This window comes from Sphingoaurantiacus capsulatus, from assembly GCF_042648405.1.
Classification (GTDB): Bacteria; Pseudomonadota; Alphaproteobacteria; order Sphingomonadales; family Sphingomonadaceae; genus Sphingoaurantiacus; species Sphingoaurantiacus capsulatus.
In genome coordinates this window covers 56,969-102,260 of record NZ_JBHRXV010000014.1, presented here as the reverse complement: position 1 = coordinate 102,260, position 45,292 = coordinate 56,969, and the positions used below count along the sequence as shown (strand labels likewise).

The following is a 45,292-nucleotide window of genomic DNA, read 5'->3' as shown; positions in this document are numbered from 1 at the left end:
TCTCAGCAGCCCTCATCGCCGCAACCATCATCTACTGGTGCAATTGAGTCCGGAGCCTAGCTGGGCGACGGAGGGGTCATGCCCCACGGCAATGACTTTCTATCGATTACGCCGCGCGCTAGCGGCGGGCGCACCCAGTGTACCCATTCTCACCTCAACGCCGCTCGCACCGTTGGCCAAAGGCCGCCCCGGGGCGACTGCTCGCCCGGCTTCGGCGCGATACGGGCTTACAGATGCCTTGGCCGAAAGTGACCACCGTTGGGGGCATCGGATCGTGCCTGCTTGTCCTTGCTGTGGTCGTCGCGATCATCACCGGCTTTAACGCAGCTTGGGCAGGAATGGCGGGCGCGACTGCGGTCATCGGCGTCGCTATTGTCCTCCTCAGGGCGGATCGCGGTGAATTTCCGGGTGGCATTGAGACCGTGGGAGATCTCGCCAAACGCGCCGCAGCGCTCAACCGTCGATCGCTTTTCACCCAGGGCGCTCGACGCATGCCCAACAGCGAATGGGAAACGCTAGTGGCGATCGCCGCCGATCATTCGACCTTAAATGCGAACGACATCGGACCCGACGCGCATCTGTTCGCGAACACCCTCAAGACGCATCGCACCCGGTCGTAACAAGCGAGGCGCTCACGCATGACGATAACCACCGACGGCCACTGCCTCTGCGGGCAGGTGAAGCTCCGCGTCACCGGCGCGCCGCTGGTCACGATGGCCTGCCACTGCCGCGGCTGCCAGCGGCTGTCGGCGAGCGCCTATTCGCTGAGTTCGCTCTATCCGAGCGCGGCGTTCGAGGTGGTGGAGGGCGCGCCGGTGATCGGCGGGCTGCACGGCGAGAACGGGCAATATTTCTGCCCGCATTGCCTGAGCTGGCTGTTCACCCGGCCGCAGGCGCTGGGCGATCTGGTCAATGTGCGCGCGACGATGTTCGAGAACGCGGCCCAATATCGCCCGTTCATGGAGACCTTCACCCGCGACAAGCTGCCGTGGGCGGCAACCGGCGCGGCGCACAGTTTCCACGAATTTCCGCCGCGTGAGGGCTTTGGGGCGTTGCTGGCGGAACATGCCGCGGCGCAGGAGCGTCGTTGATCAGGGTCGCTCCTCGGCAAAGCGCCGCCAGCGCTTCATGCATGTATGCGGGAAGCGCACCCTGAACTGACGCAACTCGTGGCGCGCCTCCGGGCTCACGCGCGCGGCGCGGGCGAGCCAATGCCGATACCGCGACAGGCTTCCGCGATTTCGATGCTCGATCGCAAGATTGTAGAGGCCGATTTCATCACCCTTCGCGGCCGCACGCCGTTGCAGACGCAGCGCCGCGCGAGGAGGGAGGAAGTCGACGAGAGCGTTCATGGCCGGCGCAAAGTTTCGCGCCGCCAGCAGGCGCAGAATCGGCAGGGCGTGGCCGTTCGTCCGGCCCTCAAGAATCTCAAGCGCGCGCAAGCAGTTCCCAGTGCTGATCCTCGCGGCACGCCATGCGAGCGAGTCTGCATGGGATGGATGCCGTTTGCCAAGCGGCAGCCCGCACGGCCCCGGCGCTTGCTCCCATCGCTGACCCACCATATCTCCACCCCATGCCCGAGCTTCCCGAAGTCGAAACCGTCGTTCGCGGCCTGACCCCGATCTGGGACGGCAAGCGCTTCGCCCGTGTCGAGGCGCGGCGGCCTGATCTGCGCTTTCCGTTGCCGGAGGATCTGGGGCAGCGGCTGGTCGGGGCGACGGTGACCGGGCTGTCGCGGCGGGCGAAATACGGCCTTGTCCATACCGACCGCGGCGACACGATGATCTTCCACCTCGGCATGTCGGGGCGGATGCGGCTCGATCCGCCCGAGATCGGCAGGCATGACCATGTGATTTTCGAAACCGAGGCCGGCCAGGTGGTGGCGTTTAACGACGCGCGCCGCTTCGGCTCGCTCGATTTCGCGCGAACCGAGGCGCTGGCCGCGCATCCGCCGCTGGCGGGACTTGGGCCGGAACCGCTGTCGGGGGACTTCTCGGCGGATCATCTGGAGGCGGCGCTTGCCGGGCGGCTGGCGCCGGTGAAGGCGCTGCTGCTCGACCAGCGGCTCGTCGCGGGCCTTGGCAACATCTATGTCTGCGAGGCGCTGTTCATGGCGGGCGTCCACCCCGAGCGGCTGGGGCAGGACGTGACGCGCGACGAGGTGCGGCGGCTGGTGCCCGCGATCAAGTCGGTGCTCGAATCGGCGATTGCCGCGGGCGGCTCCAGCTTGCGCGACCATGTGCAGGTCGACGGCGAGTTGGGCTATTTCCAGAAGCAGTGGAGCGTCTACGGCCGCGAGGGCGAGAGGTGCGGCACCTGCGCGAAGCCGGTCGAGCGGCTGGTGCAGTCGGGACGCTCGAGCTTCTACTGTCCAAGCTGCCAGCGCTGAGGCGGACATCGGCGGGACGATTCGACCCCGATTCCTCTCGGAAAAACCCCGTGCGCGGTGGTTGACCCGAAGGGGCGCAATCTATATTGAGCCCGCTTTCCCGGCGCCGGTGAGTCTGGCGCCGCGCATGGTCCTGTTTTCCATGCGTGACCGGTTTTCGAGGATTTGGAATGGCCAACACTCCGCAGGCGCGCAAGCGCATCCGTCGCAACGGGCGCCGCGCCGACGTCAATAAGGCGCGCGTCAGCCGCATCCGCACCTTCGTGAAGAAGGCCGAATCGACCATCGAGTCGGGCGTGAAGGATGCGTCGGCCGAGACGCTGAAGGCGGCGCAGGCCGAGATGATGCGCGGTGTTGCGAAGGGCGTGCTCCACAAGAACACCGTCGCCCGCAAGATTTCGCGGCTCGCGAAGCGCGTTAAGGCGCTCGCCTAAGCAATTTTGCTGATTGAAAAAGGGCGCTGCGGCCTGGCCGCGGCGCCCTTTTTCGTGGCTTCAAGCTACCCATCGGGGAACGAATCGGCATCGAATCGCAGAGGCGAAAAAAAGCCCAATTCGCTCATCCATTTGGGCGGAAAATGGCGGAAATCCGTGGGTTGGAGAGTCAAGCGGCATTATTTCGCTTTTGTGAATTTCTAACGCTTGAACCGGTCTTCCGACGCTGCTTAGAGTGTCCAACGGCCACGCGCCACGGCAGGTAACTGCCACGAATCAGTAAAGTCGATGCGCCACTGCATCCGTGGACCCGGAAATATTCGGGCCACGACGCTAAAGGTGTGTCCAGTAACGGATGGGTAGCTTCGCCCCTTTATTGGGGACGAGGCCTTGGCCATTCCCCTTCGCCGGTCGATACGGCACGCACGAGGCGCGTTTATGCTTCGGCGGGCAAGTCATCGCTGCGGGGATTGTGCGAATCGAAGCGGGGGCTTCGGTTCTGTTGGACGAGGGCCGAGTCGCAGGTGCGACCGGCGGGAGAGGGAGTGAGTGTTGACCAATTCGCAGGCCTCGACGCGCGCGACCTCGCTGTTTCTCGGCGACGGCGGCGATGCGCGCACGGCCTGGGAATCGATCCGCACCATGCTCCGCGCCGAGTTCGGCCAGCGCACCTATGATTCGTGGCTGAAGCCGGTCGAGCTGGTCGGCGTCGAGGCCGGCGAGGCGATCCTCGCGCTGCCCACCCATTTCATGGCGGACTGGATCCGCAACCATTTCCTCGACCGGCTGCGCGCGCTGCTGACCGCGCAGCTCGCCGGCGTCCGCTCGATCCGCCTCGTCGTGCAGCCGGTGATTCGCGACCGCGTCGGCCCGGCCGAGACGCTCGAGCCGCAGCCGATCGTGCCGGTGGTGCCCGCCGACGTCATCGGGCTGCCGCTGGAGGAGCGCTACAGCTTCGACAGCTTCATCGTCGGCAAGTCGAACGAGCTCGCCTACAACGCCGCGCGCACGGTGGCGGAGGGCGGCCCGATGCCGTTCAACCCGCTGTTCCTCCACGGCACCACGGGCTTGGGCAAGACGCACCTGATGCACGCGATCGGCGGCGAGCTGCGCCAGCGCAACCGCCAAGCCAAGGTCGCCTATATGTCGGCCGAGAAGTTCATGGTCGAGTTCCTCGCCGCGCTGCGCGCCAAGGACACGATCAGCTTCAAGCAGCGGCTGCGCTCGGTCGATCTGCTCATGATCGACGACGTGCAGTTCATCGCCGGCAAGGATTCGACGCAGGAAGAATTCTTCCACACGATGAACGAGATCATCAGCGCCGGTAAGCGGCTGGTGATCACCGCCGACCGTAGCCCGCAGAATCTCGAAGGCATCCAGGACCGCATCCTGTCGCGCCTCGCCTGGGGCCTCGTCGCCGACATCAACCCGGCCGATTACGAGCTGCGCCTCAACATCCTGATGTCGAAGGTCGAGCGGATGCCCGGCGCCAAGGTCGGCGCCGACGTCATCGACTTCCTCGCGCGGCGCATCACCTCGAACGTCCGCGAGCTGGAAGGCGCGCTCAACCGCGTCGTCGCCTATGCGACCCTGGTCGGGAAGGCGGTCGATCTCGACTTCACCCGGCAGGTGCTCGCCGACGTGCTGCGCGCGCACGAGAAGAAGATCACCATCGACGAGATCCAGCGCAAGGTCGCCGACTATTACACGGTGAAGCTGTCCGACATGATGTCGGCCCGACGCGCCCGCGAAGTCGCCCGGCCGCGGCAGGTGGCGATGTACCTCGCCAAGAAGCTGACGCCGCGCTCGCTGCCCGAGATCGGCCGGCGCTTCGGCGGCCGCGACCACACCACGGTGATGCACGCCGTGAAGCGCATCGACGAGCTGCGCGCCGCCGACCGCGAGCTGGAGGCCGACATCGGCCACCTCTCGCGCATCCTCGATAACTGACGCGACGGGATTCCCTCCCTCACAGGGTTGGGGCGGGATCGACGATGGGCCATGCGCCCGACCGCCGGCGAATGTTCTCCAAGTCCGTCATTCCGGCGAAAGCCGGAATCCAGTCCAGCCGTCATTCTGGATACCGGCTTTCGCCGGTACGACGATGGTGGGGCGTGCGACGGTTTCGCGAACGATGGCTAGCTAGGCACCTTGCGGCCGACCCCCTATGCCTTGAGGCATGAGGGGACCCGCCGCGTTGCTCGATGGCCTGCCGCTGCCGCTGCGCGGGCCGGCGTGGATGATCGTCGCCTGCATCGCCTTCGCGCTGGTCTGGGCGTTGATCCGCGCGGCGAGCGCCGATCTTCACCCCTTCGCGATCGTGTTTTTCCGCAACCTGATCGGCGCGCTGATCATCCTGCCGATCGCCGCGGGCGCGTGGAACCCGGACACCTTGCGGCGCTGGCCGGCGCATCTGCGGCGCGCCGGCTCGGGCGTCGTCGCCACCTACGCCACCTTCTTCGCCATCGCGCACGCGCCGCTCGCCGACGTGCAGGCGATCAATTTCGCAGCGCCGCTGTTCGCCACCGTCGCCGCGGCGCTGTTCCTTGGGGAAAAGCTGCGTGCCCGCCGGATTGCCGCGCTGGTGGTCGGCTTTGCCGGCGTGCTGGTGGTGCTGCGGCCCGGGCATCTGCCGATGACACCGGGGATCGGTGCCGCGATCCTGTCGGCGCTCGCCACCGCCTTCTCGCTGATCACCATCAAGCAACTGGTCGGCACCGACGACCCGCGGCTGGTCGCCGCTTTCACCTTCTTCATCATGTTGCCGATCTCGGCGCTGGTCTTGCCCTTCTACTGGGCGTGGCCGTCGCCGATGACGTGGCTGATTCTCGTCGGCGTCGGCATCTGCGCCGTCGTCGGACAGCTCGCCACCAGCTACGCCTTCCGCGCCGCCGAGGCGACGGCCGTCCTGCCCTATGACTTCATCCGCTTCGGCATCGTCGCGGCCATCGGCTGGCAGGCGTTCGGCGAGACGGTCGATGCGATGACGCTCGTCGGCGGCGCGGTCATCCTCGCCACCAGCATCTACCTCGCCTATCGCGAGCAGATGGCGGCGCGGAGCGTGCGCCCGGCGAGCGAGCCCCCCATCACCTGACGCTAATGCCAGCCGTTCGCTTTCGTCGGCCTCCGTTAGGGTCCGGCGCAAATTCGCATCGCGAGGGAGAGGGATATGAAGCTTTCGGGTTGTTCGGCGGTCGTCACGGGCGGCGCCTCGGGTCTGGGTGAGGCGACGGCGCGCGCGCTGGCGGCGGAAGGCGTCAAGGTCGCGATCTTCGACATGAACGCCGAGAAGGGCGAGGCGGTCGCGGCCGACATCGGCGGCGTGTTCTGCAACGTCAACGTCACCTCGGACGAGAGCGTCGAGGCGGGCTTTGCGAAGGCGCGCGCGGCGCACGGCCAGGAGCGAATCCTGATCAACTGCGCCGGCACCGGCAACGCGGCGAAGACCGCCAGCCGTTCGCGCGAAACCGGCGAGATCAAGCATTTCCCGCTCGATGCCTTCAACATGATCATCCAGATCAACCTCGTCGGCACCTTCCGCTGCATCGCCAAGTCGGCCGCTGGCATGCTGACGCTCGATCCGATGGAAGACGGCGAGCGCGGCGCGATCGTCAACACCGCGTCGGTGGCGGCCGAGGACGGCCAGATGGGCCAGGCGGCCTATTCGGCGTCGAAGGGCGGCGTCGTCGGCATGACCTTGCCGATCGCGCGCGACCTGATGAGCGAGGGCATCCGCGTCAACACCATCCTGCCCGGCATTTTCAACACGCCGCTGATGAACGGCGCGCCGCAGAATGTGAAGGATGCGCTCGCCGCGTCGGTGCCCTTCCCCAAGCGCCTCGGCAACCCGGCCGAATATGCCGGCCTCGCACTCGAGATGTGCCGCAACTCCTACTTCAACGGCGAGGATGTACGCATCGACGGCGCCATCCGCATGGCGCCGCGCTGATGCCGTGAGGCGCCGGGCCACCCGCCCGGCGCCTTAGCGCTTTGTTTACCGTTCCTCTGGCATCCTCACCCCTTGGCGTATGGGGTGCGGGGGCATGCACGACGACAATTTCCGCGATCGCGCGACCGCCTTTGCCGCGGGCGCCGGGTCGGTCGTGCTCATTCTGGCGCTGCTGGCGACCGGCGTCGCCGAGAAGCTCGATTCGGCCGGCACGCTCGCGCGCGAGCAGGCGATCGAGGCGATCGTCCTGTCGGTGCTTGCCGCCTGCGTGACCGCGCTTGCCACCATGCGCGCGCTGGAGCCGATCGCCGGCGCGCTCGACGCCGTGCTGGTGGGCCTGCGCGAAGCGGCGAGCGGCGAACTGCGCGTCGGCTTCGGCAAGGCCGCGGAAGCGGTGCTGCCACATCTGGTCGCGTCGCTCGAAGTGCTGCTGCGCCGGGTGCGCACCAGCATCGACAATATCCAGCGCCTCGCGCTTCACGATCCGGTCACCGACCTGCCCAACCGCGTGCATTTCCGCCGCATCGTCGAGGCGCATCTGCTCGCCGACCCGCGGCGCGGTGCCCTCCTCTTCATCGATCTCGATCGCTTCAAGGCGGTGAACGACAGCCTCGGCCATGCGCAGGGCGATGCGCTGCTCGGCATGTTCGCGGCACGGGCGCGGGTGCTGCTCTCCATCGGCGACGATTCGACGACCCTGGCGCGGCTCGCCGGCGACGAGTTCACCGTGCTGCTGCCGCAGGTCGAGGCGCCCGAGGAAGCGGTGCGTATCGCGCGGCGCATCCTCACCTCGCTCGAGGAGTCGTTCGATCTCGCCGGCCAGTCGGTGGTGATCAACGCCAGCATCGGCATCGCTTCGATCCCCAAGGACGGGCATGACTATGAGACGCTGATGCGCAACGCCGACACGGCTATGTATCATGCCAAGGCGCTCGGCCGGAACCAGCACCACGCCTATTCGGCCGAGCTGAACAAGGCGGCGCGCGACCGGCTGCAGCTCGAGGTGCAGCTGCGCGAGGCGGCGCACGCTGGCCAGTTCGAGCTGTATTTCCAGCCGCAGATCCATGCCGAAAGCGGCGCGCTGGTGTCGGCCGAGGCGCTGATCCGCTGGAAGCATCCGGTGCACGGCCTGCGCCTGCCCGGCACCTTCATCGACGTTGCCGAGGATTCGGGGCTGATCGTCGAGATCGGCGAATGGGTGGTCGAGCAGGCGATCCGCACGGCGGCCGGCTGGGAAGCCGATGGCCTCGACTGCCGCCTGTCCTGCAACGTCTCGCCGCGCCAAATCCAGCGGCCGGGCTTCGTCGCGCACGTCCGCAACTGCCTCGATCGCTACAAGGTGACGCCGGGCAAGATCGAGCTGGAGATCACCGAATCGCTGGTGATGTCGAGCGACTCGGCGACGATCGACACCATTGCGCAGCTGCGCGCGCTCGGCCTCTCCATCGCCATCGACGATTTCGGCACCGGCTATTCGAACCTCGCGCGGCTGAAGAAGCTGCCCATCGACCGGCTGAAGATCGACCGTTCGCTGATCCAGGACGTCGCCTACAGCGCCGAGGCGCGGACCATCGTCAACGCCATCGTCTCCTTGAGCCACGGCCTCGGCTACGACTGCGTCGCCGAAGGGGTGGAGACCTCGCTGCAGGCGGACATCCTCAGCGTCATCGGCTGCGAACTGCTGCAGGGCTATTCGATCGCCGAGCCCGCCGACGAGGCGAGCTTCCTCAGCTGGGCGGCGGCGCGCGCCAGCCGCCCGCGGCAGGTTCAGGCCCTGTCGATCCTGTAGAGGAAGACGCTGAGACCCGCCGGCAGCGCCTCGGGCAACGTCGTTACTTTTTCCCGAACCGCATCACGCCGCGCCCGGTCGAGGATCGCCGCCGGTGCATTCGCATGAAACACGGTATCGGCCCGCGACAGCGCGCGTAGCTGGCGCAGGGTGAGATCGTCCGGATCGTCGCTGGTCAGCGCGATGCTCACCAGCGACGGCACAGCCTCCGCATCTCCGGCGAGCGCCGCGTCGATGGCGGCATCGGGATCGCCCACCGGCGCTAGCGGGTCGAGCGGCGCACCGGGAGTCATCAGATCGTCCCAGAAGCGGCGGCGCTGCTCGGGGGTCGGCAGATGCTCGGCGAGGCCCCGCCGGCGCGCGCCGATGCGGCGGGCGAGGTCACCAAGGCTGGCGGGCAGCAGGGCTTCCAGCCGCTCGCGGAGCGCCTTGGCAAGCGTCGCCGACGCGCCGCCGGTGCCGATGGCGACGATCACCGGCGAGCGGTCGACGATGGCGGGGATCAGGAAATCACAGAGGTCGGGGCGGTCGACGACGTTGACCAACAGGCCCTGCCGCTTGAGGTCGGATGCGGCGGCTTCGGCCGCGTCGCCGGTCAGCGAGACGAAAGCGAGCTGTGCTGAACTGGGATCGGTGGTGACTCGGCCTCCGGCCGCCTCGATCAGCCGACGCTTGGCGTCCGCGGCCGGGCCGGTTCCCAGCAGAACGACCTCGCGACCCGCGAGGTCGATGAAGAGCGGCAGGCGGTCCATCGGACCTAGAATGCCGGATCGTCGGTCACTTCGCTATGAATGCCGCATTCGACCTTGTCCCAGCCGCGCCAGCGGCCGGCGCGCGGGTCCTCGCCGGGCAGCACGCGGCTGGTGCACGGGCTGCAACCGATCGATGGATAGCCCTGCGCCTCCATCGGGTGGCGCGGCAGATCGTGCGCGGCGAAATAGGCGTCGAGGTCGGCCTTCGACCAGCCGGCGAGCGGGTTGATCTTCAGCCGCCCCTCGTCGAGTTCGACCCGCGGGATGCCACCGCGCCCCGCCTGGAAGCCCTTGCGACCCGAAATCCACGCATCGAACGGCGCCAAAGCGCGGCGCAGCGGCTCGACCTTGCGGATCTCGCAGCAGCCGTCGGGGTCGTAGGACCAGCGCAGCCCGGTCGCGTCCTTCTGCGCCAGCAGATAGGGGTCGGGCCGCACCACGCGCAGGTCGGTGAAGCCCAGCCGCTCGGCCAGCTCGTCGCGATAGGCGAGCGTGTCGCCGAACATCTTCTGCGTGTTGACGAACACCAGCGGCACGCTGCGATCGATCGTCGACACGAGGTGCAGCAGCACCGCCGACTCCGCACCGAACGACGACACCAGTGCCACGCGGCCGGGAACGACATCGCGCAGCAGCAATTCCAGCATCGCCGTCGTATCAAGGCCTTCGAGCCGCGCGCCGATCGCCGCCGCCGTCTCGGCGTCGAACGCCGGCGCGGTGTCGATCCGGTCCAGCGCGCGCGCCGGCTCAGCCATGCCGCAGCTTCCAGACCGGCGTCCGTCCGTCCGCCGCGCCCTGGTAGACGGCGTCATAGCGGTTGAGCGCCCGCTCCACCGCCGCGGCGTCGAGCGCCTTTTCTGGCGCGAAGCTGTCGAAGCCGGTGCGGCGCATGAACCACAGCTGGTCGACGAGCACGTCGCCCGCCGCGCGCAGCTCGCCCGTGTAGCCGGCCTCGCGGAGGATGCGGGCCGCCGAATAGCCGCGGCCGTCCCTGAAGCTTGGGAACGCCACTTCGACGAGCCGCAGCCGGTCGAGGAAGGGCAGCAGGCGCCGCACGTCCTCGCCCGCCTCGATGCGGACGGCGGTGGCGTTCGATTGGTCGAGGAAGCCGTCGAGCGTGGTGCCGGGCTCGTCGACCGGCGCATCGTCGCGAAAGCGAAGCTCAACCATAGACCGCCGCCTTGAACGGATCGACGCCGACGCGGCGATAGGTGTCGAGGAAGCGCTCGTCCTTCTCGCGCAGCTCGCGGTAGCGCGCGACGACCTTGTCGACCGCGTCGACCACGCCGTCCTGCGTGAAGCCGGGGCCGATGATCTTGGCGAGGCTGGCGTCTTCCGCCCCCGACCCGCCGAGCAGGAGCTGGTAGTTCTCCTCGCCCTTCCGGTCGACGCCGAGGATGCCGATGTGGCCGGCATGATGGTGGCCGCAGGCGTTGATGCAGCCCGATATCTTGATCTTCAGCTCGCCGAGATCCTGCTCGATCGGCGCCAGTCGTTCGGCGATCCCTTGCGCGACCGGGATCGAGCGGGCGTTGGCGAGGCTGCAATAGTCGAGGCCGGGGCAGGCGATGATGTCCGACGCGAGGTCGAGGTTGGCGCTGGCCAGCTTGGCGTCGCGCAGTGCCTGCCACAGCGCATAGAGATCGCTTTTGCGTACATGCGGCAGCACGAGGTTCTGCGCGTGCGTGACCCGCAGCTCGTCGAAGCTGTAGCGCTCGGCGAGGTCGGCGATGAGGTCGATCTGCGCCGAGGAGGCGTCGCCGGGGATGCCGCCGACCGGCTTCAGGCTGATCGTGGCGATGGCATAGCCCGGCGCCTTGTGGGCGTGGACGTTGCTCTTCACCCACAGCGCGAAATCGGGGTCGCCTAGGTCGATGTCGTCGGCGAGGCCGGTCTCGAAGGCAGGCGGGGCGAAGAAGGCCTCGATCCGCTCGATCTCGGCGGCCGGCGCGTCGATGTCGAGGCCTTCCATCGCCGCCCACTCGGCGTCGACCTGCCGGCGGAATTCTTCCGCGCCGAGGTCGTTCACCAGGATTTTGATGCGCGCCTTGTAGATGTTGTCGCGCCGGCCGTAGCGGTTGTAGACGCGCAAAATCGCCTCCTGATAGCTCAGGAAGTGGTCGGCGGGCAGGAACTCGTTGATGCAGGCGCCGATGATCGGCGTGCGGCCCATGCCGCCGCCGACGAACACCTTGAAGCCCAGTTTGCCGCCCTGCTTCACCAGCTGCAGGCCGATGTCGTGCAGCTGGATGGCGGCGCGGTCGGTGTCGCTGCCGATCACCGCGATCTTGAACTTGCGCGGCAGGTAGCTGAACTCGGGATGGAAGGTCGACCATTGGCGGAGCAGCTCCGCCCACGGCCGCGGGTCGCCGACCTCGTCGGCGGCGGCGCCGGCGAACTGGTCGGACGAGATGTTGCGGATGCAGTTGCCGCTGGTCTGGATGGCGTGCATCTCGACCGAGGCGAGGTCGGCGAGGAGGTCGCCCGCCTCCTCCATCTTGATCCAGTTGTACTGGATGTTCTGCCGCGTGGTGAAATGGCCGTAGTCGCGGTCGTATTTGCGCGCGATGTGCGCCAGCATCCGCATCTGCCGCCCGTCGAGCGTCCCGTAAGGGATGGCGACGCGCAGCATATAGGCGTGAAGCTGCAGATAGAGGCCGTTCTTCAGCCGCAGCGGCTTGAACTGGTCCTCCGACAGCTCGCCGGCGAGGCGCCGGTTCACCTGGTCGCGGAATTCGTCGACGCGGGCGTCGACGATGGCCTGGTCATATTGGTCGTAGCGGTACATGGGTCAGATCACATAGTTGCCGGCGGACGGATCGCGCTTGAGCGCGAGGTCGCCGCGGACGGTGGGGCCAAGGCTGCGGATGCGGTCCTTGATGTGCGCGGGCATCGGGCCGTCGGGGCTTTCGGTCGCTTCGATGACATAGGGCGCGTTCACCCGGCGCGCCGCTTCCTCTTCGGCGGCGACGGCTTCCGCGCCCTCGCCGACATCGACCGCGTCGGCGACGAAAAGGCTCCACCCTTCGCCGGTCCACCAGACGACGGCGCCCGAGCCGAGATCGTTGCCGGTGACGATCCTCATGCCAGCGCCTCCGCGCGGGCGGCGTAGTGCGAAAGAATGTCCTCGCAGTCGCCGAGCATCGCGACCTCGCCGATGACGAGCACGGCCGGGCTGCGCACCTGCTTGCGCTCGACCGCGCCGCCCAGGTCCGCAAGGAGCGTGCGGAAGGAGCGCGAGTCGGGGAGGGTACCGCGCTCGAGGATAGCGACCGGCGTCTCGGGCGACAGGCCGTCGGCCATCAGCTTGTCGGCAATCGCGCTCGCCGTCGCGACGCCCATATAGACGACCAAGGTGCGATCCGGGCCGGCGAGGCCGGTCCAGTCCTGCTCGCTCAATCCCTTGCACTGGCCGGCGACGAAGCTGACCGTCGAGGCGTGGTCGCGGTGGGTGAGCGGCACCATCGCGGCGGCGGCGCAGCCGAGCGCGGCCGACACGCCCGGCACCACCTCGACGGGCAGGCCGGCGGCGCGCACCGCTTCGACTTCCTCGCCGCCGCGGCCGAAGATGAACGGGTCGCCGCCCTTCAGCCGCACGACGATCGCGCCGGTCTGGACGTGCGCGACGACCAGCGCGTTGATCGCCTCCTGCGGGAGGGTGTGCCGCGAGCGCGACTTGGCGACCGAGATGCGCAGCGCGGTTTCGGGCGCGAGGTCGAGCACGCGCTCGTCGACGAGGCCGTCGTGGACGACGACGTCGGCTTGTCCCAGTGCGCGCACCGCCTTCACGGTCAGCAGGTCGGGATCGCCGGGTCCGGCGCCGACGAGAATGGCGCGTCCGCGCGCCTCGGGGTCGAGCTTGGTAGCCATGGAGGAAGCCTTCCGATCAGGCCCGATCAGATGCGCCCCTCTTCGCGCGAGGCCAACGAAGGCTTTCTTGACCGAGGGTTAGGAGAGCTTGTTGAGGTGACGCGGTGTAGTCCCTCTCCCGCTTGCGGGAGAGGTTAGGTGAGGGTGTGCGAGCGTCAGCGAGCCCATCGCCGACGGCGGCGAAGCGGACAGGCCGGCACACCCTCACCCTCCCACCGCTGCGCGGCGGGCCCCTCCCTCTCCCGCAAGCGGGCGAGGGGGAAGGGCGGCGCGGGTTAGAGGATGAACTTCGACAGGTCGTTGTCCTTGACGATCTCGTTCAGCTGCTTCTCGACATAGGCCTTGTCGACGACGACCTTCTCGCCGCCCAGCTCGGAGGCGTCGAACGACACGTCCTCAAGCAGCTTCTCCATCACCGTCTGCAGCCGCCGCGCGCCGATGTTCTCGACGCGGTCGTTCACGTCGGCCGCCATCTTGGCGATCGACTCGATGCCATCGTCGGCGAATTCGAGCGTGACGCCCTCGGTGCCGATCAGCGCGATATACTGCTTGATCAGCGACGCCTCGGTGTCGGTGAGGATGCGCTTGAAATCCTCCTCGCCAAGGCCACTCAGTTCGACGCGGATCGGCAGGCGGCCCTGCAACTCGGGCAGCAGGTCGGACGGCTTCGAGGTGTGGAAGGCGCCGCTGGCGATGAACAGGATATGGTCCGACTTCACCGGGCCGTATTTGGTCGCGACCGTAGTGCCCTCGATCAGCGGCAGCAGGTCGCGCTGCACGCCTTCACGCGACACCGAGCCGCCGCGCACGTCGGACACCGCGATCTTATCGATCTCGTCGAGGAAGACGATGCCGTTCTGCTCGGCGGAACGCACCGCCTCGCGCACCACCTCGTCCTGGTCGAGCCGCTTGTCGCTTTCCTCGGCGACCAGCACCTCCCACGCCTGCTCGACGCTCATCTTGCGGCGCTTGGTACGGCCGCCGAAGGCTTTGCCGAACATGTCGGACAGGTTGATCATGCCGACCTGGCCGGGCTGCATGCCGGGGATCTCGAACGGCATCTGAGTCCCTGAATCCTCGACCTCGATCTCGATCTCGCGGCCCGCCAGCTCCTTGTTCACGAACTTGGCGCGGAAGGCGTTGCGCGTCGTCTCCGACGCGTCCTTGCCGACGAGTGCGTCCATCAGCCGGGCTTCGGCGGCCGTCTCGGCGGCTTCCTTGACGCCGGCGCGCTTGCCCTCGCGGACCAGCCGTATCGCCTCCTCGACGAGGTCGCGGACGATCGAATCGACATCGCGCCCGACGTAGCCGACCTCGGTGAACTTGGTCGCCTCGATCTTGATGAACGGCGCGTCGGCGAGCTTCGCCAGCCGCCGGCTGATCTCGGTCTTGCCGCAGCCGGTCGGCCCGATCATCAGGATGTTCTTCGGATTGACCTCGTCGCGCAGGTCGCTGTCGAGCTGCTGGCGGCGCCAGCGGTTGCGCAGCGCCACCGCGACGGCACGCTTGGCGTCCTTCTGCCCGACGATGAAGCGGTCGAGCGCGGCGACGACGGCCTTGGGGGTCAGCGCGGCGGGCGTAGCGGTATCGGTATTGAGGGGGGTCGCGTCGTTCACCGCTCGGACTCCAGCGTTTCGATGGTCACATTTTCGTTGGTGTAGACGCAGACATCGGCGGCGATCTTCATCGCCCGGCGCGCAATCTCCTCGGCGTCGAGCGTGTCGATGTCGATCAGCGCGCGCGCGGCGGCGAGCGCGTAATTGCCGCCCGAACCGATCGCGGCGATGCCGTCGGCGGGCTCCAGCACATCGCCATTGCCGGTGAGGATCAGCGTCACGTTCTTGTCGGCGACCGCCATCATCGCATCGAGGCGGCGCAGATAGCGGTCGGTGCGCCAGTCCTTGGCCAACTCGACGCTCGCGCGCAGTAGCTGGCCGGGCCAGCGCTCGAGCTTGGCTTCGAGCCGGTCGAACAGGGTGAAGGCATCGGCGGTCGAGCCGGCGAAGCCGCCGATCACCGATCCGTCGGCGCCGAGGCGGCGGACCTTCCGCGCGTTGGCCTTGACGACGGTCGAGCCGAGCGAGACCTGGCCGTCGCCGGCGACGACGACCTTGTTGCCCTTGCGCACGGAAAGGATGGTGGTGCCGTGCCAGGTGGGGAGTTCGGACATGGAGGGATGCTGTCCTTCAACGAGGGTGGACCAGCGATATAGGATGGCGTCGCGCCGCTTCAAATGCACAGCCGGTCGACGATTGCGGGGGACGATGCGTCGGTCTCTCGTAACATGAGCGGAGAGTGAGCCCATGCGTACCGCCATCGCGACCAACCGCTTCGGCCTCGGCCGGCGGCTCGACGACCGCATCGACGACCCGCGCCGCTGGCTGCTGGGTCAGCTGGAAAGCTATGATCCGCGCCCTGCCGTCATCGCGGCGCTGCCCGGCGGCAACGCCAATGCCGCCGCCTATCTCGACCTGGTGGTGGCGCGGCAAGAGCGGCGGCGCGCCGCCGAAAGCGGCATGCCCGCCGAACCCGCCCCGATGCGCGGCGGCCCGCGGGACGCCTATCTCGACCAGGCCACGGCCCGCCTTGGCCATGCGCTCACCGCACCGGCGCCGTTCGTCGAGCGGCTGGTGCATTTCTGGGCCAATCATTTCGCCGTCTCGGTTGACCGCAACATCATCCTCGGGCTTGCCGGCAATCTGGAGTTCGAGGCGATCCGGCCGCATGTATTGGGGCGCTTCTGTGACATGTTGCTCGCGGTCGAGCGGCATCCGGCGATGCTGATGTACCTCGATCAGGTGCGCTCGGTCGGCCCCGACAGCCGGGCGGCGACGCGCGCCGCGCAGCCCGAGGCGCGGCAGCGCGGCCTCAACGAAAATCTCGCGCGCGAAATCCTCGAGCTGCACACGCTCGGCGTAACCGGCGGCTACGCCCAGACCGATGTTCAGGAGCTTGCGAAAGGTCTTACCGGCTGGACGGTAGCCGGCTTGCGCGGTGCCGGCGGCACACCCGGCACCGTGCTTTTTCGCCCGGTCGTCCATCAGCCCGGGGAGCGGACCCTGCTCGGCAAGCGATACCCGGCCGCCGGCGAGGCGCAGTCGCGGGCAATGCTGCTCGATCTCGCGGCGCATCCGGCGACCGCGCGCCATGTCGCCACCAAGCTCGCCCGGCATTTCGTCGCCGACGAGCCGCCGGCGGCGCTGGTCGACCGGCTGGCGAAGGCCTTTCAGGCGAGCGGTGGCGACCTTCCCACCGTCTACCGCGCACTGATCGACGCGCCCGAGGCATCGGCGGCGACCGCGCCCAAGTTCAAGTCGCCGTGGGACTGGACGGTTTCCAGCCTGCGCGCGCTCGGCGTGCGCGAGGCGAACCGGCGGGCGGTGCGCACCGTCGCCGCGCTGGGCCAGCCGGTCTGGCGCCCCGGATCGCCTGCCGGCTGGGGCGACGTGACCGCCACCTGGGCCGGGTCGGACGCACTGATGAGGCGCGTCGAGGTCGCACAGCAGCTGGCCATGCGCCTGCCCGATATCGATGCCCGTGCGCTGTCGCCGCGGTTGTTCGACGGCGCAGTGTCATCGACCACCACCGCCGTGCTCGCTGGCGCCGAAAGCCCCGCTCAGGCGACCGCACTGCTGCTCGCCGCGCCCGAATTCCAACGGAGGTGACCATGCCGAGCCGCCGATCCTTTCTCGCCGGCGCGGGCGCCGCGCTGCTGCTGCCGCCGCAGCTGGCGCTGGCCGCCGCCGCCACCGACCGCCGGTTCGTCTTCCTGCTGCTGCGCGGCGCGATGGACGGTGTAGGCACCGTTATTCCCTATGCCGATCCGGGCTATGCCGCGGCGCGGCGTCAACTCGCGATCGGCGCGGGTGAAGCGATCAAGCTCGACGGAATGTTTGCGCTGCATCCGGCGATGACCCGCACCGCGCAGCTATACCGCGGCGGCGAGGCGCTGTTCGTCCACGCCGCCGCGACGCCCTACCGGGACCGCTCGCATTTCGATGCGCAGAACCTGCTGGAGACCGGGGCAGCGACGCCGCATGCGCTCCGCAGCGGCTGGATGAACCGGCTGCTGGCGATGCTGCCCGATGCCGACGACCGCGGCCTCGCCCTATCGCCGGCGCTGCCGCTGATTGCGCAGGGGCAGGTGCCGGTGACGACGCACGCGCCCTCGGCGCTGCCCGGCGTCACCCCCGATCTCGTCGCCCGCGTCGGCCGGCTCTACGGTGACGACATGTTGCTGCAGCCGCTCTGGCAGAAGGCGGTGGCGGCGCATGGGCTCGACGCCGGCGGGGCGGCGGCGGGCCTTCCGGCGCTGGCCAAACTTGCGGCAAGCTTCCTCGCCAAACCCGACGGCCCGCGCCTCGCGGTCATCGAGTCCGATGGCTGGGACACCCATGCCGGGCAGGCGGCACGCCTCAACAACCAGCTCGGCAAGCTCGACGAGGCAATCGGCGCGTTGCGCGACGGGCTCGGCGCCGCTTGGGCCGATACCCTGGTGATTGCGGCCACCGAGTTCGGCCGCACCGTCGCGGTCAACGGTACGGGCGGCACCGACCATGGCACCGGCAGCGCCGCAATCCTCGCCGGCGGCGCGGTGCGCGGGGGCACGGTCGTTGCCGATTGGCCGGGGTTGGGCGCGGCAGCGCTGCACGAAGGGCGTGACCTTCGCCCGACCGCCGACCTCTATGCGATGCTGGCAGGTTCCCTCGGCGAGCATCTGCGGCTCGAACCGGTGCACCTGTCGCGCGAACTGTTCAAGGGCAGCGCCCGGCCGATGGAGGGCCTTGTCCGCGCCTGACGTTTTTGCTGAACGAACCCCCCTTGCGCTTCCTTGTTGCAGCGCACAAACTCCGGGACGGAGAGGGTTTTCCAGCGGATGCAAGGGGCGCAAGCGTTTGATGAAATGGGCTTCGACGGCGATACGCCGCGCGACGCCTATCACCGCATCAAGCGCTGGCTTGACGACGCGCCGCCCGAATATCTGCAGACCCGCCGCGCGCAGGCCGAGCTGTTCTTCCGCCGCATCGGCATCACCTTCGCCGTCTATGGCGACGCACAGGCCGACGAGCGGCTGATCCCCTTCGACATCATCCCGCGGGTGATCGCGCGATCCGAATGGACGCGCCTCGAAAAGGGCCTCGTGCAGCGGGTGAAGGCACTCAACGCCTTCCTCGCCGACGTGTACGGTCCTCGCGAAATCCTGCGCGCCGGGCTCCTTCCCGACGAGCTGGTGCTGCGCAATCCGCAATATTGCTTGGCCGTCATCGGCAAGCAGCCGCCGCACGGCGTGTTCACGCATATCGCCGGCATCGACATCGTCCGCACCGGCCCGGACGATTTCTACGTGCTCGAAGACAATGCCCGCACGCCCTCCGGCGTCTCCTACATGCTGGAGAACCGCGAGGTCATGCTGCGGCTGCTGCCCGAGCTGTTCGACCGTCACCGCGTCGCGCCGGTCGACGATTACCCTGAGATGCTGCTGTCGACGCTCAGCTCGGTGGCGCCGCCCAACTGCAAGGGCGAGCCGACGATCGTCGTGCTGACGCCGGGCTTCCACAATTCGGCCTATTACGAACACAGCTTCCTAGCCGACAAGCTGGGGGTCGAGCTGGTCGAGGGCAGCGACCTGTTCGTGCGCGGCGATATGCTGTTCATGCGCACCACCGAAGGGCCAAAGCGCGTCGATGTCGTCTACCGCCGCGTCGACGATGATTTCATCGATCCTTTGGTGTTCAACCCGGGCTCGGTGCTCGGCGTGCCGGGGCTGATGAGCGCCTATGCCGCCGGCAACCTCACCATCGCCAACGCGCCCGGCACCGGCATCGCCGACGACAAGGCGGTCTACAGCTACATGCCGGAGATCGTGCGCTTCTACACCGGTGAGGAGCCGATCCTCGCCAATGTGCCGACCTGGCGCTGCCGCGAACGCGACGCGCTCGGCCATGTCCTCGACAATCTGAAGGATTTGGTGGTGAAGGAGGTCGACGGCTCGGGCGGCTACGGCATGCTCGTCGGGCCGCATGCCACCACCGCGCAGATCGAGGATTTCGCCGCCAAGCTGAAGGCGACGCCGGAGAAGTTCATCGCGCAGCCGACGCTGGCGCTCTCGACCTGCCCGACGCTCGTCGACGAGGGCATCGCGCCGCGCCATGTCGATCTGCGACCCTTCGTGCTGACCGGCGCGAAGGGCAGCCGCATCGTGCCGGGCGGCCTTACCCGCGTCGCGCTGAAGCCCGGATCGCTGGTGGTCAATTCCAGCCAGGGCGGCGGCACCAAGGACACCTGGGTGCTCGATGATTAGAAACCAGGCGAGAGCCGCCGCGGCAAAGCCGCGTCGTCGGACGGGCATCACTGCCCGCCGGCCGGCTTTGCGCCTGTCGGGGCGCGGGCACGCGCCCTCGCGGCACTGCAGCCATGCTCTCTAGGACCGCCGGAAACCTGTTCTGGCTGGGGCGCTATATCGAGCGCGCCGACTTCATATCGCGCCTCACCGACGCGACGTTGCGCCTCGCGGCGCTGCCGTCGAGCTATGGCGGCGATGTCGGCGCGTGGCGCGGCGCATTGACCGCGGCGGGGGTCAACATCGCCTATGCCGAACGCTATCCGGTGCTGGAGGAAGCGAGCGCGCTGCAGTTCCTGTCGCTCGACCCCGACAATCCCTCGTCGATGCGCCATTGCCTCGAGCGCGCGCGCAACAACGCCCGCGCGGTGCGCACCGCGCTGACCGTCGAGACCTGGGAGGCGATCAACGGCGCCTGGCTCGACCTGCAGCGCTTCGGCACGCAGCTCGATTCGCGGCCGACGCTCAACCGGCTGCTCGAGGCGGTAAAGGCCGCGGCGCTTGCGTTCGACGGCGCGGCGCATCGGACGATGCTGCGCGACGACGGTTACTGGTTCATGCGCCTCGGCGCCGCGATGGAGCGCGCCGACAACACCGCCCGGCTGCTCGACGTCAAATATCATCTGCTGCTGCCGCGCGACGAGCCGGTCGGCGGCAGCCTCGACTATTTCCAGTGGACGACGATCCTGCGCACGGTCTCGGCGCTCACCGCCTATCGCCATGTCTATCGCGACAGCGTGAAGCCGTGGCTGGTCGCCGACCTGCTCATCCTCAACAAACGCATGCCGCGCTCGCTTGCCGCCTGCGTCAGCGACATCGTGCGCTATCTCGATCGGCTGGCGGAGACCAGCGGCCGGCGCGGGCCGGCGCACCGACAGGCGGTCTCCGCCGCCAATCGGCTCGCCACCGCGAAGATCGACGCCATCTTCGCCGCCGGGCTGCACGAGTTCATCAACAGCTTCCTCGCCGAGAACAACCGCCTCGGCGCCACGATCAGCGAACAGTATCTGTTCTGATGCGCATCCACATCGATTACCGCACCACCTACCGCTACGAGTTCGTAGCCAGCGGCATCGTGCAGGCGCTGCGGCTGCGGCCGAGCGACCATGATGCGCAGCATGTCCGCCACTGGCGCGTCGACGTCGACGTGGACGGGGTGACGCGGACGAGCAGCGATCCCTTCGGCAACCGGCTCGACATGTTCTACGCCGACGCGCCAACGATGGCGCTGACCATCGCGGTGGTCGGCGAGGCCGATGTCAGCGAGGTGGTGGGGCTGGTGAAGGGCGCGCCCGAGCCGTTGCCGCCCGCCATCTTCCTGCGCACGACGCCGCTGACCCGCGTCGATCCCGCGCTCATCGACCTCGCCGAAGGCGCGCGCCGGCCCGAGGTGCTGCCGACGCTCCACGCGCTGATGGCGGCGATGCACGAACGCATTTCCTTCGACACGGCGGCGACCGACGTGGCGACGGCGGCGACCGATGCGCTCGCCTCGGGGCGCGGCGTCTGCCAGGATTTCGCGCATATCTTCAGCGCGGGGGCGCGCCACCTCGGCATCCCGGCGCGCTACGTGTCCGGCCATCTGGCGCGGCCCGAGCGGCAGGAGGCGTCGCACGCCTGGGCGGAGGCTTACGTGCCCGATCTTGGCTGGGTGGCGTTCGATCCGGCGAACGGCATCTGCACCACCGATAGCTATTTGCGTGTCGCGGTCGGGCTGGACTATCTCGATGCCGCGCCGGTTCGCGGCGCGCGTCGCGGGGGCGGCGCGGAGGCTTTGGATGTGACGGTGCAGGCGGTGGACGCCATGCGGCAGTCGCAGAGTTGACCGGGGAGACGCGGGGGCGTGACCTATTGCGTGGGGATGCTGGTCCGCGAGGGGCTGGTGATGATCGCCGACACCCGCACCAACGCGGGCGTCGACAATATCTCGACCTACCGGAAGCTGCGCCTCCACGGCAATGACGGCAAGCGGCTGATCGCGGTCGTCTCGGCGGGCAGCCTGTCGACGACGCAGGGCGCGATGCACCGGCTCGCGCAGGGCGTCCACAATCCCGAGACGGGCGAGGACGACACGCTCGACAGCGTGTCCAACATCTATCAGGCGGCGCTCGCCGCCGGGCGCGCGCTGCGCGAGGCGCGCGACGGCATGGTCAGCCTCGAGCAGCAGGACGTGAACTTCAACGCCAGCCTGCTGGTCGGCGGCTCGATCGACGGCGAGCGCACCCGGCTGTTCCTCGTCTATTCGGCGGGCAACGCCATCGAGTGCGGTCCCGACACGCCCTATCTCCAGATCGGCGAGAACAAATATGGCAAGCCGATCATCGAACGCGCGCTGACCTACGACACCGACATGTACGAAGCGCTGAAGATCGGGCTGATCTCGTTCGATTCGACGATGCGCGCCAATCTCGCGGTCGGGCTGCCGCTCGACCTGCTCGTCGCGCGCGCCGGCCAGTCGAAGGCGGAGCTGGTCCACCGCATCGACCATAACGACGCCTATTTCCATGACCTGTCGCGGCGCTGGTCCGATGCGCTATCGCACGCGCGCGCCGAAATCCCGACGCCGCCCTACGGGCCGGGGCCGCTCGATCTGCTCTCCAAGAAGTAACTAGTGGCGCGGATCGCTCGCCCGGCGGCCGCCGAAGCGGGCTGACGCGCTGGCGCGGCGCTCGCCGGCCATGCCGGCGTCATAGGCGAGGCGCAGCGCCTCCGACAGATTGGCGACGCCGAGGCGGTCCATCATGTCGGCGCGGTGCATCTCGATGGTGCGCGGGCTGACGCCCAGGTCCTGCGCGATGATCTTGTTGGGATGGCCAGCGACGAGGCCCTGCAACACCTGCCGCTGGCGCGGGCTCAACTGACGCAGGCGTTCGCGTGCGGCATCGCCGCGGCGGTCGGCGGCCGCCTGCAGCGGCACCACGGTCGGGCCACCCGGCTGCTCCATCGCCCGGTCGATCGCCGCGACCAGTGCGTCGGGATCATAGGGTTTCTCGATGAAGTCGGCGGCGCCAGCCTGGATGGCGCGCACCGCGGTCGGCACGTCACCATAGCCGGTCAGCATGATGATGCGGAGCGGCGAGGTGCGTTCGCGCAGGCGCTGCAGCACGTCGAGCCCGGAGAGGCCCGGCATGTTGAGGTCGAGCACCGCGCAGCCCGGGCCTGCAACATCCGCGTCGCGCAGGAAGGCCTCGCCTGAATCGAAGTCGCGCGCGTCGTAACCGGCCGCCCGCAGTGCCCAGCAGGTGGCCTGCCGGACGGCGGCGTCGTCATCGACCACGAAGATGCGCCCGCGCGACATTATTTCAGATACCCCAGTTGGCCGAGGCTCGCGTGCCCCTGCCTTCCGATGACGATATGGTCATGGACGGCAATGCCGAACAAGCCCGCGGCGGCCATCATTTCGCGCGTGATGTCGATGTCGTCCTGGCTCGGCCGCGGATCGCCCGACGTGTGATTATGGACGAGGATCAGCGCGGCGGCGCCGAGGTCGAGGGCGCGCTTCACCACTTCGCGGACATGCACCGGGGCGGTCTGCAGACTGCCCTCGCTCATCACCTCGTCGCGGATCAGGACGTTCTTGTTGTTGAGGAACAGCACGCGGAAACGCTCCACGGCTGCGAACGCCATGTCGGCGTGGAGATAGTCGAGCAGCGACCGGCTCGAGGCGAGGCAGGGCCGGTCCTCGATGGTGCGCTTCAGCGAGGCGGTGACGGCGGCGCGAAGCGCGGCGATCGCGCGGCGCGCCTCCTGCGGCACGCCGAGGCGGGCGAGATCGGCGACCGTCGCCGCCATCGCGCCGCCGAGCGAGCCGGTCTCATCGAGCAGGCGCTTCGCAACGTCGGCGCTGGTCGCGCCGCCGCCGGCCGCTTCGAACAGCTCGGTCAGCACCGAGGCGTCGGGATCGACGGCGGGTGAGCCGACGAGGCCGAAGCTGCGGGCAACGGAGAGAACGGACGCCATCTAGCGCACCTCGATCAGGCTCGCCGGGCGCGGGCCGCGGGCGCTTCGACGAGCGCCCCCGACGCCAGCGCGGCGAGTACCGGGTAGGACCAGAACACCTGCCCCAACGCATAGGCGTTGGGGACCACCGTCGGGTCGGCCATCCGGGCGATGTGAATGACCGTTCCCACCAGGTGGAAGCCGGTCGCCCACAGCGGCCAGAAGCGGTCGGTGACCAGCGCCAGGGCGCCGAGCCAGCCGAGCAGCAACAGGTCGACCGCGAGGATGCCGTACTCCGGCGAGGCGAAGAGGGTGGACTCGACCAGCGGGGACGCGGCGGCTGCACAGAACAGCACAATCGCCGTCGCCCGCTCGGGCCATTCGCCCTTCCACAACGCCACCCCGATCGTGCCGAACATCACGACGGTAAAAAGCAACTGCAGCAGATTCATTCAGGCAAGCCTTTGTCGCGCAAGGACCTAGCATGTGCCTGCCCCCAACTGCCGTCGCTTCGGTCAGGCGGCCTCGACGGCGGCCAGACCGGCGCGAGCGAACTGCGGCTTGTCGACCCAACCGCCGAAGTTGAGCGGACCAAGGCCCATCTGCTTCTGCGTGATCGAGAGCTGCTTGTGCGTCTCGACGATCTTGCGGCGGGCCTCGCCGAGCGCGGCCATCGTCTCGATCGCGCGCTCGACAGCGCCTTGGCCGACGAGGGCCGACAGGCGGGCGTCTTCGCGAACCGACGGCATCAGGCCGGCGAGCGCGGCAGTCTTCGCCAGCGCGGTGTCGATGGCGGTCTCGGCCGCGAACAGCTGGTCGGCAACCTGGCGAGCGATGTTAACGCGATTGTCGGTCATAGCAGTCTCCCATCCCGCCGAAGGGGTCGGCAGGTCATCTGGCTGAAAAACTTGGCTTATTTTCCGGGCTACGCCCGGACTAGGAGAGCCGAGCCAGCGAGGCGAGACCGGAAAGGATGGCGCCGAATGCGAGAGCCGAGCCAATGGCGATGGCCAGCACGACCCCGATACGGGCACCAATCGTCAGATCATTGCGGCCTCCCCAAGCCCGAACCGGGGAAACCGTTTGACCGTGGCGGCCCCAGAAGGGATCCGCGGAGCGGTCGAACGCGGCCACCGATTCAGCGACACGGCGAGCCCGGAGGCTTTCCGCATCGGGAAGTCGGTAGAAATCGCGTTCCTCATCGGTCGTATGCCCCGTGTCGTTGTCGGGGTTCAGCATGACCGATGCGTCGGGAGCGGCAACGTACGACGGTTGATATACGGGCGATTGATAGGGTGCCCCCGCCTCATGCGCGGCGAGGCGGAGGGCCGCCTCGGTACGGTTGGTGACATTGAGGGTCCGCAGTGCCGAGCGCAGGCGCGCATCGACCGAGTGGGGGGAGATGCCCAGCTCGCGCGCGATGTCCTTCGACGACATGTGCCGATAGACGAGGCGAAGGCATTGCTTCTGCCCCTCGGTAAGCTTGCCCAAGCGGTCGGTGTCGCTCGCTGCTGCTGCCGCCATCGCGTCCTCGAAAAACCTGCCCGTCGGGCCCCCGCGGCCGACATCAATGTCTATAGCGTGAAAACTCGACTTTAGCGAATCGGATCGCGTGGGGTGATTCGCGCCCAGACCGGCAGGTGATCGGAGCCGATCCGCGCCTTGGCGCTGTGGTGGACCCCAACCTCCTCTACCTCGATCTCCTCGCTGACGATGATGCGGTCGAGGCGCGCCAGCGGATGCTTGGCGTGAAACGTCGGCCCGGTCGACAGCACGCGGTGCCGTTTCGAAAAATCGCGCAGGCACCCTTGCGCCTCGCGCCACTCGTTCAAATCGCCCATCATCACCGTCGGCAGCCGGTCGGGCATCGCCTCGACCTGGCGGAGCAGGTCGCGCACCTGCTTGCGCCGCCACAGCCCCGACAGGTCGAGGTGCATGCCGACGATGCGCAGCGGCGCGCCGCGCACGCAGATATCGGCGACCACGGCCCCGCGCGGCTCGAGCGCCGGCAGCACCAGCGGCTGGAAGCGGAGGATCTCCACCTCCTTCTTCACCAGCACCGCGTTGCCGTGCCAGCCCATGCTGCCGTGGCGGATGTCGAAGGGCACGGCCTTGTAGTCGCTGTGCTCGGCCAGCATCGTCGACGGAATCGCGCTCGCCCGCGCGCCGAAGCGGCGGTCGCACTCCTGCAGTGCGATGACGTCGGCGTCGATTTCGGCCAGGACCTCGAGGATGCGGTCGGGCCGGCGGCGGCGGTCGGCGCAGATCGCTTTACGGATATTGTAGCTGGCGGCGAGGATCATGGTCGTTCGTGGTTACGGCTGGCAGGCCGGTCGGTTCCGGCGTATCTCCTCGCCGATGGTGGGGATGCGACTGGCACATGACAATGGCGGCCGATCGCCGGCGGCGGAAGCCGACCGGCTGGACGGTCTCAGCCTGCCCGCCTGGACCTATCGCTCGCAGCGTTTTTTCGACTTGGAGCGGGAGGCGGTATTTCGCCCGTCGTGGCAGCTCGTGTGCCATGTCAACGACGTGCCGGCGGCGGGCGACTATCACCGCTTCGATTTCCTCGGGGAGTCGATCGTCACCGTGCGCGGCCGCGACGGGGCCGTCGCCAGCTTTCACAATGTCTGCCGCCACCGCGCCGCGCGCCTGCTCGACGGCGACCGCGGCAATTGCGGCGGGCGCATCACCTGTCCCTATCACGCCTGGACCTACGGCCTCGACGGCAAGCTGATCGGCGTGCCGCGCCGCGCCAGCTTCGGCGAGGTCGACTGGGCGGCGCATCATCTCGCCAGCGTCGAGCAGGAGATCTACCTCGGCTTCGTGTTTGTCCGCCTCGCTGACGATGGGGGCCTGAGCGTTGCCGAGATGATGGCGCCCTATACCGACCAGCTCGCGCCCTACCGCTTCGAGGAATTGGTGCCGCAGGGCCGCGTGACGCTGCGCCCGCGCGAGGTAAACTGGAAGAACGTCGCCGACAATTATGGCGACGGCCTCCACATCAATATCGCCCATCCCGGCCTGACCCGGCTGTTCGGCAAATCCTATGGGCTCGAAGCGATGCCCCACGCCGACAAGATGTGGGGTGATCTGCAGGACGCGCCGTCGCGCAACTGGTCCGAACGGCTGTACCAGAAGCTGCTGCCGGAAGTGCCGCATCTGCCCGCCGACCGCCAGCGCCACTGGATGTATGTGAAGCTCTGGCCGAACGTCGCCTTCGACATCTACCCCGACCAGGTCGATTTCATGCAGTTCGTGCCCGTCTCCCCGACGGAGACGGTGATCCGCGAGATCGCCTATGTGCTGCCGGGCGATGAGCGCCGTGAAATGCGCGCCGCGCGCTATCTCAACTGGCGGATCAACCGTCAGGTGAACGCCGAGGATACCGACCTGATCGCCCGCGTGCAGGCCGGCATGGGCTCGTCGAGCTACACCACCGGCCCCTTGAGCGACGACGAGGTCTGCCTGCGCAGCTTCGCCCGCCGGATGCGTACCGCCATCCCAGAAGCCTGCCTGGAGCGCGAGCCGGCGTGACAACCGACATTCTGATCGTCGGCGGTGGCCACAACGGCCTCGTCTGCGCCGCCTATCTGGCGAAGGCGGGGCTGAAGGTGACCGTGCTCGAACGGCGCGGCGTCGTCGGCGGTGCGGCGGTGACCGAGGAATTCCACCCCGGTTTCCGCAATTCGGTGGCGAGCTACACGGTCAGCCTGCTCAATCCCAAGGTCATCGCCGACCTCGAGTTGCACCGCCACGGCCTCAAGGTCGTCGAGCGCAAGCTGTCCAACTTCTTACCGGTCGACGAGGGCAATTACCTGGTCACCGGCGGCGGGCGGACGCAGGCAGAAGTGGCGAAATTCTCCGAGCGCGATGCCGCGCGGCTCGACGATTATGCGAACCGCCTCGACGTCATCGCCGACGTGGTGCGCGACCTCGTCCTCCGCACCCCGCCCAACGTCGTGGACGGGGGCTGGCGGCGCGCGCTGCCCGAATTGATCGGCGCGGCCGCGCTGGGCAAGGATTTGTCGGCCCTCGACATGACCGCCCGGCGCGACCTGCTGGCCTTGTTCTCGCAATCGGCGGGCGACTATCTCGACGGCTGGTTCGAAAGCGACCCGATCAAGGCGGTGTTCGGCTTCGACGGTGTCGTCGGCAATTATGCCAGCCCCTATACGCCGGGCTCGGCCTATGTGCTGCTCCACCACCTGTTCGGCGAGGTGAACGGCACCAAGGGCGCGTGGGGTCACGCGATCGGCGGCATGGGCGCGATCACCCAGGCGATGGCGAAGAGCGCGGCAGCCGCCGGCGCCGACATTCGCACCGATTCAGCGGTCAGGGAGCTGATCGTCGAGAAGGGCCGCGTGGTCGGCGTAGTGACCGAGAGCGGCGAGGCGTTCCGCGCCCGCGCGGTCGTCGGAAATCTTCACCCGAAGCTGCTCTATGAGCATTTGCTCGACCCCGCGCTGCTTCCGCAAGACTTCGCCGAACGCATAGCGCGCTATCGCTCAGGTTCGGGGACGTTCCGCATGAACGTGGCGCTTTCCGAGCTGCCGCGCTTCACCTGCCTGCCCGAACAGGGCGATCATCTGACCGCCGGCATCATCATCGCCCCGAGCCTCGCTTACATGGACCGCGCCTTCATCGACGCGCGCCTTCACGGCTGGTCGCAACACCCGATCGTCGAGATGCTGATCCCCTCGACGCTCGACGACAGCCTCGCCCCGCCGGGGCAGCATGTCGCGAGCCTGTTCTGTCAGCATGTCGAGCCGAAGCTGTCGGGCGGCCGCTCGTGGGACGATCATCGCGAGCAAGTCGCCGATCTGATGATCGCGACCGTCGACCGCCACACGCCGGGGTTCAAGGCGTCGGTGCTCGGCCGCCAGATCAACTCGCCGCTCGATCTCGAACGTACCTTCGGCCTCGTCGGCGGTGACATCTTCCACGGGCAGCTGAGCCTCGACCAGATGTTCTCGGCGCGGCCCGTGCTCGGCCACGGCAATTATCGCGGGCCGCTGCCCGGCCTTTATATGTGCGGCGCGGGCACCCATCCGGGCGGCGGCGTCACCGGCGCGCCGGGCCACAACGCCGCGCGCGAGATCATTCGGGACGTGCGGGCGCGGCGCGTCTGATCATCGGCCACGCGACAACCGTCACCGCGATCAGCACCGCGGCAAAGATCAGCGCCTGCGTTCCGGCTTCCAGCGCCACCCCCAGGCTGAACAGCATCGCCAGGACCGCGACCACCCGCACCATGAGGCGACGGTTCGCCGGCATCTCGCCGCTCATCCGCAGCAGCGCCAGACTGCAGTAGAGATAGACCATCAGCGACAGGATCACCGCGAGATTGATCATCAGACCGAACTGCTCGCCCAGCGTCGGCGAGGCGGTCGCCAGCACCGCCACCGTCATCAGCGCCGCCATCGCCAGCAACGCGCGCGTCGAGGTGCCATGGGCCGACCGCTGCGCCAGCCAGCGCGGCAGGAAGCCGGCCGCCGCCGTCCAGCGCGTCGTCTCCGCCGCCACCAGCACCCATCCGTTGAGCGTGCCGAGCGCCTTGGCCGTCGCGCAGGCGGCGACCAGCGCCGCGGCGGCCGGCCCGACGATGCGCGCCACAGCATCGGCGAAAGGCGCGGTCGAGGCCGCCATGCGATCGGCGGGCAACAGGCCCATGATGGCGGCAAAGGCGGCGATATAGACGACTGCCGCCAGCGCGACGCCGCCCACCGTCGCCAGCGGCACATTGCGGCCCGGGTTCTTCACCACGGCGGCGGCGACGTTGGCGCTCTCCATCCCGAGGAAGGCCCAGAACACGATCGCCACCGATGTACGCACGGCTTCGCTTGGCGCGCTGCCGCTGACGTTCCACGCCGCCGCGAACAGCGCGGGGTCGAACCACAGCCAACCAAACACCCCGACCGCGACGATCGGCACCAGCCCGACAATAAGCGTCAGCCCGTCGAACCGCCCCGCGAAACGCACCCCGACGATGTTGATGATCGTCGCCACCCAGATCATCGCGGCCGTCGTGACCGCGCCCGGCCAGGTGCCGCGCAGCGCCGGAAAGAAGAAGGCGAGATAGCCGGTGACCGCCACCGCGATCGCGATGTTCCCGATCCACGCGTTCAGCCAGTAGAATTGTGCCGTCTGAAACCCGACCAGCCGACCCAGCTGCTCACCGACCAGCCCCGCCAGCCCATCGGCGCCGGGCCGCAGTACCGCCAGCCACCCGAACACCGCCGCCAGCAACAGCGCGCCCACGGCAGCCACCGCCCAGCCGGCCAGACTGATCCCGCCGATCAGCGCCAGCGACGCGGGCAGCAGGTAGATGCCCGACCCGATCATATTGCCGGCCACCAGCATCGTCGCCAGACCAAGGCCGAGCTTGTCGCGATTGTCCCCCATGGACGGAAGGTGGCGCAGGCCGGGGGCGAAGGCAAACGCCGTTGCGATCGATGGCCGACGGCTCCAGTTTCAATGACGTCGAGGCGGGGAGGGGCAAATGGCGTTTGAGCCTTTCGGATATCGGTTCGTGGTGGACTCGACGATGTCGCGCGCAGACGCGAAGATAGCGATTTCCGCTCGTCTCGTCGGGTGGTTCGATGTGAAAGACGGCGCGCGAGGCTGGATCGCGGGACCTTACATTTGCCTGTGGCGACAGGTGACCAGCGGCGGACCGATGGTTGTTGCGAAGATATCCGGAACGGCGACGGGTACATCGGTACGGGGGCGAGCAGGCTCGAACCTCAACGGTCTCCTGATCGTTCCCTTTCTCGCGGCCTTCGTCATCTTCATGGTCATTGAGGCCCTGCTCGAAGGCGAAAGGCCCGACGGCGTTAGCCTGATCTTCTTTTTTGTGATGGGACCCTTTCTCCTTTGGATGGCCCACAAGGATCGCCGCGCGGCTGATCCGCTCGTTCGCTTCCTGCGCGATACGCTTTCTGGCGAGGCGAGCCCGCGTTTTCGAAAATCACGTCCGCAGGCCATCGCGACCGGCGAAATCTCCCGGTCGCTTACAATGGACGTCAACGGCGATCGCTCTGACAAGGCAGCGGATGCCGCAGCGGTTCAGGAGGCGCTGGCACGGCTCGAAACCGACGACTTCCTCATACTGAGCGCCGCCGATGAAGACTATGTGCAGACATTGGCGACGGAGGACGGTTTCATCTTCGAAAAGCGCGAAGGCAGCCCGCCGCAGCAGTACAAGGCGCTGTGGCGCGACGGTGCATCCGCCGCGCGGGAAACCCTGACGGTCGACGAGATACTCCTGGCGCTGCTCGCCTATGCCCTTGAGACGCCGATGCCGGAGCCGCTTGGCTGGGAGCCGATCGACACCTAGGCGCATTTGCGGCCCAACTGTGCCAAGCTGCCCCCCAATGGCGCGTGTTGATCCCCTGTGGCGGTCCGACGAGATCAGCTTCTATCGCTTCGACCATCCGGTCGAGCATGAGGACCAGCCCTATGAGGCGCGCGCGGATGCGTTTCGCGCCAGCTTCGTCGACGCCGGCGCCTTCAACCTCGAGGTTGGCGAGGGCCGTTGGCGGGTCGGCACCGGCGACGTGATGCTCAGCCACCCCGGCATGGGCTATCGCGCCAGTTTCGAGGGGACAGGGTTCAACGATACTTGCCTGTCGCTGATCTACCTCGCCGCCGAGGATGAGCGGTTCGATCGCGTGCAGAGCTGGGCGCGGGGCGGGCGCCGGGTGATGCCGGCGAGCAACCGGCTGGGCTACCTGCGCTGGCTGCTGCAAAACGCCCATGCGAAGCGCGCGCCGATGCTCGCCGAATATGTAGCGAGCGAGATTTTCCGCGAACCCGACGCGACGCCCGCCGACCTGTTCCGCGAGCAGAAGTTCGGCTGGTACGCCGAGCGCGTCCACGCGGCGCGCGAGCGGCTCGACGCCGCGTTCGATGACGCGCACAGCGTTTCGGCGCTCGCGCGCTCGGTCGGGATGAGCGCCTTCCACTTCACCCGCGTGTTCACGCAGTTGGTGGGGCGGCCGCCGCACCGCTATCTGACCGAGCGGCGGCTGACGGCGGCGCGGGCGATGCTCGAACAGGGACGCAGCGTCACCGACACCTGCTTTGCCTGCGGCTTCAACGAGCTAAGCCATTTCAGCCGCAGTTTCAGCCGGCGCTTCGGTGTGTCGCCGTCGCGGCTGGGGCACTGACTTTAGCAGGAAAGCGCAAGCGCGCCGCCGTCCGCCCCGGCTAGGCCGGGGGCATGAACAGGATCAGAACAGCAGGCGCCGCCTTCGTGCTGGCGCAGATGGCCGGGGTGGCGCACGCCGATCCGGCCGAGGATATTCGCACCATCGCCGCGCTCGATACCGCCTATCAGGCGGCGGTCGAGCGCAACGACGCCGAGGGCATGGCGGCGATCCTGCACAAGGACATGATCCTCGTGCTCGGCGACGGCTCGGTTCACACCCGCGAGGATCTGCTCAACGCCGCCCGCACCCGCCGCACCGTATATGAACATCAGGTCGAGGATCGCGGCACGCAGACGGTGCGCCTCTACGGCGACAAGACCGCCGTGGTCACCGCGCTGCTCTACATCAAGGCGGTGCGCGCCGGGCTGCCGGTCGAATTCCGGCTGTGGTTCAGCGACACCTATGTGCGCACGCCGGAAGGCTGGCGCTACGCGTTCGGCCAGGCCTCGACGGCGCTGCCTGCCAAGCGATGAGGGCGGCCGAAACGGCGATCTGGAATGACTATTGGCATTTCGACCGCCTCTCCTCCTTCGACGACGCCGGGCCGACCAACTACGCGCAAGAGATCGCCGCCGGCTGGCAGGCCTTCTTCGAGGCGCTGCCCGATGGCGCGGCGATCCTCGATCTCTGTACCGGCAACGGCGCCATCGCGGTAATGGCCGCGGCCGCTGCCCGACGTGCCCGCAAGTCGTTCCGCATCGCCGCGGTCGACGCCGCCGACGTGAATCCCTACCGGCATGTGAAGCAGCATCGCGACGACCTCGCCGCCATCGACTTCCGCCCTGCAACGCCCATCGAGCGCCTGCCCTGGCCCGCCGCCAGCTTCGATGCGGTCGTCAGCCAATATGGCATCGAATATTCGGACCTCTCGCTGTCGGTCCCCGAATTGGCACGAGTGATCGCGCCCGGCGGCAAGGTGCGGCTGGTCGTCCATGCCGCCGAGGGACCGGTGGTGCAGCGGTCAGCGCGCGTCGTCCCCGAAATCGACTTCCTGCTCCACGACATCGATCTGGCGGGCGCGGCACAACGCTGCCTGCGCGCGGTCGCGGTGGTCGAACGAAGCCTCAACCATTCGCTGCCCGCGCAAGCCGCCGCCCGCGACAGCGTGGCGGCCTTCCAGCATGCGCTCCGCGAAACCGCCCGCCGCGCGCCGATCGCGGCCGACCGGGCGTTGCTCGCGGAGGCCGGCGAGACGCTGACCCTGCTCTACCAGCGCCGCCGCCAATATGATGTCGCCACGGCGATCGGCCTCGTCGAAGAAATCCGTACCGAATGGCGCCACCACCGCGCCCGCCTCGTCGCGCAGATCGATGCGGCGATCACCCGCGAGGGCCGTGCGGACCTCGTGCTCAGGTTGAAAGCGTTAGGGGCGCGGCAAGTCAGCGAAGCGGATCAGGCCGGGCCGGACGGGCTGATGGGCCATTGCATCGAAGCGAGTTTCTGATCGCCGTAGGCGGCTCAGTTAGAACGCGAATTTTGACCTGAAAGGGTATTCTGCCTCTCGAAGGCATAAAGATTGTCTGGGTCGATCGAGATGGTCGCCGCAGTGTCGTCGCCCCATGCGCTGGCAATGTAGAAATTAGCTTCTCGCGTTCTGCCGCCTTGCCCCGGGTAATAGCCGGGCATCACGAATGGCTTAAAGACGATGAAGTCATCTTTGACCACCCACCGGCCCGCATGGGTCTTCGCGACACCGGATTCCAGAAAAGTATGAGAGAAGGTGCCATCGACATGGAGACGTAGCGTCTCTGGGTGGCCGGGAATGTTGCTACGGTAGGTGCCCGCCGCGTCCTCAGCGTCCAACGAACTGCACGCCGGCAGCGTGCATAAGAGCGCCAGCCACGCCATGGCCGCCCTCACCGCAGCTTGTCCGCAAAAATAAACGCCACCGCCCCGATCATGCACACGAACGCCGCCGCGTGATTCCACTTCAGCTTCTCGCCGAGCCACAGCACCGCGAAGGCGGCAAAGACCAGCAGGGTGATGATTTCCTGCATGATCTTGAGCTGACCCACGGTGAAGCCGCTGGCGAATCCGATCCGGTTCGCCGGCACCACGAAGCAATATTCGATGCCGGCGATCAGCCAGGAGATGAGGATCACCTTCCACAGCGGCGCGTCGGGGAATTTCAGGTGGCCGTACCAGGCGATGGTCATGAAGATATTGGAGGCGAGCAGCAGGGCGAGGGTCGGCATGGAAAGCTCCGGTTGGTCGCCCGCATCTTGCCCGTGCGGCGCGGCGGCGTCTCGCGTTTCGTGGCGAACCCGCTATAGGGCGCGGCCATGAACACGTCCCTCGCGCGGCCGGATCGGCGCACCTTCGCGATCATCTCGCATCCCGATGCCGGCAAGACCACGCTGACCGAAAAGCTGCTGCTGCACGGCGGCGCCATCCATGCCGCCGGCGAGGTGAAGGCGCGCGGCCAGAACCGGCGCGCGCGCTCCGACTGGATGAAGATCGAGCAGCAGCGCGGCATCTCGGTCACCTCCTCGGTGATGACCTTCGAGCGCACGCAGGGCGGACACACCACCACGTTCAACCTGCTCGACACGCCGGGGCACGAGGATTTCTCGGAGGACACCTACCGCACGCTCACCGCCGTCGATTCCGCCGTCATGGTGATTGACGCGGCGCGCGGCATCGAGGCGCAGACGAGGAAGCTGTTCGAGGTCTGCCGTCTGCGCGACGTGCCGATCATGACCTTCGTCAACAAGGTCGACCGCGAGGGCCTGTCGCCGTTCGCGCTGCTCGACGAGATCGCCGACAAGCTGGCGCTCGACGTTTGCCCGATGGTCTGGCCGATGGGCATGGGTAACGAGTTCGTCGGCCTTTACGACCTGACCACGCACCAGGTTCTGCTGCCCGGCGGCGAGACCCGCCAGATGAGCGGCTTCGACGATCCGCAGCTCGACGTGCTGTTGCCCAACGGCCGCGCCGCCGCCTTCCGCGAGGAGGCCGAGCTGGCGAGCGCCGGCTATGCGGCGTTCGACGTCGACAGCTACCGCGCCGGCAACCTGACGCCCGTTTATTTCGGATCGGCGCTGCGCGAGTTCGGCGTCGATGCGCTGATCGATGCGCTGGAGGCGCACGCCCCGCCACCGCGCCCGCAGCCGGCCACCCCGCGCGCGGTGACGCCCGACGAGCCGACCGTTGCCGGCTTCGTGTTCAAGGTGCAGGCGAACATGGACCCGCAGCACCGCGACCGCGTCGCGTTCATGCGGCTCTGCTCGGGCAAGTTCAAACGCGGCATGAAGCTGAAGCAGATTTCGACGGGCAAGGTGATCGCCGTCCACAGCCCGATCTTCTTCTTCGCCCGCGAACGCGAGCTCGCCGAGGAAGCCTGGCCGGGCGATATCATCGGCATCCCCAACCACGGCGCGCTGCGCGTCGGCGACACCTTGACCGAAGGCGAGGCGATCACCTTCACCGGCATCCCCAATTTCGCGCCGGAAATCCTGCGCCGCGTGAAGCTCGGCGACCCGACCAAGACCAAGCAGTTGAGGAACGCGCTCAACGACATGGCGGAGGAAGGCGTCACGCAGATCTTCCGGCCGCTGATCGGCTCCAACTGGATCGTCGGCGTCGTCGGCCAGCTCCAGCTCGAAGTGCTGATCTCGCGCCTGCAGGCCGAGTATAAGGTCGACGCCGGCTTCGAGCCGTCGCCGTGGGAAACCGCGCGCTGGCTGTCCGCCGACGATCCGGCGAAGCTGGAAGCGTTCATGGCCGACCACCGCGCCGCGATGGCCGAAGACCGCGACGGCGCGCCGGTCTACATGGCCCGCGACGCGTGGGAGCTGAACTACACCTCGCAGCGCAACCCCGACATCCGCTTCACCGCGACGCGCGAGCGTCATTAGCAACCCCTCGCCCGCTTGCGGGAGAGGGAGGGACCCGGCGCAGCCGGGAGGGTGAGGGTGTGCCGCCCTCGCGGCTCGGTAAGCGACGGCGCCAAGCTGGCTGCCGCTCGCACACCCTCACCTAGCCTCTCCCGCCGGCGGGAGAGGGACTAAGGGCTATCGCGCGCTAAACAATATCTCCGCTTGCGATGCGTAGCGCTCCCGCATTGCAGCCGCTATAGGGCGGGCGTCATGCGCAGCGCCCAAATCACCCGCAACACCAACGAGACGCAGATTTCGGTCGAGCTCAACCTCGACGGCACCGGCGTCTACGAGGTTTCGACCGGCATCGGCTTTCTCGACCACATGCTCGAGCAGCTCAGCCGCCACTCGCTCATCGACCTCAAGGTCAAGGCGATCGGCGACCTGCACATCGATGCGCACCACACCACCGAGGACAGCGGCATCGCCATCGGCGAGGCGGTGCTGAAGGCGCTCGGCGACCGCAAGGGCATCACCCGCTACGGCCACGCCTATGTTCCGATGGACGAGACGCTGACCCGCGTCGCGCTCGATATTTCGGGCCGCCCCTATCTTGTGTGGAAGGTCGAATTCACCCGCGACAAGCTCGGCGACATGGACACCGAGCTGTTCAAGGAGTGGTTTCATGCCTTCGCCGGCTCGGCGGGCGTCACCTTGCACGTTGAGAATCTCTACGGCGCCAACTCGCACCACATCGTCGAGAGCTGCTTCAAGGGGCTAGCCCGCGCGCTGCGCGCCGCGGTGACGCTCGATCCGCGCAAGCTCGACAGCGTGCCGTCGACGAAGGGCACGCTCGGCGGCGTCACCGCCTGATGGCTGAGCGGCTGGCGATCGTCGACTACGGCGCCGGCAATCTGCGGTCGGTCGCCAAGGCGCTGGAGACCGTGGCCCGCGACATGGGGCGCGAGCTGCAGGTCATCGTCACCGCTTCCGCCGACACCATTGCCGCCGCCGATCGCATCGTGCTGCCGGGCGTCGGTGCCTTCGGCCAGTGCGCCGCGGCCTTGCGCGCGCTGCCGGGTATGGAAGCGGCGCTCGAACGGCGGGTAATCGAGGAAGGCACACCCTTCCTCGGCGTCTGCGTCGGCATGCAATTGCTCGCCCGGCGTGGCAGCGAGCATGGCTCGCATCGCGGGCTCGGGTGGATTCCCGGCGAGGTGGTGCGGCTGGCGCCCAGCGATCTGCTGCTGAAGGTGCCGCACATGGCGTGGAGCCCGGTGCGGTTGACGGCGGAAGGGGCCGCGCATCCGGCGCTGTCGAAGCTCGACGATGGCGGCCAGGCCTATTTCGTCCACTCCTACCATTTCGTGCCCGCCGACGGCACGCAGTTGCTCGGCACCTGCGATTACGGCGGCGAGGTCGCGGCGATTATTGGGGGGGGTAATATTCTCGGCGTGCAATTTCACCCGGAGAAAAGTCAGGCTTACGGCCTCGCCTTCCTCCGTCATTTTCTGGAGTGGCGGCCGTGATCATCTTTCCCGCGATCGACCTGAAAGCTGGCCAGGTGGTGCGCCTCGCCGAAGGCGACATGGCGCGCGCCACCGTCTACGCCGACGACCCTGCCGCGCAGGCGAAGAGCTTCGCCGACCTTGGCGCCGAGTGGCTGCATGTCGTTGATCTCGATGGCGCGTTCGCCGGTGAAGGCCGCAACGTCGGCGCGGTCGAGGCGATCCTGAAGGCCTTCCCGGGCAAGGTGCAGCTTGGCGGCGGCATCCGCAGCCGCGACAGCATCGAACGCTGGATTTCGTTGGGCGTTCAACGCGTTGTCATGGGCACCGCCGCGCTCGAAGACCCCGCACTCGTCCGCGCCGCCGCCGCCGCCCACCCGGGCCGGATCGTGGTGGCGGTCGATGCCAAGGGCGGCATGGTTGCGACGCGCGGCTGGGCCGATGTCTCGACGCTCGCCGTCGCCGATCTGGCGAAGCAGTTCGAGGACGCCGGCGTCGCCGCGCTGCTGTTCACCGATGTCGGCCGCGACGGGCTGCTGAAGGGCGTGAACCTCGAGGCGACGGTCGAGCTGGCCAAGGCCACCTCGCTGCCGGTGATCGCCTCGGGCGGCGTCGCCGACATCGGCGATATCGAAGCGCTGAAAGCGAATGCGCATCACGGCATCGAAGGCGTCATCTGCGGGCGCGCCATCTATGACGGCCGACTGACGCTTGGCGACGCGTTGCGCGAGGCAGCCTGATGCCGGCGAACGTCCGCGTTATCCCCTGCCTCGACGTGGCCGACGGCCGCGTGGTGAAGGGCGTCAATTTCGTCGACCTCGTCGACGCCGGCGACCCCGTCCAGATCGCGCGCGCCTATGACGCGGCGGGCGCCGACGAACTCTGCTTCCTCGACATCACCGCAACGCATGAGAACCGTGGCACCTTGATCGACGTGGTCAGCCGCACCGCGGAGGCCTGCTTCATGCCGCTGACGGTCGGCGGTGGCGTGCGGTCGGCAGACGACGTGCGCACGCTGCTGCTGGCGGGCGCCGACAAGGTGGCGGTCAATTCGGCCGCCGTCGCCAACCCCGAGCTGATCCGTGAACTGGCGCTGCGCTTCGGCGAGCAGTGCATGGTCGTCGCCATCGACGCCAAGCGCGTCAGCCCCGGCAAATGGGAAATCTTCACCCACGGCGGGCGGCGCGAGACGGGCATCGACGCCGTCGAGTTCGCCAAGCGGATGGCGTCGCTCGGCGCCGGCGAAATCCTGCTGACCAGCATGGACCGCGACGGCACCCGCCGCGGCTTCGACCTCGAACTGGTGCGCCGGGTGTCAGACGCGGTGCCGGTGCCGGTGATCGCGTCGGGCGGGGTCGGTCACCTCGACGACCTCGTCGACGGCGTGCAGCTCGGCGGCGCCAGCGCGGTGCTCGCCGCCTCGATCTTCCATTTCGGTCAGGCGACCGTCGCGCAGGCGAAGGCGCATATGGCCGCCGCCGGCATCGCCGTCCGCCAGTGACCGAGACCGTTCGCGACCTCGACCGGCTGCTTCGCGAGATGCGGGCCGAATTGGCGCCGGGTTCCTACGGCTATGTGACGCTGGAAGCGATCCCGGCGGGGCTCGACCCGCTGCTAATCTTCCGCGAGGCGGAAGGGATGACGCTGGTGCTGCCGTGGGATCAGGCCGCGCCGTTCGACCCGATGTTTCCGTGCCGGCTGATCACGCTGACGGTCAATTCCGCGCTAGACGCGGTGGGTTTCATCGCGGCGGTCGCGGCGCCGCTCGCTGCCGCCGGCATCAGCTGCAACGTCGTCGCCGCCTATCATCACGACCATCTGCTCGTCCCCGCCGACCGCGCCGACAAGGCACTGGCATTGCTGAAGGCGATGGCAACCGACGCGGCAGCGCGATAGGCTGGCGCGATGACGCTCACCGAACTCTACGCCATCATCGAAGCGCGCCGCGGCGACGACCCGGCGACCTCCTACGTCGCCAAGAGCTTCGCAAAAGGGCGTGCCAAATTGGCACAAAAGGTCGGCGAAGAAGCGGTGGAAACGGTTATCGCCGCGATCGAAGGTGATCGCGACGCGATCATCTCTGAATCCGCCGACCTGATCTTCCACCTCCTCATGCTCTGGTCCGACGCCGGCATCGCGCCTGCCGACGTGACGGCGGCGCTCGAAAAGCGGCGCGGCACCTCGGGGCTGGAGGAAAAGGCCAACCGCAAGGAGCCCGGCTGACCATGCCGATCGACGCCACCGCGCCCTACGACGACGGCAATATCTTCGCGCGCATTCTGCGGGCCGAGCTGCCGTGCCGGAAGGTATACGAGGACGATGTCGCGCTCGCCTTCCACGACATCAACCCGCAGGCGCCGGTGCACATCCTGGTGATCCCGAAGGGGCGCTATGTATCGTGGGCGGACTTTTCGGCGGCCGCGAGCGAGGCGGAGATCGCCGGTTTCGTGCGCGCGGTGGGCAAGGTCGCGGCCGATCTCGGCCTCGTCGAGCCCGGCTACCGGCTGCTCGCCAACGTCGGCCAGCACGGCCATCAGGAGGTGCCGCACCTCCATGTCCATCTGTTCGCAGGGCGACAGTTCGGCGCAATGCTGCCGCGCTGACAGCGCTAGCGCTTGACCAAGGCGCTAAATAAAGGCCACTTCGCAGCCATCATAAAAAAGAGGCGGGAAGGGGCCGCCTTGTCTCGGAGGGAACATGTTCGGGCGAGTTAAGCCACTCGATCAGATTCTGGCGACCGCGGAGAAGAAATCTCTTCACCGCACGCTGGGCGCATTCCAGCTCACCATGCTGGGCATCGGTGCCGTCATCGGCACCGGCATCTTCGTGCTGACCGCCGAGGCCGCGCAGAAAGCGGGCCCCGGCATGATGCTGTCGTTCGTCATCGCCGGCGTCGTCTGCGCCGTCGCCGCGCTCTGCTATGCGGAGATGGCGTCGATGGTGCCGGTGTCGGGCTCGGCCTACACCTACAGCTATGCCGTGATGGGCGAGCTGCTGGCGTGGATGGTCGGCTGGGCGCTGATCCTCGAATATGCGGTCGCCGCGGGCGCCGTGTCGGTCGGCTGGTCCGGCTATGTCGTCGGCCTTATCCAGCACAGCTTCGGGATCACCATCCCCAAGGAGTTCGTGCTCGGGCCGTTCGACGGCGGCATGATCAACCTGCCGGCGATGTTCGTCGCGGGCCTCGTCACCTGGCTGCTGGTTATCGGCACCAAGGAATCGGCGACGGTCAACGCGATCCTCGTCGTCATCAAGGTGACCGCGCTCACCCTGTTCATCGTGCTGGCGGTGCCGGTGATGAACATGGAGAATTTCACGCCCTTCTCGCCGCTCGGCTTCGGCGGCATCTCGGCGGCGGCGGCCTCGATCTTCTTCGCCTATGTCGGCTTCGACGCGGTCTCGACTGCGGCGGAGGAGACCAAGAACCCGCAGCGCAACATGCCGATCGGCCTGATCGGCTCGCTCGGTTTCTGCACCATCTTCTACCTGCTGGTGTCGGCAGGCGTGATCGGTTCGGTCGGCTCGCAGCCGATCCTCGGCGCGGACGGCGCGGCGCTCGAGCCGGGCAGCCGCGAGTTGGCGGCGCAGTGCGCGGCGATGGGCGATTCGGCCGTCGTCTGCTCGAAGGAAGCGCTGGCGTGGACGCTGCGTGAAATCGGCTGGCCGCAGATCGGCAATCTGCTCGGTCTCGCCGCGGGTCTCGCGCTGCCGTCGGTCATCCTGATGATGATGTTCGGCCAGACCCGCATCTTCTTCGTGATGAGCCGCGACGGTCTGCTGCCGCAGGCCTTCTCGAAGATCCACCCGAAGTACAACACCCCGCATGTGATCACGGTGATCACCGGTATCGCGGTGGCGCTGTTCGCGGCCTTCTTCCCGGTCGGCCAGCTGGCGAACATCTCCAACTCGGGTACGCTGTTCGCGTTCGCGGCAGTGTCGATCGCGGTGTTCATGCTTCGCCGCAGCGACCCGACGCGCAAGCGGCCGTTCCGCACGCCGGTGATCTGGCTGACGGCGCCGATCGCGGTGGCCGGCTGCGTGTACCTGTTCTTCAGCCTCGACGAGAAGAGCAAGCTGCTCTTCGTCATCTGGGCGGTGATCGGGCTCGTGGTCTACTTCGCCTACAGCCGCTCACGCAGCCATGTCGGCCGCGGCATCGTCGATGTTCCGGAAGCGGAAGTCGGCGATCTCAGCCCGCCGGTTCCGGGCACGCGCGACTAAACGCGCAAAGCCCAAGGGCAAAGGAAAGGGGAGGCCTCGCGGCCTCCCCTTTTTCTTGTCTGCCCCTCGCCCGCTTGCGGGAGAGGGAGGGGCCCGCCGCGAAGCGGTGGGAGGGTGAGGGTGACCGGCCGCCGAAGGGCTCGCTGGCGCTCGCACACCCTCACCTAACCTCTCCCGCAGGCAGGAGAGGGACTGAATCAACCCGTAACCTTGGCGGCGAGCGCCTTCAGGTCGGCTTCGGGGCGCGCGCCATAGTGCGAGATCACTTCGGCGGCGGCGATGGCGCCCAGGCGGGCGCAGTCGGCGAGCGGGCGGGCCTGCGACAGGCCGGCGAGGAAACCCGCGGCGAACAGGTCGCCGGCGCCGGTGGTGTCGACGATCTTCGAGACCGGCTCGGCGGGAACGGCGATGGTGCCGTCAGGCGTCACGACCAGCGCGCCCTTCTCACTGCGCGTCACCACCGCGATCGGCAGCTTGCCCTGAATGGCGGCGATGGCGGTGTCGAAATCGTCGGTCTGGTACAGCGACTTGATCTCGACCTCGTTGGCGAACAATACGTCGACGTTGCCGTCGGCGAGCATCAGGAAGTCGTCGCGGTGCCGCTCGACGCAGAAAGCGTCAGAGAGGGTGAAGGCGACGCGGTTGCCCGCCTCGCGCGCGACCTTCAGCGCCTTCGCCATCGCGGCGCGCGGCGCGGGCGGATCCCACAGATAACCTTCGAGATAGGTGATCCCGGCCTGACGGACGAGCTCATAGTCCACGTCGGCTTCGGTCAGGTCCTGGCTGGCGCCGAGGAAGGTGTTCATCGTCCGCTGCGCGTCGGGGGTGACGAGGATCAGGCAGCGCGCGGTCGGGTTGCCGCTATTGGCGAACGGCGTGAGATAGTCGACGCCGGCGGCGCGGATGTCGTGCGCGAACACCTGGCCGAGCTGATCGTCGGCGACGCGGCCGATGAAGGCGACCTGGCCGCCGAGCGCGGCGATGCCCGCCGCGGCGTTGGCGCCCGAGCCGCCCGAGACTTCGCGGCCCGGCCCCATGACGCCATAGAGGCGCTCGGCCTCGGCGGCATCGATCAGGCGCATCGAGCCCTTGTCGAGACTCTGCGCGGCGAGGAAGGCATCGTCGGCAGTGGCGATCACATCGACGATGGCATTGCCGATCGCCAGCACGTCAAGCGGCTTGGTCATGAGGTCCCTCACTCGGAAAGTCAGCGCGCTCCGTAGCGGCGGGCGACTTGACCCGCAACCGCGCATGGCGCTTCATGCGCGTCATGACCCGCGCTGTCGCCCTGCTGTTGCCGCTGCTGCTGCCCGCCTGTGCCGCGGCGGTCGTTCCCATTCCGCTGCCGGCCCCGGCGCCGAAGACGCAGAGCTTCACCGTCATCGGCCGCGCGCCGGCCGAAGTCGCCGCGATGTTCGGCAAGCCGGCGCTCGACCGCACCGAAGGAACGGCGCGGCAGCTGCAGTTCGCCAACGCCAATTGCGTGCTCGACGTCTATTTCTATCCGGACAAGCGCAGCGGCAAGGTCGCCGCCACCTATGCAGAGGCGCGAACGCCCGCCGGTCAGGCGTCGGAAACGGCGGCCTGCATCGACGGACTGACGCTGCGCAGCTGATCGGCGGCCCAGTCGGCCGCTTCGCGCACCACCTCATCCTCGTCGGCGCACAAAGTCTCCACCTTCGCCAGCAATGACACGTCGCCGCTGTTCCCGGCAGCGATCAGCGCGTTGCGGATCATGCGGTTGCGCCCCACGCGCTTGATCGGCGATCCGGCGAACACGGCGCGGAAGGCCGCGTCGTCGAGATCGAGCAGGTCGGCGAGCGGCGGGGACACCAACTCGCCGCGTGGCTGGAACGCCAGTTCGCGCGCGGCCTGGGCAAACTTGTTCCAGGGGCAGGCGGCCAGGCAGTCGTCGCAGCCGTAGATGCGGTTGCCGATGGCGCGGCGGAACTCGTGCGGGATCGGCCCCTTGTTCTCGATGGTCAGGTAGGAAATGCAGCGCCGCGCATCGAGCCGATAGGGCGCCGGAAAGGCGTCGGTCGGGCAGGCGGTCTGGCAGGCGTCGCAGGTGCCGCAGCTCGGTAGCTTCGGCGCGTCCTCGATCGGCAGCTCCAAGGTCGTGTAGATGGCGCCGAGGAACAGCCACGAGCCATGATCGCGGCTGACGAGGTTGGTGTGCTTGCCCTGCCAGCCGAGGCCGGCGGCCTCCGCCAGCGGCTTTTCGAGCACCGGCGCGGTATCGACGAACACTTTCACGTCACCGCCGGCGTGGGTGACCAGCCAGCCGGCGAGCTGCTTCAGCCGCCGCTTGATCAGGTCGTGGTAGTCCTGCCCTAGCGCATAGACCGAAATGGTGCCGAGGTCGGGCCGGTCGGCGTGACGGAACGGGTCGACGCTTGGCGTGTAGGGCAGGCCGAGCATCACCACCGAGCGGACCTCGGGCCACAGCCCCTGCGGCGACGACCGCCGTGCCGCCGTCTCCGCCATCCACAGCATGTCGCCGTGGCAGCCCTCGTCGAGCCATTGCCGCAGCCGCTCGCCGGCGCGCGGTGCCGCGTCGGCGCGGGCGATGCCGAAGGCGGCAAAGCCCAGTGCCTCGGCCTCGGCCTTCAGCCGGTCGCGCAATTCATCGTTGGCGGTCATGCTTCGCGCCCTCTAGCATGAATGCACGGTTGGTAGCGCGGGGATGCATGGACGCAGCGGTCGAGGCTCGGGGGTTGGTGAAGCGCTTCGGCGACCGGCCCGTGGTCGACGGCGTCGACCTGACGGTACCCAAAGGCGCGATCTTCGGCTTCCTCGGCCAGAACGGCGCCGGCAAGACCACGACGCTGCGCATGCTGCTCGGCATCCTCGAACCCGATGGCGGCGAGCGGACCTTGCTCGGCGAGGATCGGCCGCTCCGGTCGGCGCACCGCGTCGGCTATCTGCCCGAGGAGCGTGGCCTCTACCCGGCGATGAGCGCGCGCGAGGCGATCGCCTACATGGGGGCGCTGCGCGGGCTGCCGTGGGCGGAAGGGCGGCGGCGCGCCGATGAACTGCTGACCGCCAACGGGCTCGGCGCACACACCAAGTCCAAGATCCGCACGCTGTCGAAGGGCATGGCGCAGAAGGTGCAGCTGCTCGCCACCATCGTGCACCAGCCCGATCTGGTGGTGCTCGACGAGCCCTTCTCGGGGCTCGACCCGGTCAATCAGGAGGCGCTCGAGCAGCTGATCCGCGCCGAGCGGGCGCGCGGGGCGACGATCCTGTTCTCGACGCATGTGATGGCGCATGCCGAACGGCTCTGCGACGAGCTGGTGATCATCGCGCATGGGCGAACGCGCTTCACTGGATCGGTCGACGTGGCGCGGCGGACTTTGCCGACGCGGGTGTCGCTGGCGGTCGAGCGGCCGCTCGCCGATGCTGCGGTCTTGCTGCCGCCGGGCTTCGGCGACGACGGCGCGGGCAGCTATCGCTTCGACCTGCCCAAAGCGGGCCTCGAACCGGTGCTGCGCGGCGTGCTCGATGCCGGCGCTGGTGTGCGCGACCTACATGTCGAGCGGCCGAGATTGCACGACGCGTTCATGGCGATCGTCGCCGATGAGGACGCCAAATGATCGGCGCCATCTTCACCATCGCCCGGCGCGACTTCCTCGCCACCGTGTTCACCCGCGGCTTCCTCGTTTGGCTGCTGATGCCGCTGATCGGCCTCGCCATCGGCCTCGTCGCCGCGACCCTGTCGGCGGGTGGGACGCGCGCGCCGCGCAGCATCGCGGTGATCGAGGTGGGCAGCGGGCTGCAGCCGTGGCTGGAGCGCAGTGTCGAGGCGGCGAAGACGCGGGCCACCTATGCCGGGCTGCGCGACCGGCACCGGGCGGTGCACGCGGGCCAGCCGCTGCCCGCCGAGCTGGCGGTGCTGCCCGAGGACCTGCCGACGGCGAAGGTCGCCGAGCTGGCGAAGCCCGGCGCGCTGGAGGCGCTGCGCGACCGCACCGACCTCGACCTCGGCGAGCTGGGCGCGCCGCTGCCGATGCGCTGGCAGCCACCGGCGCTGGTGTTCGTGGCGGGGGCCGGCGACCCGGATGTGCAGG

Annotated in this window: 52 protein-coding genes (1 of these 52 only partly in view); 32 read left to right on the top strand and 20 right to left on the bottom strand. The window is 68.1% G+C overall.

Annotation, left to right across the window (positions count from 1 at the left end; all coding sequences use genetic code 11):
• The first annotated feature begins 293 nt into the window (after positions 1-293).
• Complete coding sequence (locus ACFOMD_RS17735) at positions 294-620, top strand: hypothetical protein (RefSeq protein ID WP_380863955.1); 327 nt, start codon at positions 294-296, stop codon at positions 618-620.
• Between the two features lie 18 nt (positions 621-638).
• Entirely contained in the window at positions 639-1,091 is a 453-nt protein-coding gene (locus ACFOMD_RS17730; RefSeq protein ID WP_380863952.1) for a GFA family protein, read from the top strand.
• Here ACFOMD_RS17730 and ACFOMD_RS17725 read toward each other — a convergent pair whose 3' ends face one another.
• A complete protein-coding gene (locus tag ACFOMD_RS17725; protein WP_380863950.1) occupies positions 1,092-1,442 on the bottom strand; it encodes a hypothetical protein in 351 nt (116 codons plus the stop codon).
• A 131-nt stretch (positions 1,443-1,573) separates the two neighbouring features.
• Between ACFOMD_RS17725 and mutM the strand changes: the two genes are divergently transcribed.
• The 6 genes from mutM (at position 1,574) to ACFOMD_RS17695 (ending at position 8,561) form a co-directional block, all read left to right on the top strand.
• A complete protein-coding gene (gene mutM / locus ACFOMD_RS17720; protein WP_380863947.1) occupies positions 1,574-2,389 on the top strand; it encodes a bifunctional DNA-formamidopyrimidine glycosylase/DNA-(apurinic or apyrimidinic site) lyase in 816 nt (271 codons plus the stop codon).
• A gap of 170 nt (positions 2,390-2,559) precedes the next feature.
• Positions 2,560-2,823, top strand: a complete 264-nt coding sequence (rpsT, locus tag ACFOMD_RS17715; RefSeq protein WP_380863945.1) for a 30S ribosomal protein S20 — start codon at positions 2,560-2,562, stop codon at positions 2,821-2,823.
• Positions 2,824-3,411: 588 nt separating this feature from the next.
• On the top strand, positions 3,412-4,773 hold the full coding sequence (gene dnaA, locus ACFOMD_RS17710) for a chromosomal replication initiator protein DnaA (RefSeq protein ID WP_380863963.1): 1,362 nt from the start codon (positions 3,412-3,414) through the stop codon (positions 4,771-4,773).
• A gap of 229 nt (positions 4,774-5,002) precedes the next feature.
• A complete protein-coding gene (locus tag ACFOMD_RS17705; protein ID WP_380863942.1) occupies positions 5,003-5,917 on the top strand; it encodes a DMT family transporter in 915 nt (304 codons plus the stop codon).
• A gap of 75 nt (positions 5,918-5,992) precedes the next feature.
• Positions 5,993-6,772 (top strand): SDR family NAD(P)-dependent oxidoreductase, encoded by a 780-nt coding sequence (locus tag ACFOMD_RS17700; protein WP_380863939.1) that lies wholly within the window; start codon positions 5,993-5,995, stop codon positions 6,770-6,772.
• A 94-nt stretch (positions 6,773-6,866) separates the two neighbouring features.
• Entirely contained in the window at positions 6,867-8,561 is a 1,695-nt protein-coding gene (locus tag ACFOMD_RS17695; protein WP_380863936.1) for a putative bifunctional diguanylate cyclase/phosphodiesterase, read from the top strand.
• Here the strand turns inward: ACFOMD_RS17695 and ACFOMD_RS17690 are convergent.
• The 8 genes from ACFOMD_RS17690 to hslV form a co-directional block, all read right to left on the bottom strand.
• The gene (locus ACFOMD_RS17690; RefSeq protein ID WP_380863933.1) at positions 8,540-9,313 is read right to left on the bottom strand and encodes a precorrin-2 dehydrogenase/sirohydrochlorin ferrochelatase family protein; all 774 of its coding nucleotides are present in this window, start codon (positions 9,311-9,313) and stop codon (positions 8,540-8,542) included. The genes ACFOMD_RS17695 and ACFOMD_RS17690 overlap by 22 nt on opposite strands.
• Before the next feature lie 5 nt (positions 9,314-9,318).
• The gene (locus ACFOMD_RS17685; protein WP_380863930.1) at positions 9,319-10,068 is read right to left on the bottom strand and encodes a phosphoadenylyl-sulfate reductase; all 750 of its coding nucleotides are present in this window, start codon (positions 10,066-10,068) and stop codon (positions 9,319-9,321) included.
• The gene (locus tag ACFOMD_RS17680; RefSeq protein ID WP_380863926.1) at positions 10,061-10,483 is read right to left on the bottom strand and encodes a DUF934 domain-containing protein; all 423 of its coding nucleotides are present in this window, start codon (positions 10,481-10,483) and stop codon (positions 10,061-10,063) included. The genes ACFOMD_RS17685 and ACFOMD_RS17680 overlap by 8 nt, the downstream gene beginning before the upstream one ends.
• Positions 10,476-12,101, bottom strand: coding sequence for a nitrite/sulfite reductase (locus ACFOMD_RS17675; RefSeq protein ID WP_380863924.1), 1,626 nt, complete (start codon positions 12,099-12,101; stop codon positions 10,476-10,478). The genes ACFOMD_RS17680 and ACFOMD_RS17675 overlap by 8 nt, the downstream gene beginning before the upstream one ends.
• Before the next feature lie 3 nt (positions 12,102-12,104).
• On the bottom strand, positions 12,105-12,398 hold the full coding sequence (locus ACFOMD_RS17670; protein WP_380863921.1) for a DUF2849 domain-containing protein: 294 nt from the start codon (positions 12,396-12,398) through the stop codon (positions 12,105-12,107).
• Positions 12,395-13,183 (bottom strand): uroporphyrinogen-III C-methyltransferase, encoded by a 789-nt coding sequence (gene cobA, locus ACFOMD_RS17665; RefSeq protein ID WP_380863918.1) that lies wholly within the window; start codon positions 13,181-13,183, stop codon positions 12,395-12,397. The genes ACFOMD_RS17670 and cobA overlap by 4 nt, the downstream gene beginning before the upstream one ends.
• Positions 13,184-13,458: 275 nt before the next feature.
• Entirely contained in the window at positions 13,459-14,799 is a 1,341-nt protein-coding gene (gene hslU / locus ACFOMD_RS17660) for an ATP-dependent protease ATPase subunit HslU (RefSeq protein WP_380863916.1), read from the bottom strand.
• On the bottom strand, positions 14,796-15,353 hold the full coding sequence (hslV, locus tag ACFOMD_RS17655; protein ID WP_380863913.1) for an ATP-dependent protease subunit HslV: 558 nt from the start codon (positions 15,351-15,353) through the stop codon (positions 14,796-14,798). The genes hslU and hslV overlap by 4 nt, the downstream gene beginning before the upstream one ends.
• Positions 15,354-15,486: 133 nt before the next feature.
• Between hslV and ACFOMD_RS17650 the strand changes: the two genes are divergently transcribed.
• From ACFOMD_RS17650 to ACFOMD_RS17625, 6 genes are all read left to right on the top strand, one after another.
• A complete protein-coding gene (locus ACFOMD_RS17650) occupies positions 15,487-16,848 on the top strand; it encodes a DUF1800 domain-containing protein (RefSeq protein WP_380863911.1) in 1,362 nt (453 codons plus the stop codon).
• Positions 16,849-16,850: 2 nt separating this feature from the next.
• Positions 16,851-17,981 (top strand): DUF1501 domain-containing protein, encoded by a 1,131-nt coding sequence (locus ACFOMD_RS17645; protein WP_380863908.1) that lies wholly within the window; start codon positions 16,851-16,853, stop codon positions 17,979-17,981.
• Positions 17,982-18,059: 78 nt separating this feature from the next.
• Positions 18,060-19,484 (top strand): circularly permuted type 2 ATP-grasp protein, encoded by a 1,425-nt coding sequence (locus ACFOMD_RS17640; protein WP_380863906.1) that lies wholly within the window; start codon positions 18,060-18,062, stop codon positions 19,482-19,484.
• 113 nt (positions 19,485-19,597) lie between these two features.
• Positions 19,598-20,539 (top strand): alpha-E domain-containing protein, encoded by a 942-nt coding sequence (locus tag ACFOMD_RS17635; protein WP_380863903.1) that lies wholly within the window; start codon positions 19,598-19,600, stop codon positions 20,537-20,539.
• Positions 20,539-21,348, top strand: coding sequence for a transglutaminase family protein (locus ACFOMD_RS17630; RefSeq protein ID WP_380863900.1), 810 nt, complete (start codon positions 20,539-20,541; stop codon positions 21,346-21,348). Before ACFOMD_RS17635 ends, ACFOMD_RS17630 begins: the two co-directional genes overlap by 1 nt.
• Before the next feature lie 18 nt (positions 21,349-21,366).
• On the top strand, positions 21,367-22,131 hold the full coding sequence (locus ACFOMD_RS17625) for a peptidase (protein ID WP_380863897.1): 765 nt from the start codon (positions 21,367-21,369) through the stop codon (positions 22,129-22,131).
• Here the strand turns inward: ACFOMD_RS17625 and ACFOMD_RS17620 are convergent, their stop codons facing one another.
• The 6 genes from ACFOMD_RS17620 to ACFOMD_RS17595 all read right to left on the bottom strand — a co-directional run bounded on the left by ACFOMD_RS17620 (position 22,132) and on the right by ACFOMD_RS17595 (position 25,765).
• Entirely contained in the window at positions 22,132-22,821 is a 690-nt protein-coding gene (locus ACFOMD_RS17620; RefSeq protein WP_380863894.1) for a response regulator transcription factor, read from the bottom strand.
• Positions 22,821-23,483 carry a JAB domain-containing protein gene (locus tag ACFOMD_RS17615; protein WP_380863891.1) on the bottom strand — a complete coding sequence of 221 codons (663 nt, stop codon included), beginning with the start codon at positions 23,481-23,483 and terminating at the stop codon, positions 22,821-22,823. Before ACFOMD_RS17615 ends, ACFOMD_RS17620 begins: the two co-directional genes overlap by 1 nt.
• A 14-nt stretch (positions 23,484-23,497) precedes the next feature.
• Positions 23,498-23,914: a hypothetical protein gene (locus ACFOMD_RS17610; RefSeq protein WP_380863888.1), complete on the bottom strand. Its 417-nt coding sequence runs from the start codon at positions 23,912-23,914 to the stop codon at positions 23,498-23,500.
• A gap of 63 nt (positions 23,915-23,977) precedes the next feature.
• A complete protein-coding gene (locus ACFOMD_RS17605) occupies positions 23,978-24,319 on the bottom strand; it encodes a hypothetical protein (protein ID WP_380863886.1) in 342 nt (113 codons plus the stop codon).
• A 79-nt stretch (positions 24,320-24,398) separates the two neighbouring features.
• The gene (locus tag ACFOMD_RS17600) at positions 24,399-24,986 is read right to left on the bottom strand and encodes a response regulator transcription factor (RefSeq protein ID WP_380863883.1); all 588 of its coding nucleotides are present in this window, start codon (positions 24,984-24,986) and stop codon (positions 24,399-24,401) included.
• 71 nt (positions 24,987-25,057) lie between these two features.
• Positions 25,058-25,765: an endonuclease/exonuclease/phosphatase family protein gene (locus ACFOMD_RS17595; RefSeq protein WP_380863880.1), complete on the bottom strand. Its 708-nt coding sequence runs from the start codon at positions 25,763-25,765 to the stop codon at positions 25,058-25,060.
• A 64-nt stretch (positions 25,766-25,829) separates the two neighbouring features.
• Between ACFOMD_RS17595 and ACFOMD_RS17590 the strand changes: the two genes are divergently transcribed.
• Positions 25,830-26,999, top strand: a complete 1,170-nt coding sequence (locus ACFOMD_RS17590) for an aromatic ring-hydroxylating oxygenase subunit alpha (protein ID WP_380863960.1) — start codon at positions 25,830-25,832, stop codon at positions 26,997-26,999.
• Positions 26,996-28,594 carry a phytoene desaturase family protein gene (locus tag ACFOMD_RS17585; protein ID WP_380863877.1) on the top strand — a complete coding sequence of 533 codons (1,599 nt, stop codon included), beginning with the start codon at positions 26,996-26,998 and terminating at the stop codon, positions 28,592-28,594. Before ACFOMD_RS17590 ends, ACFOMD_RS17585 begins: the two co-directional genes overlap by 4 nt.
• Here the strand turns inward: ACFOMD_RS17585 and ACFOMD_RS17580 are convergent.
• Positions 28,563-29,867 (bottom strand): amino acid permease, encoded by a 1,305-nt coding sequence (locus tag ACFOMD_RS17580; protein WP_380863874.1) that lies wholly within the window; start codon positions 29,865-29,867, stop codon positions 28,563-28,565. The two genes, ACFOMD_RS17585 and ACFOMD_RS17580, sit on opposite strands and share 32 nt — an antisense overlap.
• A gap of 97 nt (positions 29,868-29,964) precedes the next feature.
• On the opposite strand from ACFOMD_RS17580, the gene ACFOMD_RS17575 reads away from it, so the two are divergent.
• The 4 genes from ACFOMD_RS17575 to ACFOMD_RS17560 are packed head-to-tail and all read left to right on the top strand — an operon-like array spanning position 29,965 to position 33,119.
• Complete coding sequence (locus tag ACFOMD_RS17575) at positions 29,965-30,801, top strand: hypothetical protein (RefSeq protein ID WP_380863871.1); 837 nt, start codon at positions 29,965-29,967, stop codon at positions 30,799-30,801.
• Positions 30,802-30,838: 37 nt separating this feature from the next.
• Positions 30,839-31,633, top strand: a complete 795-nt coding sequence (locus ACFOMD_RS17570; protein ID WP_380863869.1) for an AraC family transcriptional regulator — start codon at positions 30,839-30,841, stop codon at positions 31,631-31,633.
• A gap of 53 nt (positions 31,634-31,686) precedes the next feature.
• Complete coding sequence (locus ACFOMD_RS17565; RefSeq protein ID WP_380863867.1) at positions 31,687-32,148, top strand: nuclear transport factor 2 family protein; 462 nt, start codon at positions 31,687-31,689, stop codon at positions 32,146-32,148.
• Positions 32,145-33,119, top strand: a complete 975-nt coding sequence (locus ACFOMD_RS17560) for a class I SAM-dependent methyltransferase (RefSeq protein ID WP_380863864.1) — start codon at positions 32,145-32,147, stop codon at positions 33,117-33,119. Before ACFOMD_RS17565 ends, ACFOMD_RS17560 begins: the two co-directional genes overlap by 4 nt.
• Before the next feature lie 14 nt (positions 33,120-33,133).
• Here ACFOMD_RS17560 and ACFOMD_RS17555 read toward each other — a convergent pair whose 3' ends face one another.
• Both ACFOMD_RS17555 and ACFOMD_RS17550 read right to left on the bottom strand, forming a co-directional pair.
• The gene (locus ACFOMD_RS17555; protein WP_380863861.1) at positions 33,134-33,523 is read right to left on the bottom strand and encodes a hypothetical protein; all 390 of its coding nucleotides are present in this window, start codon (positions 33,521-33,523) and stop codon (positions 33,134-33,136) included.
• A gap of 8 nt (positions 33,524-33,531) precedes the next feature.
• Positions 33,532-33,870: a DMT family protein gene (locus ACFOMD_RS17550; RefSeq protein WP_380863858.1), complete on the bottom strand. Its 339-nt coding sequence runs from the start codon at positions 33,868-33,870 to the stop codon at positions 33,532-33,534.
• 87 nt (positions 33,871-33,957) lie between these two features.
• Here ACFOMD_RS17550 and ACFOMD_RS17545 point away from each other — a divergent pair, with 87 nt between their 5' ends.
• The 9 genes from ACFOMD_RS17545 to ACFOMD_RS17505 all read left to right on the top strand — a co-directional run bounded on the left by ACFOMD_RS17545 (position 33,958) and on the right by ACFOMD_RS17505 (position 41,222).
• On the top strand, positions 33,958-35,532 hold the full coding sequence (locus ACFOMD_RS17545) for a peptide chain release factor 3 (protein ID WP_380863855.1): 1,575 nt from the start codon (positions 33,958-33,960) through the stop codon (positions 35,530-35,532).
• Between the two features lie 231 nt (positions 35,533-35,763).
• Complete coding sequence (hisB, locus tag ACFOMD_RS17540; protein ID WP_380863852.1) at positions 35,764-36,366, top strand: imidazoleglycerol-phosphate dehydratase HisB; 603 nt, start codon at positions 35,764-35,766, stop codon at positions 36,364-36,366.
• Positions 36,366-37,022 (top strand): imidazole glycerol phosphate synthase subunit HisH, encoded by a 657-nt coding sequence (hisH, locus tag ACFOMD_RS17535; protein ID WP_380863849.1) that lies wholly within the window; start codon positions 36,366-36,368, stop codon positions 37,020-37,022. The genes hisB and hisH overlap by 1 nt, the downstream gene beginning before the upstream one ends.
• Positions 37,010-37,741: a 1-(5-phosphoribosyl)-5-[(5-phosphoribosylamino)methylideneamino]imidazole-4-carboxamide isomerase gene (hisA, locus tag ACFOMD_RS17530; RefSeq protein WP_380863847.1), complete on the top strand. Its 732-nt coding sequence runs from the start codon at positions 37,010-37,012 to the stop codon at positions 37,739-37,741. Before hisH ends, hisA begins: the two co-directional genes overlap by 13 nt.
• The gene (gene hisF / locus ACFOMD_RS17525) at positions 37,741-38,502 is read left to right on the top strand and encodes an imidazole glycerol phosphate synthase subunit HisF (protein WP_380863844.1); all 762 of its coding nucleotides are present in this window, start codon (positions 37,741-37,743) and stop codon (positions 38,500-38,502) included. Before hisA ends, hisF begins: the two co-directional genes overlap by 1 nt.
• The gene (locus ACFOMD_RS17520; protein ID WP_380863841.1) at positions 38,499-38,897 is read left to right on the top strand and encodes an ACT domain-containing protein; all 399 of its coding nucleotides are present in this window, start codon (positions 38,499-38,501) and stop codon (positions 38,895-38,897) included. The genes hisF and ACFOMD_RS17520 overlap by 4 nt, the downstream gene beginning before the upstream one ends.
• A gap of 9 nt (positions 38,898-38,906) precedes the next feature.
• Positions 38,907-39,224 carry a phosphoribosyl-ATP diphosphatase gene (locus ACFOMD_RS17515; protein WP_380863838.1) on the top strand — a complete coding sequence of 106 codons (318 nt, stop codon included), beginning with the start codon at positions 38,907-38,909 and terminating at the stop codon, positions 39,222-39,224.
• Positions 39,225-39,226: 2 nt separating this feature from the next.
• Positions 39,227-39,604, top strand: a complete 378-nt coding sequence (locus tag ACFOMD_RS17510) for a histidine triad nucleotide-binding protein (protein ID WP_380863835.1) — start codon at positions 39,227-39,229, stop codon at positions 39,602-39,604.
• A 94-nt stretch (positions 39,605-39,698) separates the two neighbouring features.
• On the top strand, positions 39,699-41,222 hold the full coding sequence (locus ACFOMD_RS17505; RefSeq protein WP_380863832.1) for an amino acid permease: 1,524 nt from the start codon (positions 39,699-39,701) through the stop codon (positions 41,220-41,222).
• Between the two features lie 197 nt (positions 41,223-41,419).
• On the opposite strand, the gene ACFOMD_RS17500 is transcribed toward ACFOMD_RS17505, so the two are convergent.
• Entirely contained in the window at positions 41,420-42,409 is a 990-nt protein-coding gene (locus ACFOMD_RS17500) for an adenosine kinase (protein ID WP_380863830.1), read from the bottom strand.
• 83 nt (positions 42,410-42,492) lie between these two features.
• Here ACFOMD_RS17500 and ACFOMD_RS17495 point away from each other — a divergent pair, with 83 nt between their 5' ends.
• Positions 42,493-42,837: a hypothetical protein gene (locus ACFOMD_RS17495; RefSeq protein WP_380863827.1), complete on the top strand. Its 345-nt coding sequence runs from the start codon at positions 42,493-42,495 to the stop codon at positions 42,835-42,837.
• On the opposite strand, the gene queG is transcribed toward ACFOMD_RS17495, so the two are convergent.
• Complete coding sequence (queG, locus tag ACFOMD_RS17490; RefSeq protein WP_380863825.1) at positions 42,786-43,865, bottom strand: tRNA epoxyqueuosine(34) reductase QueG; 1,080 nt, start codon at positions 43,863-43,865, stop codon at positions 42,786-42,788. The two genes, ACFOMD_RS17495 and queG, sit on opposite strands and share 52 nt — an antisense overlap.
• Before the next feature lie 47 nt (positions 43,866-43,912).
• Here queG and ACFOMD_RS17485 point away from each other — a divergent pair, with 47 nt between their 5' ends.
• Together ACFOMD_RS17485 and ACFOMD_RS17480 are read left to right on the top strand one after the other, a co-directional pair.
• On the top strand, positions 43,913-44,818 hold the full coding sequence (locus ACFOMD_RS17485) for an ABC transporter ATP-binding protein (RefSeq protein ID WP_380863821.1): 906 nt from the start codon (positions 43,913-43,915) through the stop codon (positions 44,816-44,818).
• Positions 44,815-45,292, top strand: the beginning of a protein-coding gene (locus ACFOMD_RS17480; protein WP_380863819.1) for an ABC transporter permease. Its footprint extends 974 nt past the window's final position; 478 of the gene's 1,452 nt are visible here — the first part of the coding sequence; the start codon lies at positions 44,815-44,817; its stop codon lies off the right edge, out of view. Before ACFOMD_RS17485 ends, ACFOMD_RS17480 begins: the two co-directional genes overlap by 4 nt.

Bases quoted from the DNA above. Each gene is read 5' to 3' on its own strand.
- ACFOMD_RS17640 (WP_380863906.1), top strand. From the start codon at position 18,060: ATGCAAGGGGCGCAAGCGTTTGATGAAATGGGCTTCGACGGCGATACG.
- ACFOMD_RS17575 (WP_380863871.1), top strand. From the start codon at position 29,965: ATGGCGTTTGAGCCTTTCGGATATCGGTTCGTGGTGGACTCGACGATG.
- ACFOMD_RS17650 (WP_380863911.1), top strand. From the start codon at position 15,487: ATGCGTACCGCCATCGCGACCAACCGCTTCGGCCTCGGCCGGCGGCTC.
- ACFOMD_RS17685 (WP_380863930.1), bottom strand. From the start codon at position 10,068: ATGGCTGAGCCGGCGCGCGCGCTGGACCGGATCGACACCGCGCCGGCG.
- ACFOMD_RS17560 (WP_380863864.1), top strand. From the start codon at position 32,145: ATGAGGGCGGCCGAAACGGCGATCTGGAATGACTATTGGCATTTCGAC.
- hisF (WP_380863844.1), top strand. From the start codon at position 37,741: ATGCCGGCGAACGTCCGCGTTATCCCCTGCCTCGACGTGGCCGACGGC.
- ACFOMD_RS17705 (WP_380863942.1), top strand. From the start codon at position 5,003: ATGAGGGGACCCGCCGCGTTGCTCGATGGCCTGCCGCTGCCGCTGCGC.
- queG (WP_380863825.1), bottom strand. From the start codon at position 43,865: ATGACCGCCAACGATGAATTGCGCGACCGGCTGAAGGCCGAGGCCGAG.
- mutM (WP_380863947.1), top strand. From the start codon at position 1,574: ATGCCCGAGCTTCCCGAAGTCGAAACCGTCGTTCGCGGCCTGACCCCG.
- hisH (WP_380863849.1), top strand. From the start codon at position 36,366: ATGGCTGAGCGGCTGGCGATCGTCGACTACGGCGCCGGCAATCTGCGG.
- ACFOMD_RS17635 (WP_380863903.1), top strand. From the start codon at position 19,598: ATGCTCTCTAGGACCGCCGGAAACCTGTTCTGGCTGGGGCGCTATATC.
- ACFOMD_RS17700 (WP_380863939.1), top strand. From the start codon at position 5,993: ATGAAGCTTTCGGGTTGTTCGGCGGTCGTCACGGGCGGCGCCTCGGGT.
- ACFOMD_RS17590 (WP_380863960.1), top strand. From the start codon at position 25,830: ATGCGACTGGCACATGACAATGGCGGCCGATCGCCGGCGGCGGAAGCC.
- ACFOMD_RS17545 (WP_380863855.1), top strand. From the start codon at position 33,958: ATGAACACGTCCCTCGCGCGGCCGGATCGGCGCACCTTCGCGATCATC.
- ACFOMD_RS17565 (WP_380863867.1), top strand. From the start codon at position 31,687: ATGAACAGGATCAGAACAGCAGGCGCCGCCTTCGTGCTGGCGCAGATG.
- rpsT (WP_380863945.1), top strand. From the start codon at position 2,560: ATGGCCAACACTCCGCAGGCGCGCAAGCGCATCCGTCGCAACGGGCGC.
- ACFOMD_RS17605 (WP_380863886.1), bottom strand. From the start codon at position 24,319: ATGACCGACAATCGCGTTAACATCGCTCGCCAGGTTGCCGACCAGCTG.
- ACFOMD_RS17580 (WP_380863874.1), bottom strand. From the start codon at position 29,867: ATGGGGGACAATCGCGACAAGCTCGGCCTTGGTCTGGCGACGATGCTG.
- ACFOMD_RS17620 (WP_380863894.1), bottom strand. From the start codon at position 22,821: ATGTCGCGCGGGCGCATCTTCGTGGTCGATGACGACGCCGCCGTCCGG.
- ACFOMD_RS17570 (WP_380863869.1), top strand. From the start codon at position 30,839: ATGGCGCGTGTTGATCCCCTGTGGCGGTCCGACGAGATCAGCTTCTAT.
- ACFOMD_RS17555 (WP_380863861.1), bottom strand. From the start codon at position 33,523: ATGGCGTGGCTGGCGCTCTTATGCACGCTGCCGGCGTGCAGTTCGTTG.
- ACFOMD_RS17610 (WP_380863888.1), bottom strand. From the start codon at position 23,914: ATGAATCTGCTGCAGTTGCTTTTTACCGTCGTGATGTTCGGCACGATC.
- ACFOMD_RS17500 (WP_380863830.1), bottom strand. From the start codon at position 42,409: ATGACCAAGCCGCTTGACGTGCTGGCGATCGGCAATGCCATCGTCGAT.
- ACFOMD_RS17670 (WP_380863921.1), bottom strand. From the start codon at position 12,398: ATGAGGATCGTCACCGGCAACGATCTCGGCTCGGGCGCCGTCGTCTGG.
- ACFOMD_RS17515 (WP_380863838.1), top strand. From the start codon at position 38,907: ATGACGCTCACCGAACTCTACGCCATCATCGAAGCGCGCCGCGGCGAC.
- hisB (WP_380863852.1), top strand. From the start codon at position 35,764: ATGCGCAGCGCCCAAATCACCCGCAACACCAACGAGACGCAGATTTCG.
- ACFOMD_RS17680 (WP_380863926.1), bottom strand. From the start codon at position 10,483: ATGGTTGAGCTTCGCTTTCGCGACGATGCGCCGGTCGACGAGCCCGGC.
- ACFOMD_RS17595 (WP_380863880.1), bottom strand. From the start codon at position 25,765: ATGATCCTCGCCGCCAGCTACAATATCCGTAAAGCGATCTGCGCCGAC.
- ACFOMD_RS17695 (WP_380863936.1), top strand. From the start codon at position 6,867: ATGCACGACGACAATTTCCGCGATCGCGCGACCGCCTTTGCCGCGGGC.
- ACFOMD_RS17675 (WP_380863924.1), bottom strand. From the start codon at position 12,101: ATGTACCGCTACGACCAATATGACCAGGCCATCGTCGACGCCCGCGTC.
- ACFOMD_RS17495 (WP_380863827.1), top strand. From the start codon at position 42,493: ATGACCCGCGCTGTCGCCCTGCTGTTGCCGCTGCTGCTGCCCGCCTGT.
- ACFOMD_RS17690 (WP_380863933.1), bottom strand. From the start codon at position 9,313: ATGGACCGCCTGCCGCTCTTCATCGACCTCGCGGGTCGCGAGGTCGTT.
- ACFOMD_RS17615 (WP_380863891.1), bottom strand. From the start codon at position 23,483: ATGGCGTCCGTTCTCTCCGTTGCCCGCAGCTTCGGCCTCGTCGGCTCA.
- ACFOMD_RS17550 (WP_380863858.1), bottom strand. From the start codon at position 33,870: ATGCCGACCCTCGCCCTGCTGCTCGCCTCCAATATCTTCATGACCATC.
- ACFOMD_RS17600 (WP_380863883.1), bottom strand. From the start codon at position 24,986: ATGGCGGCAGCAGCAGCGAGCGACACCGACCGCTTGGGCAAGCTTACC.
- ACFOMD_RS17645 (WP_380863908.1), top strand. From the start codon at position 16,851: ATGCCGAGCCGCCGATCCTTTCTCGCCGGCGCGGGCGCCGCGCTGCTG.
- ACFOMD_RS17505 (WP_380863832.1), top strand. From the start codon at position 39,699: ATGTTCGGGCGAGTTAAGCCACTCGATCAGATTCTGGCGACCGCGGAG.
- hslV (WP_380863913.1), bottom strand. From the start codon at position 15,353: ATGTCCGAACTCCCCACCTGGCACGGCACCACCATCCTTTCCGTGCGC.
- ACFOMD_RS17510 (WP_380863835.1), top strand. From the start codon at position 39,227: ATGCCGATCGACGCCACCGCGCCCTACGACGACGGCAATATCTTCGCG.
- ACFOMD_RS17730 (WP_380863952.1), top strand. From the start codon at position 639: ATGACGATAACCACCGACGGCCACTGCCTCTGCGGGCAGGTGAAGCTC.
- ACFOMD_RS17485 (WP_380863821.1), top strand. From the start codon at position 43,913: ATGGACGCAGCGGTCGAGGCTCGGGGGTTGGTGAAGCGCTTCGGCGAC.
- cobA (WP_380863918.1), bottom strand. From the start codon at position 13,183: ATGGCTACCAAGCTCGACCCCGAGGCGCGCGGACGCGCCATTCTCGTC.
- ACFOMD_RS17630 (WP_380863900.1), top strand. From the start codon at position 20,539: ATGCGCATCCACATCGATTACCGCACCACCTACCGCTACGAGTTCGTA.